Origin of the sequence: Rhizobium sp. PRIMUS64, assembly GCF_023006465.1 — a bacterium.
Lineage (GTDB): Bacteria > Pseudomonadota > Alphaproteobacteria > Rhizobiales > Rhizobiaceae > Rhizobium > Rhizobium leguminosarum.
The window spans coordinates 1-40,711 of the sequence record NZ_JALBGX010000060.1; the positions used below are offsets into that span (position 1 = coordinate 1).

Below are 40,711 nucleotides of genomic sequence, written 5' to 3' on the forward strand. Positions count from 1 at the left end.
CCGCTGAAGGCGCGCCAGAACCTCTTTGCCGCCTTCCGCGGCTCGGCCCGCTCCGGCGGCACCGGCCTCGGCCTCACCATCGCCCGCGAGCTGGTGCTTGCCCATGGCGGCACGATCGCGCTGGTGGAAAAACCGACGGTCGGCACACAGTTCCGCATCGAGATCCCCGATCGCCCGGTTTCGCTGGAGGATTACCGCAGCCGGACGCACATCGAAAAGTGACAGGGTTTCGCAAGGCGCGGCCGCAAACAGGCAAAGACGCGATTTTTTCAGAAATGCTCTTGCATTGTCCCGAAGGACGTTTTAGAGGATCGCCACGCAAGCGGCACCGCCGCATTTTGCACGCACCCGTAGCTCAGCTGGATAGAGCACCAGACTACGAATCTGGGGGTCAGGAGTTCGAATCTCTTCGGGTGCGCCATTCTTTTCCCCATGCATAACCACAGCCTCGGGGCTCCGGGAAGCACGGCGAGTTCACTGAACTCTGTGCGCGAATGTTCGGGTGTCGCAATGCGAATGAGATCTATTCCGCTGCAATATCCGGAAAGCCGAAGACAGGCGTCTGCTTCCCCCGTGCCCTATCATCGGCCAGATATTACGCTGTGAGCGGGCCCTTCGGCGCCTTGGTGACGAAGGCCAGGATGACGAGGCCGCCGACGGCGCAGAAGAACGTCAGCCAGAAGGCGTCGATGAAGGACAATACGTTTGCCTGCTTCTGCACATGCTGCCCCAGCACCGTGAGACCGCGGCTCTGCGCGATCGCCTGCCCAGCGCTCGCCATCTTCTGGGAGAGCGCCGACAGCGCGGATACCGACGCTTCCGAACCGCGTTCGACGTTGAGTCCGGTCAGGTAGGAATGGAGCTGCTCACTCTTGCGCAGATAGGTCGTCATCAGGGCCTGCGCCGTCTGCGTGCCGAGTAGCCTGATGACTTGGATGTAGGCAGCGACCGCGATCGCCTTCTTGGGATCGCCGTTCGCGACCGTGAGGACGATGATCGGAAGGAACGTGAGTATGTGTCCGACGCCTTGAAGCACGCACATTGTCCGGAAATTGTCGCCGCTCCAATCGCCCGTCAGACCGGTTCCGATGAGCGCCGCCGCCGCAAAGCAGCACAGGCCGATGAACAGCAGGAATCGGCCGTCGGTGCGATGCAGCGCCCATACGGCAATCGGCGTCATGACAAGCAGCGGAATGCACGTCCAATAGAGCAGCGTCTTGCCGATCTGTTCCGGACGAAGCCCTGCGACGGTCGCTAGATAGTTCGGGATCAAGCTCGTATTCGACAGACCGCTCATCAGGTAAAGCAGTGCGATCGAGAGGAGCAGCACGACGTTCTTTACCCCGATCGCCCCGATGCTCGCCCACGGATGCGCGACGAGAAGCTCGTTGACGAAGAAGGCGACGACGAGCAGCAATCCGCCTGCAAGGGATGCGATGACGAAGCCGTTGGCGAACCAGTCGAGTCGATTGCCTTGATCCACTGCCACGAATATCAGCGCCATCCCGGAGCCGAGGAACAGCATCCCACCCCAGTCCGCCCGGCGGACGAGGTCACGGTTCACGGGCTCGTAAGGAGCCCCACCGAAGGCAAGCAGTGCCAGGATCGGTGCGAGGACGACGTCCTGCCAGTACATGAACTGCCATCCGATATGCTGCACGTAGAAGTCCACCAGGGCTGTCCCCGAATTCGCCGTGAAGGCACCACGGAACGCGTAGATCGCGATCGCCGATATCCACCATTTCATCGGCAGGTTCTTGAAGATGATCATCAGCGTCGCGGGAACGAAGACGCCGAGCAGCATGCCGTGGACGATATGAAGGAGCGCCAGGGTCTCGAAGCCCCGTGCGAACGGAATCACCAACGAAACTGCCGCGTACACGAGCGCCGGACCGACCATGACGCGGCGGATGCCATAGGCCGCTGCGAGCCAGGCCACGGCGGGTGCGAGCACGATCTGGGGCGCCGTCGCGAGCGTGCTTAGCCATGCGCCTTCGTCGACGCCGAGACCGAACTCTCCGCGCAGATCGACGAGACCGGTTCCGAACAGGCGGCTGTGGAATCCGACCATGAAGGGACCGAGCAGGACGGCGCACACCGCAAGGATCGGAGGGTGCGTCGTTCTCCCCGTTCCGTGAAACGGAAGTCGAAGGATGCCGCCCATGACGTCAGGAGCCCTGTTTGCCGACAGATACGGAAACCACGGCCGACATCCCAGACCGCAAGCGCTCGAGCGCCGGCGAGGCGTCGAAGTCGATGCGGACAGGGACCCGCTGGACGACCTTGGTGAAGTTGCCGGTGGCGTTGTCAGCAGGCAGCAGCGCGAACTGCGATCCGGACGCCGGCGAAAGTCGGGTGAGCTTGCCGGTGAAGGATTCGCCGGGAAGCGCATCGACGGTCACGGTGACGGCCTGCCCTTCCTTCATGCGGGAGAGCTGGGTCTCCTTGAAGTTGGCGATCAGATAGACGGCGGGCAGCGGGACGATGGCGATGGAATTCGTTCCGACTGTTACGTAGTCGCCGACATGGACCTGCCGCTCGCTGACGACGCCGTCGAACGGCGCCATGATCTTGGTGTACGACAAAGCAAGGTCGGCCGTCTTCAAGGCTGCCCTTGCCGCCGCCACGTTGGCGGCGAGCTGGGGCGTCTGCCCCTCGATATACTGGAGCTGGGCCTTTGCCGAGACAACGGCTGCGTCTGTCGCGAGAGCCGTCGCTGCCGTCGACTGCAGCGCGGCCTGCGCCTGTTCGTTCTTCTGCTGCGTTCCCGCTCCCTTTTGCATGAGGGCGACCTGTCGGTCCGCCTCCATCTTCGCCAGAGCTGCGTTCGCGTTTGCGACCGTGGACTGTGCTTCGGCCTGCCGTATCGCCGCCCTTTGCAGATTTTTCTGATTGTCCAAGTTGCCGAGCTGTGCGATCGCCGCGTCGAGCGCCGCCTTCGCCTGATCGCGCTTGGCCTCGTAGTCGGAGGGGTCGATCTGAAGCAGGAGGTCGCCGGCCTTCACGTGGTCGAAGTCGCTCACGTTGATCGAGCTGACGTTGCCGGCGACGCGGGCGCTGAGGCGGCTCAGTTCGGCGCGAACGTAGGCGTTGTCGGTCGACTGGGTGTCCGCTCCAGCCGTCCATCGGTCCCAACGCTGCGAACTCACTCCGACAAGAACGAGGACGGCCGCGACGACCAGGAGCGGGACGAGAACTTTCGTATAAGCCCGCTCGGTGCCGTTTGCTGCTCCGGGGACGACGGCTGCTTCTTCGGACATGATCATTAACTCCACTTCCATATCTGCTTTCGAGTGGATCTGCGCCGAGACACCGCCGTGTCTTGGCGGTCGAAGCTCGCGTTTGGATCACAATGAAGATTGCCCGGTGCCGGTGCGGTATAAAATTCCAGCAATGGGAATGACTGCTCCAATGTCGGAGCAGCCATTTACGGCCTATCCGCTGATGGTGCCTTCACGCGAGAATTTCGCGTTTCGGTCGACGAGAAAGACCACCAGCTCCGAATCCACGCTGGCCGTCACGTTGAAATGCGGGTCGTCCGGCCCCACGATCAGCGCGGTCTGCGCCCCGACCTTCTGCGATGCAGCGGTGACCTCTCCACGGAAGACATAGAACCAGCGGTCGAAACCTTCCAATGAAGGCAGTTCGATGGTGCCGCCCGCAGCCAGATGAGTATCGTGGAGGTAGATGGCCTGACGAACGACGGTCGGCGCTGTCGAACCGACCGGCCCTGTGAGGAGGCGCCACCGACCGTCACGGGCGGACTCGTCAAGATCGACGAACTGAACGTCGGGTGTGAGGTCTGACGCCTCGGGCCTGACGAAAATCTGCAGCATCTCGATTTGATCGGCGCCCACGACTTCCTCTTCGTGAGAGAAGCCCCGGCCCGCATTCATGACCATCAGACGATCCGAAGACAGGATCTCGCTCCGTCCGGCAGAGTCGGTGTGCTTCATGCGACCGGCGCGCATGTAGCTGATGATCTCGTCGTTGCGGTGCTCGTGCATCCCGACGACAAGGCCGGGCTGCAGCTTTGCGTGGTCGATGACGCCAAGTCCGCCGAAGCCTGCATCGCCAGCTTGTCCGAGCGAGATGCCGGGACGGATGCGGCGGAGCTGAAATGGGCCGTATGCCCGCACCAGATGCGTTTCGGGCGATACGATGCCAGTCCCTGGGATGGGTGTTGCATGTATGGTCATGTTCTCTTTCCTTGGCTTCGGCGGCTCGGTTTCGATTACTGGATCGGCGGCAGGACCTCGGTGAACAGCAACTGGATCAGCTTCTGCCCGTCCGGAGTGCTCCAGTTCTGGGCGAGTTCCGCGATCATCGTGTTGGTTGCTGTCAGGATGACGCCTGCGTCCTGCATGCGGCGGCGCGACATATCTTCGGACAGTTCGTATGGCGAACCGGAAGCGTCCATGACTGCCTGCACGTTGTAGCCCTCGCCGACGGCGTCGATCGCCGGGAAGACGAGGCAGACGTCGGTCGTGACGCCGGCCATGATCAGGTTCTTGCGGCCGGTCGCTTCCACCGCTGCCTTGAAGTTGGCGTCGGTCCAGGCATTGACGACGCCTTCGCGCTTCACGCGCCTGTCGAAGGCTTCCGGAAGGATTTCCTGCAGTTCCGGCAGCAGCGGTCCCTGAAGCCGATCTTCCTGGCTCGACGTCAGAACGGTGGGGATGCCGAGAATCTTGGCGGCCTTCGCGAGCGCCAGCGACATGCGCTTGGCCTGCTCGACGTCGATGTTCTTGATCAGTTTCATCGTGCCGACCTGATGATCGATCAGCAGCAACGCGGAATTCTCAGGGGTGAAAAGCTTGGACATGATGTGATCTCCTGAAGAGCGTCATCGCTCGGTTATGAATGTACGAATGAAACGATACTTGCGGGAGACTTGAAAAATGCCGAGGTTATGTTTCATAATTGAAACATGAAAACGTTCGGAGATTTCGATGGCCTCGCGCTGTTCATTCGCATCGTTCAGGCCGGCGGCTTTGGGGCGGCGGAGCGAGCGACGGGCATTTCCAAGGCCACGCTCTCTCGGCGCCTTTCTGCATTGGAGGACGCGTTAAACGTCCGCCTTGTACGCCGAACCAAAAAGGGCGTCGTTCTGACCGACAGCGGTCAGCAGCTCTACGACCGAAGCCGCGACGCCTTCCTGCTGGCCGAGGAGGCGGTCGCGGGGGTCCAGGATGAGAAGGTCGCGCTGTCGGGGACGGTCCGGCTTTCCCTGCCGCCCGACATGGCGACGGAAGTTCTCGCGCCGGCCCTGATCCGTTTCAAGACCCGGTTCCCCGACGTTGTCATCGAGATGACCCTTGCCGACCGCAGGGTGTCCTTGATCGAGGAAGGCTACGACCTCGTTGTCCGAATGGGATCGGTTGCCGACTCCGGACTTGCGTTCAAAAAGATCGCGACCGTGCCGCGAACGCTGGTAGCCAGCCCCGGATATCTGGCAGCGCATTCCGAAATCAAGGAGCCGGACCAGCTGAAGGATGTCCCTGCGCTGGCGATCCGCCGCGATCTGGTGGAATGGGACTTGCGCCGGCGCGACGGCCTCACAGTGACCGTCACTCCCAGGATCGGCTTCGCGGCGAACCGGCAGACAATCCTCGTCGAAGCGGCGATCGCCGGCCTTGGCGTCGTTAACCTGCCCAACTTCATGATCGAGAGCGCACTGAAGTCGGGCGCGCTTGTTCGCGTCCTGCCTGATTGGGAGCCGTCGCCCGTGGAGATGACCGCTCTTTGGCAGAAGGATCGGATCACCGGGCGACTGATCAAGGCGATCGTGGCGGAATTCGTTGAGGCCCTCCGGGACGGACAATCCCTGAAATAGCGCTTGCCGATTGCAGACCTTCCGCTGTCGACCGGACGCTGACGCTATTCATGACGATCACGAGAGCCGAAGGAAACGCTGCAAGGCATCCAGCAGCGCGGCCGGCTGCTCTTCTGCCGGATAGTGTCCGCAATCGGGAATGACCACCGACTCGACGTTCAGCGCCACGGAATTCAGTTCGTGCGCGACCATATCCCCGCAAGCCAAGGCGCCGGCAAACGCAAGGACGGGAACCTCAATCTTGGTTGCCTTACGCCGACGATATTGTGGCATCGATTCATCGATCGCCCGGTAGTAGTCGAAGCTGGCCTTCAGTGCGCCGGGCACGCGACGCAGAGTTTCAATGTAGAACTCCTTGCCATAGGCGGGAAACGCGGCGACGGATCCGGCCTTGGTGTCGAATTGATAGCCGAAGTACAAGTCTTCCCGTCCCTCGACCAGTCGCTCGTTCACTCCCTGCGCCCGATTGAAATTGAAGTGCCATAGAAAGTCGCTGGTCCAGCGGTCGTCGCTGAGCAGCGGTGGCGATGGCGACAAGCCCGGAACGATGGCCTCGCCAAGCGCGATGCGTTCGATGCGATCGGGGCGGTCGGCTGCCATCGCATAGCCAACCCACAGTCCGACGTCGTGTCCGACCATCGAGAACCTGATATGACCAAGCGCGTCCATGAGCGCGAACATGTCGGCGGCCAGCGTGTCTGCGTCATATCCGCCGGCAGGTTTTTCGGACAGACCGACGCCGCGCGGATCGACCGCGATCACGGTGAAATCACGGCTGAGCGGCAACATCAGATACCGCCAGGCGAACCAGTTCTGTGGCCAGCCGCCGAGCAGAAGAAGAGGCGATCCCTCCCCGCCGATCACGGCGTGCAGGCCGATGCCGTTCGCCTTCACCCGGTAGCTCCGAAAGACGTCGCGGAAGCCTTCCGGCAATTTGGGCACTCCCGTCACAGAGCCGAATCCGTCCAGGTTGGTGATCGCGTTTGTCATGGTGTCACACTCTTTCCTGCTGGCACACGTATCCTCACGACCACGCGGTCGTACAAAGGTCTCGATGCTGTTTTGGGGATGGGCCAACGGATCATCCGCTGCCCATGATCGGGGCTACCCCGTTGTCACGTTCCCGACAGAAACTCGGTTCTGTACTTGGGGGCCAGCTTCTGCATGAGTTCTTTTTTCTCAGCCTGCTTCAGGGCGTCGGGCTTCGGCGCTGGCGATTGCCTGTCGGGGATCCGATCCGCCACCGCCAGGAAGAAGTCTTCCTGCCCCGCGGGCGTGCACACGCACAGCATATGCGCCATCCGGCCCGATCGGTTTGCAAACTGATGTGGCGCGTTGGCGGGTATGTTGATCGACGCTGGTGCACGGATCGTCTGCGTCTCGCCGCGAAACGTGAACTCCAACTCGCCTTCCAGGAGGGTGAACATTTCCTCGAACTGATGGCGGTGGGGCGGCGGGCCGCCACCATCGGGAACCAGCATGTCGATCAGGCAATACCGGCCCTCGGTCTGCGCGCCGGAAATCAGCAGGCTATAGACGTTTCCCGCTTGCGAGATGTGTGGCACCGCCGGATCGTCCGGAAGGGCCACCGTCAGGCTGCGGTCGGGATCGTCGGCCGGCAACGGCTGGTCTGGCGGGATTGTCGCAATCGAATAGTCGGTCATGAGTTTGAAGACCCCTTGTTTCAGCTCCAGATTTTAGAGTTGGAACCTTCGATCTCAAGACTCGAAAGGTGCTCACTTCATGTTGCGATAATGGAACGCGGGGCAGCCATCCTGGACGGCGCCGACGCTGCGGTCATCGCTCGCTGGAAGCCGCCGCGTCGCGCTTCCTTCGTGGAGGCATCAAGCCGAACAATAAACCAGGCATGTGGCCTCATTCCTTGATCGGGATTCCGGCTTCGATCGCCGCTTCGATGAACGCCTGCCGCGCCTCTTCCCGGTTTCGTTTGCCCGACATGACATCCGCGCAAACCGCACAAGCCCTATCCAAGGCGGGACCCTCTTCGGTCGGCCAGTCTTCAACCAACGCCCATGTTGCGGCCTGGGTCGTCTGGATCACCACCCACTGATCCGGGCCCTCAAGGGCGAGCGTCACCGGTTTCTTCCAAATGGTTTGCATGATCTCAGGATCTCCGCTGCGTGCTCTCTGTAGGCTGCTCACATAGCGCGGTTGATCCAGCGTGGCGAGGTGAGGGATGAACGAGATGCTTTTCTGGAGCAGCGAACTGTTGGGATGCGCTTTTCGAAAGGGGTTTCGTGCCGCCGTTTTGCGCGCTTATGCGGAGCCTCCTAGAATTCCTGCACGAATTCACACGCCAGCAAGGTTTTGCCTGGCAGGGCGTCGCCTTGGCGGGCAACGATGGAGACCTTTCCGGGGCCGGCCATTCCGGGTTCCGGCTGCAGATCTGCCGGCAGCTCGCGCGAATAGGCCTTGGTGGCTGTGCCGAGCAGATCGGAGGTCTCCGGCTTCAAACCGTATTTCAAGGCCAGATCGTCAGCGCGTTCGCCCTCGATCAAGACGCCAACAGCGTTGCTTGCAAAGAAAATCTCGTTCGATTTGAAACCGTCGCGGACTATCTGGTTTGGGAGTTTGTAGATCGCCGCGCCCAAGGATGACGTGTCCGGCTTGGCCAGAGCTTCCACGACATCATAGATCTTCATTGCCGATGTCATCGTATAGGGTGGCTTGCAAAGGGCTGCGTCAAAGAACTTTTCATTGGCCGAATCGGCCAGAACCTGTCCGGCCTGAAATGCCGCAAAAGCGACGCAGGCGGAGAAGGCGGCGTAACGAATGAATTGAGCGTTGTGCATGGAATATTCCTGAGAATGCTGTAGCGGGTTGGTAGTCGTTCAATGCATCCGGATGCTTAGGGGATTCGAAGCAATTGTGCTACCTTAAGTTTACCTCTCGACATTTTCGAAAGGGCTGCCAAATGTTTAGCGGAAGGTGGCGGTCGATGGCGAATGGGACCAATCCGACGCGTCCGGATCAAAGTCTGAACAGTTTTCGTGGAGACGGAAATCTAAATGACGTCACTCACCCAGGCGCAAATCGCCGAATTTCAGGGCATCGCAAACAATGCTCCATCGATTTCACCAAGCGATCCAAAGTCTCTTCTCAAGGTCACGGCTAACCTGCTGCATGAAGACGATCTGCGGAGCATTGCGCGCGCTGACTACGGCAACGACACCGATGAACATCGCGCCCAGCTCGTTAACATCGTCCGGCTGTGCGAATTGCCCTCGCCATTGAAATGGCATCCCCGCGAGGTTCTGGAACTGACCCGGTGGTCTGAACCTGGGCAACAGGATCCCGGCATGGCGGCGAGACTATCCAGGCAGTGCGCGTTCGCGTGCACGGTTCTCCTCGTCTCCTATGGCGATCCGCGCAATGCGGATGCTTCTTATGGCAGCAACCAGACACTCATAAGCTTGGTCGGCAGCCTGGAAGCGCTCGGGTTGGACGTCGAGGATGAGGTTCTGTCGCTGTTATCCTGGCTTATTCCGCGCCTGCCCAAACATGAAGCGGGAGAAATCCCCTTCTTCGGACTGGCCATGCTGTGGTTCGCGCTCGGCAGCAGGCACCAATGGAACGACGCAGCACTTCTCGGTCTCTGCGAGTGGATCATGGTCACCGAGGAGGCAGCCAGGCGCCGCAAATCCATCGGCTTGGGCGCAAGCGGATCGTGGCTGGTTTCGGGAACTGGCTATGACACCCATATCGACCGGTGGCAGAAATTGGGGCGGAAACTGGTGGTTCGGCTCGACATGCGTCATGGCCCGGACGTCAGAGAGGCAGTTCAACTGATCGGAGCGATGCTGACATGACAGCGTCCAATGAGGAGATGGCCCAACAGTTGTATAAACAGAAGCGTTATAAAGAAGCCCTCCCTCTTCTGGAGGAGGCTGCAAATGCCGGATCTGCCTGGGCTCATGGAGTGCTTGGTTGGATGTATTGGTATGGCCACGCTGTTCGAAAGGATAGAGATCGATCGCTTCGCCACTACCAGCTGGCCTATGACGGCGGAGACGAGTCCGCTGCAAATCCTCTTGGTCTCAGCCATTTCGACGCGGGACGCGCCCAACTCGCGCTGGAATGGTTCCGGAAAGATCGCCATTGCCCGATATCGTCGCTCTATTGGCAATACAGGACGATCGAGGCGCATCCGCATTTGGCGCGATATGCCGACGAAGCCGACGAGATTCTGTTGGAAGCAGCCGATAGCGGCCACCTGTTCGCGAAACGCGATGTGGCTTTTCGAATGATGAAAGGGCACAAGCGCTTCGGGACACGACTCCAGGGTTTGTTTCTATGGTTGGGTGTCTATCCCGATCTGTTCCGTCTGGCCCGTGCCGATTCATATGATGAACGGCTTCGCTAAAGCATGTCGCGCAAAACTGTGCAGCGGTTTAGCGACCGTGACATGCGCAAAACCAAAGACAGAGATTGTCGCGGCGCCTTTTGCAGGGAGGAGAGCCAATGATCGCAGCCTATATCGATGAAATCATCATGTTTTGTGCCGGCCTGTGGATGGCGTCCGTCGGCTTTGGATATCTGCCGTTTCCCGGCAATCCGGCCAACCGGCCGCCGGTGGTTCGCCACTTCAAGTGGATGGGTCCCTTGCTGCTCGCCATCGCCATCGTTCTGGCCGCCGCCTCCTAGAGGCGCGTGCTCACGCTGGGGTGAAGCAATGACCAATATGGTGGCCTGCACCGCGTGCGGATTGGACAAAACAGAATCGATCGTCCACCGCGGTTCCTACATTCTTCGCTGCGCCGCCTGCGGCGAAACAATAGTCGCCACATCATTCATGGCGATGCTCGACTCGGATCACCAGTGTTCGGCCTTTATCGATCCGGGTCCCGGAAAACACCCATCGCCAGAGATGCTCGTCGCGCGTGGACCGCTCCGGCAGATCGCAACGGCAATCAGCGCTGCGGCGAGTGACGGAACGCTGATACGTCTGATCTCCGAAGTGAGAGATTGAAGTCCGCCTTAGCGTTGGCTTAGCCGTTTTACTTTGCGGTTGCGATCGAGCCGGCAGCTGGGAGGGGGCGCCCTTCATGGGCGTAACCGGACGAGAATCTTGGCTTCGGGGAGGGTCAACTGTTCCGCCATGTCTTGCAATAGCTTCGAGTCCGGTTCGCTTATCACAATATGGCCGCCCGTGATCGGCGTCAGGATCCGGGGTTCGATGACGACCTTGTCGTTAATCAGCACCTGCGTTATTTCTCCCACCGCCGCCTGCGTAAAATCCTGAAATTTTGCAGCGCTTTCGGGTGTGAGCATGATATCCAACTCAGATCCAAAAGAAGTGGGGGCCGAAACCACCTTCGCGCTCTTCACTTCGAGCGAGACAGGCGCGATCGCCTTCGGTCCGTCATTGTCTGGAGCCACGGTCTGCGATGCCTTCGGTGGGGCAGGCGGTATCGAAAGCTCATCCATGATGCCTGGTCCGGCTTTGGACGATGGCAGCGGCGCGATATGCAAATCGGGCGTCTGCAAGTCTTTTGCCGTCAGCACAGCGGGAAGCTGCAAGCTGGCCGGCATATCCTCGCGTTGGATGTGGGTGTACTGCGCAAGGTCGTCCCGCCTGCCTCAACGGTTACGATCTCCGACGCTTCGTGCGTCGAACCATCGTCCAGGGACACCACGAGCTCGACGCTGCGGCTCTTGCTGGCGCGTTTGACGGAAGCCAGCTGATCGGCGGTCAGGTTCTTTGCCCGCTCGGCAAAACCGTTCATCAGCTTTGCGATCGCCGGCTGCTGCGACTGGCTGAATGCTGCGGCGTCGGCTGCCTCCGACAGCGAAAGTGTTGCCGTGTGTGCGGTTGCGTCGGTCGATTCCAGGGTCCAGGTCGACGTCACCGGGACATTGACGCCGCCATAATCTTCGTCTCGCGAGGTCGCCGAAGCCCGACCAATCTCCATGGTCTCCGCCTGATAGGATTGCCCTGTGGCAAGCAGTTCCGCCTCCGGCACCAAGGCGACCACAATTTGAAGAGGGTTTGCCTCGATCTTGGCGATGATGTCATAGAGCCCGCTTTCCCGCGCGGCAGGGATACCGCCGAGTCCATTGGCCGCCATCGCCCGCATATGCGCCACGATCTGATCGACACCGGAGAGATCGCGCGGGTTGCCGTTCAGGTCGGTTTCGAGTTCGAGCGCAGTGGTGCCATAGGCCGTGAGGGAATTCCGATAAAGCGGGTTCATCTGATAGCTATCGGCAAGACCCGCAATGCCTTCCGGCAAGTCGGCACTGAGGGACCAGCGGACCCGCATGCCGTCTTCATCCCGAGACAGGACCGTCATGCGCTGGCGAAACGCGCCGCGCATCGTCATGGCCGAGGCGCCTGGCTTGTCGAACCAGAACGACATATCGGTCTCGGTCGCTTTTTGAACGCGGTAGCTGCGCTCGACACCCATCGCCGGCGCGTAGCCCGGGATCTCGATGCCGCCGGCAGACCACGCCGGATGGGAGAGTGTGAGGCACAGGCAAAACCAGGCAAATCTCTTCCAGTGCGGTGATGTCATGCGGGCAGGGCCTCTGAACATTGAGGGTTGTGGGGCGCCGTCCGGCTGCCGGCCCGCGAGCATATTTGCATATGAAGAGGATGGGTAGTGCCGTTGCCGCAATAATCGTTTTGCGCGAAACTGCTTCAGGTTTTCAAGATTGAGATCAGGAGATCAAGGCTCAGCTTCTTCGGCTATAGGGTCTCTCTCAACCCCCTTCGGATTCTCTTTTCCACGACGCGCCGTTGCAAATGATATAGGAGCATTCGTCCTTATTGCCCTCATCCCATCCCGGCCAGCAGATCACGACGCGATGGAATTTGGCGTTGCAAAGCCCGTGGTTTGCCAGCGCACGCGGATCATTCAAGAAATAGGGGCTTATGGCTTTGTCGCGGGTCCATTCAGGCACCGCCTTCCAATCAGCGGCGCCACCCTCATCGCTCAAGGGGGCGACCTGGCAAGACTTCCAGTTGGACAGCACGATGGTCTGATCGCAGGGAAAGGCTTGGACAGCGCTTGCCAGTAAGATCGAAACCAATGCCGACAATCGCCGGATGCAAACGACCACGCTCTTCTCCCCCATACCGCTTATTCGCATCGTGCTTCTACCCCCGAGATTCATTGCAGGGATCCTAGCAGAAGGGACTGGATAATAGAAGATCACAACTAAGAATATTTTCCTAGTTCATGGATCGTTCTTGCGCTAGGTTTGCCGCCATTGCAACCATGGACTGTCAGATGTTGAGCAAATTTTTTCTCAGAGATGAGGTGATGGTGTGGACGAGCTTTGGCCGTCACGCGCTGCATGAACGGAGTTCCCGCAACAGGCTCCGGAGGGCGGGCGGATACCGATCGACAACACGGGCGAGGGGCTGATGGCGGAATTCAACCCTCGCGACAAAAGCCGAACCAGTCAGGGAAAGAGGCGGGCGATGGTGCGCAAGCATACCGCTCCGCCGAGCGGGACGGATGACGGTAGCCTTCGCTGGCAATGGTTCACCATTCAGTTGCTGGAATCTACGGCCTTCACGACATTGAGTGCGAATGCCTGCCGCGCCTTCTTCCGCATCGTCATCGAGCACACGTCGCACGCCGCCTTGGAAAACGGCAAGCTTGTCGTGACCCATCCTCAATTCGTGTCTTACGGCGTGACCGGCGAATATGTGGCAGATGCGATCGATGAGCTCGAATATAAGGGGCTGATAAAAGTTCGCCGTGGCCGAGCGGGCAGCGGTGTCGCGCATCCCAACCGGTTCACGCTGACTTTTGTCGGTGACCATGAAGGCGCGCCACCCACCGACGAGTGGAAGCGATGCACGGCGGAAAGGTGCCGGAAATGGTCCGAGACCGACCGCAAGATTGCCGCCGACAAACGCGGGCGCGTCGGCAGGAAGAAAAAAATCCCACTTCGGAATCCCGAAATTCCCCCGCTTCGGGATTCCGAAATCCGCCGCGCTTCGTGAGGTATCGACAGCGAGAAACGTTGAATGATTTCAATGTCGCAACCAATTTCGGGATTCCGAAGTGCTATATAGATCTTGGTGGGGAGTTACTGACGAAGACACTTTGCCACGATCAGGAACTCCGTCTCCCGCCCCCCGATCTTCCCAGCCGAAGTCGTGCGAAGCAGAAGGCCGAAAGCTTCATAGAGCCAATAAAGCGGGGGAATTCGGTCCTTGAGCGCGTACACCTGCGTCGACACATACTCGCCGACGAAGACGACATCCATGCCGAGTTCCTTCAATGTTCCTGCAATCTCCGAATGGGATGCCTCCGCGGCGTGCTCGACGCGGAAGGGGGCATAGCCCGGTTTTCCGGCGTTTTTCTGCCTGAGCACGTAGCGATAGAACAAGACGTGGGTCCACCAGGGTGTCAGATCGGTGAAGATCCCCTTGGCTGAGTTCAGGATCGGACCCTTGACGAACACCAGACCACCGGGAGACAGGGTGTCATGGGCTCTCAACAAGGCAGAGCGCGGGCTTTCCAAATGCTCGAGAACGTCCCAGAAGACGCAGGCGTCGAAGCGGCGATCTCCATAGTCGATGGTTTGAGCATCGCCGAGGATCCGCTCAGCGGCGTCCTTGTTCTTCTCGAGCTGCTCCTTGGAGATATCGACAACGGTATATCTCGCTCCTTGCAAGGGGATATGCGTGCGAGAGCCACCTCCAACCTCAAGGATATTTGTGTCGGTCTTGCTGGAAAACGCTGATTGTGCGTGCGACAGCGCGTCGTTTACCCACGGCGAAGCCATAATCTTTCCCTCCCGAAAGATTAGCGTTTACGACTATAAGTAAGCATTAATATAATATTTTAGCAATATTTTAAACATATCTAGTTGAGTGGCGCCCGTCTGGTCGGAATTGGCAGGCAACTCGTCAGCCTAGTTTCGCGCAACCTTCCTGATGTATCCGCAGGTCTGATGATCTTTGAGGCGCTTCAGCCGGAGGAATGCATGACGGTGGGAATTATTCGGGCTCTGGCTGCCCTGGCGATGATGACGGGCCTTGCCGGCTGCATCGACCATGCCAATGATCCCGTACTCCTGGCGGTCGGCGTGCCGGTCAATCCGCCTGCTGTTGCGCACGGCCTGTGCATGACTGACGGCAACGCCATGTATGACGAGGCGAGGAAGCAGTATCAGCTGCGCGCCCAGCTGACCGGATATGCCGGGGCCGATGAGCTGGAGGCCGAAACGACGGCGCGCGCCGCCGCCCATCGGCAATATGTCGCCTGCCTCTCCGGCCAGGGCTACCGGACATTATACGCGAATTGAGAACAGAGAATTCAGCTTTCCTCACCAGCGCCGTGTGAGCCCTCTTCCTGATCGCGACTTTTCACGTTTTTCGGCGATTTAGTCACGCCGGATCGCCTGCAATCACGAGTTTTGGAATTGCATGTGAGTCGCGGAACTCCGCACCCGGGAAAGGCATTCTCTCGAGATAAATCCAGTAAGGAGGGTTTATCATGAAGATGCTCAGGCTCACCCCTTCCACCGCCGCACTCGGCGCCCTTCTCGCCCTCGCGTCGATTGTCCCCGCGCGAGCCGCACCCGTCCAGACGGGCTCCCCGCCAACTGTCTCGGGCGTGAAAATGGTGCAATATAAACCACATGCCGGGTCCTGGCATGGCTACCAGGGCTTCCGCACCGAGCGCCCCGGCACCCGGCGCCATTCCGATGGCTACTGGTATCCACTTGCCGCTTTCGGCGTCGAGGCCGGCACCACGGGCTCCATCGTCCGCCCGCCGGTGAACAGGCCGGCAGCTCCGGAAATGTGCAACCCTACGTTTTCTGGATCGATCGGCCCCGGTAGCATGCCCTGTGATAACGGCTATTGAGCCGGCAAATGAAAGAGGCGGCGATGAGCCGCCTTTTTCTCGATCGGGCCGCCGCTCACATGTCCGTGACCCCCGCTTTGGCACCGTAGTATGTGACAGATCGCCTTCCTAACTCCGGGGCGTAAATTCCACGAATCCTCCCAAGGAGACGATTATGACCACGACTTTCAAGCACGGCCTGATGGCCGCTGCCTTCGGCGCAATCCTCGGCCTCTCGGCCTTCTCGGCCACGGCAGCTCCCCTCCAGTCGAGCGCGACGGAGCAGGGTGCAGCCACGCGTCCGGTTGCCCAGCAAGAAACCACGGTGCAGCACGACAGGCGCACGACCGGTTCGATCGGCGAGCGCGCCTCGGAAACCACGGGCTCGACACATTATATGATGAACCCGAAGAAGCCGCTCAACATGGATTGCAAGCTCGGCTTCAACCCGACGAGCAGCTCCAGCTGCAATTACTGACGAGACGCTCGGCCGTTCGCCATCGCGAGCGGCCGTTCTTCCAGAACGTCATAGGCTTGCAGATCGACTTTCATCCTGTCCCTCCAGGTCTCCAGAAATGCCAGGGTCTCGCCTCTCTCAAGATGGGCCGTCAATGATTCCCGATCCTGCCAGCGCTGAGCGACCAGAAAGCGTCCGGTCGGCCCGTCCTCCAGGACAATGCCGTAAAAGAGGCATCCCTCTTCAGTTCTCGTGCCGAGGCTGATCGCCTCAACGTCGGTGACGAAATCATGAAGGTCGGACGGATCAAGGTGGATGTAGCCCATGAGGATAAGCATGCTTGTTACGCCCCCTTCTTCAATGGCATGACCGTGAGCACGATCTTGCCTTGGATGTGGCCTTTGGCGGCGCGTTCGTGCGCCTTGCGAGCCTCGGCGAGCGGGTAGGTGCTGTCTATGACGACGCGGATCGTCCCGTCATCGAGCAAGCGGCCGACGTCCGTCAGCTGGGCCCCGCTCGACCGGACCTGGGTTGCCGAGACCGTGACGCCCAGCTTCTCGGCATCCTCGGCACCGGCAAAGCCCAAGGGGTACACCGGGAACAATGCGCCGCCGCGCTTCAGCGTGCGCAGGAAGCGACCTGATGTCGGCCCGCCAAGCGCGTCGATGACAAGGTCAATGTCATGCGCGACGTTCTCGGGTGGCGTTCTGGTGTAATCGATGAATGTGTTGGCGCCGAGTTCGCGCAAGAGGGGCTCATGTTTGCCCGATGCCACGGCGATGACGTCAGCGCCTTTCAGTTTGGCGATCTGCAGCGCGAAATGCCCGACGCCGCCGGCCGCCCCGTTGACGAGCACGGTCTTGCCCTTGAGCGGCACGGGCTGATGCCTATGCGGCTGAAGCGGATTGGGCTCGTTGTGCCCCAGTTCGATCATGAACTGCCACGCGGTGAGCAGCGACATCGGCGCGCCGGCGGCATGCACGTGATCGATGCCGGCAGGCTTGAGGGCAAGATCCGACGCCGGCACGCTGACATACTCGGCATAGGCCCTGCTTTCCCCGACACTGAAAAATCGAACCATGGAGTAGACCTCGTCGCCGACGGAGAAGCCTCCGACATCGGCGGCGACCGCTTCGACGACACCTGAGACATCCGTGCCCAGAATGATGGGGAACGGCACCTGCGGCCGCCATTCCGGCGGAAGCGCCCTAAAGCCATCGCGCAGGTAGCAGTCGGGAGGATTGATGCCGATGGCGTGCACGCGAACAAGGACCTCTCCCGGCTTCGGCTCAGGCTTCGGCGCGTCCTCGTAGCGCAGCACCTCGGGGCCGCCAAAGGCATGAATCCGGATCGCTTTCATTGTTTCACCCGACATCGCTTTTCTCCATCAGGACAGATGTGCTATTGAATTCGGAGCGCTGCCCCGGTTTATCCGGAGCGCCGCCCCGTTTAAGCGGAGCACTGCCCCGCTTGTCAAGAGGTATGATGAGAGCCGACGCGAAAAAGAACTACGATCACATCCTCGCCGTTGCCCGCGAACTGCTGACGGGAGGAGGTGCCGATGCCTCGCTGCGCGACATTGCCCGCAAAGCGGGGGTGGGGGATGGGACGCTGTACCGCCACTTTCCGACGCGGGAGGCGCTGCTGGAGGCGCTTCTCCGCAACGGCTTCGACGCGCTGAAGGAAAGGGCGCACGCACTCGAAACGTCGAACGAGCCCGATGCCGCTCTGGTGACCTGGCTGCGGGAGGTCGTCGCTATGGCGCATCATTATAGTGGTGCCATTGCCGCGATGGTCGCCGCGATCGCCGACGAAGGCTCCGCGCTTCATGCCTCCTGCGTCACCATGAAAGCAGCCGGAACGCGCCTGCTTGTCCGCGCCCAGGCCGAAGGCGTGGCGCGATCCGACATGGACGGGACGGATCTGTTTGCAATGGTCGGAGCATTGGCATGGATCGGCGACCAGCCTTCGCTCGCCCCACGCGCGGATCATCTGTTCGACATCATCTCGAGCGCGATCCTGACGGGCAAAGTGCGATGACAAGGCTGAAATCCGTTCGATCTCGGCGACCGACAGGCGACGGGATGATCGGTGGCTGCAACGATGACAGTCATTCCTCTCGCATTTGCGGCACAAATGTTGCGTCGAATGCAAAAATGCAATAAGTACAGAATCGTGCAAACTGGTGACAGTGGGTGTTGCGAAAAGCCGCAGCCAAGAGCGATTGACGCGTCTGCCTTGGAATTGCCATGCTCGCCGCGATGGTCGCATTTCATAATCAATCGAATTTCAGACACAGGTGGGGATAGTCATGACTGCAAAGGCCGCATGCTCCGATTTCCTGCATTTTTTCCGCTCCTGGATCAGCAACCCGCTTCGGGTCGCGGCCATCGCGCCGTCGGGGGATTCGCTTGCCAGGATCATGACCAGTGAAATTGCCGCACTCGACGGTCCGATCATCGAACTCGGCCCGGGAACCGGCGTCTTCACCCGTGCGCTGTTGGCGCGCGGCGTCAGTGAGGCGGATCTGACCCTGATCGAGTATGGCCCGGAGTTCATCAATTCGCTGCAGGCGCGGTTCCCGACGGCGCGCGTGTTACAAATGGATGCCGCCCATCTCTCCCATGCCGATATTTTCGAAGGCGAACCGGTCGGCGCAGTTGTCAGCGGCCTGCCGCTTTTGTCCATGTCGCCGCGCAAGATCACCTCGATCATGGCTGGCGCCTTCGCCTATATGCGGCCGGGCGGGGCGGTTTATCAGTTTACCTATGGTCCGCGCTGCCCGGTGTCGCGGCCGATCCTCGACCGTCTCGGCTTGAAGGCGGTGCGCATCGGCGGCACGGTGCGCAACCTGCCGCCGGCCTCCGTCTACCGGATTTCGCGCCGCAAGCCGCTGGAATTGTCGAGCGAGCGCTATCGCCAGAGCGACACCGAAATCGACGACGTCGCCGCCTTTTCCAACGAAACCGGCGGCTGAACGATGATGCCGGGCCGGAATGGCTGAGAACAAGCGGACGGAGACCACGGAAGGCAGGCGGGAACGCAAGCGTCGGCAGACGCGCGAGCGCATCGAAAACGCTGCGATGACCCTCTTTCTCCAGCGCGGCTTCGACGCCACGACCATCGAGGACATCACCGAAGCGGCCGATGTCTCCAAGCGTAGTTTCTTCGATTATTTCCCCTCCAAGGAAGAGGTGGTTTTCGCCTGGCAGGATAGCTTTGCCGATCGGCTGATGGCGGCAATCGCCGCAAGGCCTGCAGATGAATCTTCCGTCGAGGCGGTCGAGGCGGCAATCACCGCAACCGTCATCGCCTCCGTCGACGAGCGCGGCCTCGCGCTTGGCGAACTCATCCATCGCACGCCGGCGCTGAAAGCTCGCGATCAGCTGAAATACGCCAGGCTCGAACAGAAGCTCGCCGAGGCGCTGCTGCTGCGCAAGGGAAATGATCCAGAGCAGCGGTCGCGCATGCGCCTCCTTGCGGCGATCGTCATCGGTGCGCTGCGCGTCGGTGGCGAACTCTGGCAGCACCGTCCGCCGGGCGCCTCGCTTGAGGATTTCGCCCGGGAGATCTTCGCCGACCTCTGGAAGATGCTGGCGGAGTTCGGCGACCAGGCGAAGACCAGGCTTTGACGTACGTCGCCTGAGGATCAGCGTGCACGCCCCGCGCGCCAGTGGCCGGTAATGTTTTCATCGCCGTCACTGTTATCCCCGCGGTGCCATCCTATATCTGCAAGCGTCGCAGCGACCACATTCTCATTTATCATCTCGATGGGCGGGTCATCACCATGCCGGCATCACTTTCGATCAGGGCAGACATTCGCGTCCGAAGACGTCTCCAAAAGCCCAGGCATCTCCGACCATTCCACCGACTTTCAATGATCTATTGACCAAGAGAGGAAAGACCATGTCCAGTTACACCGCAGCCAACTACAACGCAGCGAAGTCAGGCACCTTCAAGATCGGCGGCGAGATCGAGGTCAACCGTCTCGGTTTTGGCGCCATGCGCGTCACCGGCAAGGGCATCTGGGGCGAACCGGCCGATCATGCCGAATCCATCCGCACGCTGAAGCGCCTGCCGGAACTCGGCGTCAACTTCATCGATACGGCCGATTCCTACGGCCCCGATGTCTCCGAATGGCTGATCAAGGAAGCGCTGCATCCCTATGGCGGCAAGTCGATCATCGCCACCAAGGGCGGCCTGACCCGCCACGGTCCCGATATCTGGCTGCCCGTCGGCCGTCCGGAATATCTGATCCAGCAGGCGCATAAGAGCCTGCGCAATCTTGGGCTCGAGCAGATCGATCTCTGGCAGCTGCATAGGATCGATCAGAAGGTGCCGGCCAAGGAACAGTTCGATGCGATCAAATCGCTGCTCGATAGCGGCCTCATCCGCCATGCGGGTCTGAGCGAAGTGTCCGTTGCCGACATTGAAGCCGCCTCGAAGTACTTCAAGGTCGCGACCGTCCAGAACCGCTACAATCTCGTCGATCGCACCAGCGAGGACGTGCTCGATTACTGCGCCAAGCATAATATCGGCTTCATCCCATGGTACCCGCTGGCCGCCGGCGACCTCGCCAAGCCGGGCTCATTGCTCGATACGATCGCCAAAAAGCACAATGCCGCGCCAAGCCAGATCGCGCTCGCCTGGGTGCTGAAGCGCAGCCCGGTCATGCTGCCGATCCCCGGCACCTCCAAGGTCAAGCATCTCGAGGAAAACGTCGCAGCCGTCGACATCACCCTCTCGAACGAGGAATTCTCCGCCCTCGACGCCGAAGGCCGGAAGCTCTTCAAGGCTGCTTGACGGGCGCTGACAGCTGCCCCTCACCCTAACCTTTACCGGGTCGAGACGAGTGGCTCGACCCCGGTTGGTGCCGGCAGGCGGATGCGGGGCAAGCCATCGGCGATCCGCGAGGCCGCAATTTTCGGCATAAATTTGACCATCCGGTCAAACATGCTGCAAAATGAGGCGGCGACCTGTTATTTTGAGGGCAAGCATTGCGTCCAGCGCATTGCTGCATTGCGGTATTTTCGCTATTCCAACTCGAAAGAATTGGGTATCACTATCTTCGTAAGCAGCGCACTCCTCCTCCCAGCGCTCTTACATCGGACTGACAACACTCCTCCTCCCAGTTGTCAGTCAGGATCAAGAGCCCGGCGCACCTCCTCCCGCGTCGGGCTTTTTTCTTTTCCTGAAAGTCTGTTTTCTCCCAAGTCGAATCGATCAATTGCCAATACGGGCAACGCCGCTTTTGCCGTTGTCCCGGGTCCATTTGACCTTGTTGGCGCCGGCGCGTTCGAGTTCGAAGCACATCGGCTTGCCCTTGTTCCAGCTCTGGAATTTCTGGCAGAGGCGGTTGGCGTCGATCCACCATTGGCCAGTATCGCTTGGCTTGACATAGCGGCCGAGACCGATCGCCTGGCCGTTGCCGTCGACCTTGCCGGAAGAACGGAAGATCAGTGGCAGTTCACCGCCAAGCGGTGTGGAGAGGTAGACCGTCTTGCCGATGATGTCGCGGCGGATGTCGGCCTCGCCAAGCGTCTCCGTCGAGCCGAGAGAAGGCATCAGCATCAATGTCGATAAGCCTGTGATCGCGAGCAACTTCATCACCCTGATCCATCGATTGAATGTGATCGGACAAAACGCCGTGGACAGCCGAAAGTTTCAGGCGCAATTCCAGCAAAAGCGCGCAGCGGTTCTCACAGGAATGCTCTTGTCCACCTCCCGCGGTTTGACTCGGCAAGCCTCGTCGGACTATTTGAACGGGCGCCGCCTGTCCGGGGCGTGAACCGATTGGAGTTTGGTCATGATCGGCAAAAGGCGCGCCCCGCGCGCGGCCCTGGCAGGCCTTCTGGTTGCAACGATGGTGCTCGCCGGCTGCGGCGGCAGGCCGGTCGGTGTCATGCAGGCGGCCGGCACCGTCGCCCCGGGCACCTCGAAGGTCGATCTTCTCGTCGCCACGACGCGCGCTGCCGACGACAATCCCGCCGTGCTTTTCTCCGGCGAACGCGGCACTGGGCTCGCCGTCAATGCCGTCGACGTCTCCATTCCGCCGGAAGCCAATCGCAAGGTCGGCCAGGTGCAATGGCCAAGCCGCCTGCCGGCCGATCCGCTGCGCGACTTCGTCACCATTTCCGTCGATCCGCTGGAAGGCGAGCGGGCCGGCGAGACCTGGCTGAAGACCCATATGCCGAAGAGCCGCCGGGTGCTGGTCTTTGTCCACGGCTTCAACAATCGCTATGAGGATGCCGTCTACCGCTTCGCCCAGATCGTCCATGATTCGCATGCCGACGTCGCCCCGGTCGTCTTCACCTGGCCGTCGCGCGGCAGCATCTTCGATTATAATTACGACAAGGAAAGCACCAACTATTCCCGCGACGCGCTGGAGGAGCTGCTCACCCGCACCGCCGCCAATCCTGCTGTCAGCGACGTCACCATCATGGCCCATTCGATGGGCACCTGGCTCACCGTCGAAGCGCTGCGGCAGATGGCGATCCGCAACGGTCATGTCGCCTCGAAGATCAACAATGTCATCCTCGCCTCGCCGGATCTCGATGTCGACGTCTTCGGCCGCCAGTTCGCGAGCCTCGGCAAGGAAAGGCCGCACTTCACCATCTTCGTTTCGCAGGACGACCGGGCTTTGGCGCTGTCGCGGCGCATCTCCGGCAATGTCGACCGGCTCGGCCAGATCGATCCCTCGGTCGAACCCTATCGCAGCAAGCTCGAGGCGGCCGGCATCACCGTGCTTGACCTCACCAAGCTCAAGGGCGGCGACCGGCTGAACCACGGCAAGTTCGCCGAAAGCCCCGAGGTGGTGAAGCTGATCGGCGACCGGCTGATTGCCGGCCAGGCGATCACCGATTCCAATGTCGGGCTCGGCGAGGCCGTCGGCGCGGTGGCGATGGGCGCTGCCCAGACTGCAGGAAGTGCCGTCAGCGTCGCCGTCAGCACGCCGATTGCGATCTTCGATCCGCGCACCCGGCGCAACTACGACGCCCAGCTGAAGCGTCTCGGCCAGTCGATGAACAACACCGTCGGTTCGGTCGGCGACAGCGTCGGTGCCAGCCTGCCGGAAAGCCAATAAATTCCACAGAGCAATTCCAGCAAAAGTGCACAGCGGTTTTGCGTTTCGGAACTGCGAAAGCCAAAGAGATAGGGAATTTCCCGTAATTCGGAGAAAACGGAAATTCTCTAGGCATCCCATCTTGATGTGATATATCAGGCTGACGACGGCAATTCTGTCTGCCGTGCGATGGGTTGATGGCATGGCGGATGAGATGAAGAAGAGGGTAGCGGTCGTCGGCGCGGGCGTGATCGGCGCCTCGATCGCTTTCGAACTGCAGCGGCGCGGCCTTGAGGTGACGCTGATCGACAAGGGTGAGCCGGGTCGCGGCACCTCCTTTGGCAATATGGCAAGCATCGCGCTCGATTTTGCCGCCGGCTCCGGCCCTTCGACCTGGAAGAAGATCCCCGGCTGGCTGCTCGATCCGGAAGGGCCGGTCTGGCTGCGGCCCTCCTATGCTGCCAGAATGCTGCCCTGGTTCCTGCGCTTCCTCGCCGCCGGCCGGCCCTCGCGTCTCCGAGAGATCGAGGATGCCGGCATGAGCCTGTCCAACCGCGCGCTCGGCGATTTCAGGCAGATGCTCCAGGCGATCGGCGCACCCGAATTGATGACCGAGGAAGGTTGCCTGGCGATCTACGAGACCGAGGCGGAATTTGCCGCCGATCGCGGCCATCTCGCCATGATGCAGCGCTACGGGCTCGAATTCGAGGTTTTGAGCAACGGCGCCATCCAATATTACGAACCCACCCTGTCACCGGCGATTGCCAAAGCCGTGCTGCTTCCCGACAACAAGTCGATCCGCGACCCTTATCAACTGGTGGTGAAACTCGCTGACGCCGCCAAGGCTGCGGGCACGACCTTCGTCTCCGGCACTGTGCGGAATATCGAGCGCAGGGGCGATGGCACGGCCGTCGTTCTCCTCGAGGATGGCAGGCGGATCGAGGCCGGTTCGGTGGTGCTTGCCGCCGGCGTCCACACCCGTTTCCTTGCCGAAAAGCTCGGCGAGCCGATCCCGCTCGAAACCGAGCGCGGCTATCACACACAGATCATGAAGCCCGGCATCTCCATGCGTTATTCGGTGATCTGGCCGCATCGCGCCTTCATGGTGACGCCGACGGCGGGCGGCATCCGTGTCGGCGGCAATGTCGAGCTCGCCGGTCTCGATGCCGCGCCGGATTTCCGCCGTCCGCGGGTGCTGGTGCGCCATGCCCAGCGCGCGCTGCCCGGCCTGAAGGTCGAGGAGACGACGGAATGGATGGGTCATCGTCCGGCGCTGCCCGATACGATCCCGATCATTTCGCCGTCGTCGAAAATGCCCGGCGTCTTTTATGCGACCGGCCACGGCCATCTCGGCCTGACCTTTTCGGCAACGACAGCGCTCGTGATCGCCGATATGGTGACCGGGCTCAAACCATCCCTCGATGTGACCCCGTTCCGCATAGACCGCTATTAGGAGGCCCGATGTCCGATACCAGCAAACCCGTAGCGCTGATCACCGGCGGCGGCCGCGGCATGGGCGAGGCGATCGCCCGCGAGCTCTCCGCCCAGGGCTATCAGTTGGCGCTGATGTCGCCGTCGGAAAGCTGTGAGAAGCTGGCTGCCGAACTCGGCGGCGTCGCCTCGCGCGGCGTTGCCGAAAAGGCCGAGGATCTCAAGGCGATCTTCGACCTGACGATGAAGACCTATGGCCGCATCGACGCCGTCGTCAACCTGAGCGGTCACCCGCCGAAGGGCGACCTGCTCGATATTTCAGACGAGAACTGGACGCTCGGTTCCGACATGATGATCCTGTCGCTGGTGCGCATGGCCCGCCTGGTGACGCCGGTCATGCTGAAACAGGGCAAGGGCGCCTTCGTCAACATCACCACCTTCGCGGCCTACGAGCCGTCGCTGGTCTTCCCGGTTTCCTGCACCTATCGTGCCGCTGCCGGCGCCTTCACCAAGCTCTATTCGGATCGTTATGCGGCCGACAATATCCGCATGAACTGCATACTGCCGGGCTATATCGACAGTCTGAACCACAAGCCCGAGACCGCCGAGAAGGTCCCGATGAAGCGCATCGGCCATGTGGAGGAGATCGCCAAGACCGCGGCCTTCCTGCTCTCCGATGGCGCCGGGTATATCACCGGCCAGAATATTCGCGTCGATGGCGGCGTCACCCGTCACGTCTGATCTGGAGTTTTCGATATGAGATGGAAGCGCACGATCCAGTTGCTGGATGTCCACGCCGAAGGTGAGATCGGCCGCGTCGCGATCGGCGGCGTGCCGAAAATCCCGGGCGATACCATTGCCGCCCAGCTGCACTGGCTGAACACCGATCCGAAGGGTGACGACCTCCGCCGCTTCCTTTGCCTGGAGCCGCGCGGCGCGCCGATCGGCTCGGTCAACCTGCTGCTGCCGGCACGGCACCCGGAGGCCGACGCCGCCTTCATCATCCTGCAGCCCGACCAGGCGCATGCGAGTTCCGGCTCGAACTCGATCTGCGTCACCACGGCCTTGCTCGAATCCGGCATCGTCGAGATGAAAGAGCCGGAGACGATCGTCACCCTCGAAACCGCCGCCGGCCTGGTCGAGGCGACGGCGACCTGCCGCGACGGGCGCTGCGAAAAGGTCAGGCTGACGATGGTTCCGTCCTTCGTGCATGAGCTCGATGTCGGTATCGACACGCCGCATTGGGGAAAGATCAAGGCCGACATCAGCTATGGCGGCATCTTCTATGCGCTGGTCGATGTCGGCCAGATCGGTCTGACGATCGAGAAGGCCAATGCCGCCGGCCTCGTCCAGGCCGGCATGATCCTCAAGGAGCTGATCAACCGCGGCATCAAGGTCGTCCATCCCGAGATCCCGGCGATCTCGGGCGTCGCCTATGTCATGTTCCGCGATACCGAAGCCGACGGCACGGTGCGCACCTGCACCACCATGTGGCCGGGCCGCGCCGACCGCTCGCCCTGCGGCACCGGCAACTCCGCCAATCTCGCCACCCTTTATGCCCGCGGCAAGGCCAAGGTCGGCGACGTCTTCACCTCGAAATCGATCATCGGTTCCGAATTCGAGGTCGGCCTCCAGGCAGTGACCGAGGTGGCCGGCCGCCCCGCCGTCATCCCCACCATCACCGGCCGCGGCTTCACCTTCGGCCTGACCCAGGTAGCCCTCGACCCCTTTGACCCGCATCCGAACGGTTTTGCGCTGACGGATGTCTGGGGGCCATCGGCCGGGGAGATTTGAACGCGAGGAGCATGATGCAGCTTTGCTCGCTGCGAGGCTGTCGGATTGTTGCAGAGAGAAGAACATGAGCAAGGATATCGAGACCGTAACACTGTGGCGTCCGGTCGGGCCTGAGGAGCTGGCGCTTATTCGCGATCTCGACATGCGCGGATTTCCGCCGCGCTTGCCCGACCAGCCGATCTTCTATCCCGTGCTGTCGGAAGATTATGCAGTCAAGATCGCGCGCGACTGGAATGTGCCGAGGAGCGGGTCAGGCTTCGTGACGAAGTTTGAGGTGAGAAAGGATTACCTCGCCGACCATGCGGTTCAGGAAGCGGGCGGCCGGGCGCATCTTGAATATTGGATACCTGCGGAGGAGATGGATCAGTTCAACGCGGCGATCATCGGAACGATCGAGGTCACGAAGACGTTTCCGTAACCGTTTCCCGTTCTTCGGGAACGGTGCGCCTCGGCTTGGCTGATGCAAGCGGTGTTGCTCCCGAAACCGACTGACCAAGGTGACGCATGAGCATCCGCGTAACAATATTTGAAACGCGATCAGCCCCGCCTGCGCTCAGCATCCCCGGTTCGAGTGTCCCAACCCAGCATGGCCAGCTCGGCCACGGCCTCCAGTTCGCCACGGGTCGCTCCGTCGCGGGCCAGGATCGACATGCCATTCTGAACGGTCTGCACGAAGCGGGCAAGCGCGTGGACGTCGGTCGAGACTGGAATTTCGCCTGCTGATATCGCCTGGTTCAGGCGCAGCTTCAGGCGCTCGAGCGTGACGGCGCGGGCGGCTCGCACGAGTTCGCCGAGTTCCACATGGCCCTCGCTGCCGACCGAAGAGAGCGCCACCATGCAGCCGCGGGGAATATCCACGACACAGCCGGTCAGGGCAGCGGCCGAATCCATCAGGAGCGACATCACCGCTTCACGGGCCGTGCCCGCGGAGAGGAAGCCTGCCCAGACGAGCGCCTCGTTGTTGTCGCGATAGTGGCGCAACGCCTCGGCATAGAGCGCCTCCTTCGAGCCGAATGCCGCGTAAAGACTCGGCGATCCGATCCCCATCGCCTCGGTGAGATCGGCGATCGAGGTCGCCTCGAAGCCCTTGATCCAGAACAGGCGGGTTGCCCGCGCCAAGGCTGTTTCCCGATCGAACGCCCGCGGCCGCCCGCGACTGCGGGCAGGGGTTTTATCGGCTTCCGAGATCTCATCCGATTTTTGCATCGATCATTATATAAACCCATTGACACCCCATCGCAACGTGCCTAGCTATTTATATGTCGATCACTACAGAAAGAGAAGATCATGACAGAACTGGCTGGAAAGCGTGCCCTGGTAACAGGTGGCTCGCGTGGCATCGGTGCCGCCATCGCATTGGCGCTTGCCGACAAAGGCGCTGATGTCGCCATCACTTATGAGCGTTCGGCCGATCGCGCCGCCGAAGTCGTCCGGGCGATCGAGCGCAAGGGCCGCAAAGCGCTTGCTATCCAGGCCGACAGCGCCGATCCGGCGGCCGTGAAGCGCTCGGTCGACGAGGCAGCCCAGGCACTTGGCGGTCTCGACATTCTCGTCAACAATGCTGCAATCGCGCTTTACGGTGCGATCGCCGACGTCAGCGTCGAGCAGATCGATGCGCTGCTGGACGTCAATGTGCGATCGCCTCTGCTCGCTTCGCAGGCCGCCATTCCCTATCTGCAGGCGGGCGGCCGCGTCATCACGATCGGCTCGGTTGGCGCCGAACGCATCGTCGGTGATACCGGTACGGTCTATTTCATGACGAAATCCGCGCTCCACTCGTTTACCCGCGGCCTCGCGCGGGAACTCGGATCTCGCGATATCACCGTAAACCTCGTCCAGCCGGGTTCGACCGACACCGATATGAATCCCGCAGACGGCGACTTCGCCGACTTCCAGCGCGCCCTCATCCCACTTGGCCGTTATGGCGAGCCGGAAGATGTGGCGGCCGCTGTGGCTTTCCTCGCAAGCCCTGCTGCAAGGCACATCACCGGAACCATTCTCACAGTGGATGGCGGCCTGAACACCTGAATCGGGAGGTGTTGCTTCCGGCCCTCAAAAGACAGGGGGACCGACAGATGGCGGCCCTTCTTTCTCACTTATGCGCTAGCCGGAAGGGGTGACGGCCAGGATCGTGTCGGAGAGCCTGTGGCCGGGCGTGGGGGTCGCGTGCAATGCGCGCTCCGCGTAGCTGTGCAGCAGCGCAGGGTCGTCGATCACATGTGCCGGGACGGCGTAGTAGCGGCGAACCGTCACCTCCCTCCCGGCAGCGCGGTAGCGGAACGGTTCGGAGCCATCTGCCTCGAACTCCGCGCGCATCGCTTCGTCGACGCGGAGATACAGCGTGCCCTTCATGACGAACCCGAACTGCGCGCCGTTTCGAACCAGGGCGGATCCGCCGAAGAAGCGCCTGATATCGATGCAGCCGGCTGGGGCGATCTGGCTGGCAAAGTCGAGCGCCAGCCCGCGTGTCGCCTCGCTACTCATGGTGCTGCTCCGCCAGAAGATCGAAGAAGCCGGTGATCGCGCCGAATCGGCCATCGGAAATCACCCCGAAACTCGTGCCGGTCTGCAAGACCCTCTCGTCTTCGTGGCGCAGTGCCCAGCGCGCCAGAGAACGGTCATTATGGTGGAGAACGCTCAATATCTTGAACCGGCCTCCCGGCATGCTCTCCTTGAAGCCCGCCATATAAGCCGAGAGACCGGCGCGCCCCGCGATCGCTCCATTCGGGTCGCAATAGGTCACCTCGTCAGCGAGGCAAGCCAGCATTTCCGGCTCGCGAGCGTCAGCGTCCAGCGACCAGATGGCTGCATATCGATTCCAGAGTGCCTCAGGTGTCATGACATCGTCTCCAGTTGATTGAATTCATCTTCTATCGCCTGCCGCAGGCCGGCCTTGTCATCGCCACCGCGAATGAGCACGAGGAGTCCCTGATAGAAGGCCAGAAGGCGGGTGGCTGTCCTGTTCGCCTTGGCTCCGTCACCGTCTCGAGCGATGGTCGGCACTTCGGTCAGCCTCGAGCGGAATGTGGTACGAAGGAGGCCGAGCGCCGCTTCGACACGGGGATGCGGATTGACGCCGCCGCCGAATTCCACCGCCATATTGGTGATCAGGCAGCCAAGGGAGCCATCGTCGGGCTCATGCAGGAGCGACAGGAACAATTCGCGCAACCCTTGAAGCCCGCTTCCTGGCGGCGCAAACCGCTCGATCCGTCCCTCCAGCACCGTTCGGTGGTAATGTTCGAACGCTGCGTCGAAGAGGCCGGCCTTGTCGCCGAAGGCGTGATAGATGCTTCCGCCCTTGAGCCCCGTCGCCTCCTCGAGGTCTCGGATTGATGCAGCTTGATAGCCCTGCTTGCGAAAGATGTGCATCGCCCCCGTCAGCACCGCCTGCTCATCGAATTCCCGCGTTCGGCCCATCGTCGCTCCAATTCTTTATCGATTGTTCTAGAATGACCGATAAAGAATTCAAACGCAACTGCCTCAGTGACTTTCGGCGAAATTCTCGCCGGCCGACCTCGGTCATCCCAAGCGCGTGGGCACCCATCGCTTAAGGTTTAGGATGATGTTTCGGTGGAATGGCCGGTCGGCCAGGTGGACGGCGCTTGTTCGAAGACAGCCTCCAGCATCTCCAGGCTGAATCCGACATACCGCGGCCCCCATCAACCGCGTTGCAAAACTCTGGCGCTGACCTGGCCTGTGGCAAGCTTCTCGGCCGGCGCTGGCCTGCCAAGCAGATAACCTTGGCCGATGTCGCAACCCAGGTCCTGAAGCCGCTGAAGTTGGCTCTCCTCTTCGATACCCTCGGCGGTTATCGTCACGCCAAGTCCCACACCGAGAGCGATGATCGCCTTGATCACCTTGTCTTGCTTGTCATCGGTCTCGAATGAAGAGACGAAACTCCTGTCGATCTTGATCTTGTCGAACCGGTAGTTGGATAGTTGTGAGAGGCTGGAATATCCTGTTCCAAAGTCGTCGAGAGCAATCCTGACGCCCGCGTTCACCAGATCGTCGAGGACGATTCGTGCCGTGACAGCGTCCTGGATGATGGCGCTCTCCGTCACCTCCAGCTCGACCCTGTGCGCCGGCAGACCGACATCGCCCAATATCTTGAGAATTCGCAGGCCGAGTAACCGATCGCTCAGTTGGATCGGAGAAAGGTTGAATGACAGGACAAGCTCATTTGGCCAGGAAAGCGCATCGGTGCAGGCGTGGCGAAGCAATTGGTCTGTCAATTCGACGATCAGACCGGCTTCCTCTGCCACAGGAATGAATTCGTTCGGTGGGATGAATTCGCCGGAGGCCGTCTTCCAGCGCGCCAGGGCCTCGAAGCCGATAATCCGATTCGTCTTCAGGTCTACGAGCGGTTGATAGTAGGGAACGATCTCGGCCTTCTTGATGGCTGCTCTCAGATCAGCTTCCACTCGAATCCGCTTTGCCAACTCGTCCTGCATCGAAGCCACGAAGGGCTTCACCAGATTGCGCCCCTGCTTTTTGGCGACATACATCGCACAGTCGGAATGTCGAATGACTTGACTGAGGTCATCGCCGCTCTCCGGATAAAGCGCGAAGCCGACACTGGCGCCGAGGTCGACGGCGACACCATTGAATGTGAACGGCTTGCCGATCAAAGTCACTATGCGGTTCCCCAACGCGACAAGATCGGGATTTCCGGTGCGCCGTGCCAGAACAACGAACTCGTCTCCGCCAAGGCGGAAAACGTGCTCGCGGGGAAAGAGGGAAGAGAGCCGCTGGGCAACAGTCTTTAGCACCGCATCCCCGTGATCGTGCCCGAGGAGATCATTGATCTTCTTGAAGCCGTCGAGATCGATGCTGAACACGGCGTAGGTTTCTTGTGCCCTTTGATCGGTCATCGCCTGTGCGCATACGGAATCCAGAAACCTGCGGTTAGGCAGTTCGGTCAGCGTGTCGTGACAGGCGATCCAGTCTACGTTCTTTTCGGCCTGCAGCCGGCGATTGACCTCCCTCGAAAGATCCCGGATCCTCAGCGCGGAATAAATCAGCCCGAGAAACCCGGAGATATTAAGGGCGAGGAGCGCATGGTCCAGCGGATAGTCATGATGCTTTTCGATGAATCCATCCAGCCCTTCATGCCATTGGAAGAGCCAAGACAGGCAGAAGAGAAGCAGGAAGATCGCGAGCCAGGCAACGATCTCCATCTGCGGTCTGGTTGGTTGGATGCGAGGCATATGAACAGGCTCCTGTTGTGTGAAGAGCCGTCATGGCCAGTTTGCTACGCTCGTATCAGCGAATGCCGACGACGGATGGCGCAACTTCACGGCATCGGCGATCCTACGCCGTGATCGAAGACCGCCTCAATTCATTCGGGCGGAATTAAGAGGGCCGGTATCGCAATGGCTGATGAAGCCGCGCAGCACCGACAAATCCCAAAGATCGTGCGCTTGGTAGGTTAATGGTGGGTTGCCTTTGCGAAGGCACGGGAGTTTCGCTGCGCACAATGGATATCTTTGCCGTAAATCGGATGAGGATTCGGTTCCTGTCCATCGGTCGCGCATCCCGGAGCCGATCAATCTGCCAGCATCGTATCCGCCAGGCTGTAGCAGTGGCTCGCCTGATAGGCGTTCCGGCCCCGGTTCATGTGCGTCACATTGAAAGTCCGAATGGCGCGCAAGATGCGACGCTCCGCGAGGAATTTGCGGATCGAGGCCGAGCCCCGCACATTGATGCCGAAAATGTCCTCGCCGCGCGGAAAAAAGTAACCGACGTCTTCGGGCGTCGTGACGCAGTGCTCGAGAAAAGCCGCGTCCACGTCGCCCTGCGCGGGTGAATGGTCGGTGGTGAAATGCGAAAGATGCACCAGGAATCGTGCACGCAGCCCTTCGCCGTCGGCGTAGAGCGTGAAAAGCTCCATCCAGCTCGCATTAACGCGGACGAGCGGCTTGTCGGAAGTCGAGGGCAGACAGGAAACTGACCAGTAGTGACGCTCGGTCTTGCGCGGGATGGGGATGCAGGTCTGCCCGTATACCCCGAGAATTTCCAGAACGTCTTGCGCCTGCGGGCGACGAAGCAGCTTCTGGAACCGCGCGACGTACTTGAACCGCTGTTCCAGGGACTCCAGACGCTCTTCAGCGTCGATCAAGTCTGCCTCGCCTTCTATCCAATCCCGCTGCTGCTCAGGATCAAGAAACTTGCGCAGGCCGGTGGTGCTGCGACGAGGGGTCGTGCTTATGTCAGGTGCCATGCGAGATCCGTCTTCTCATCGCTTCACCGGCCTGATCCCGCGACGTCGGCTCTTGGTGGTGAGGCGCCGTTCGCAGCCGAGCGGTTTGCCGGCGCGGTGGACCAACGCACCGGCCGCACAATAACATCCATCGAACGAATGGCGAAGACTGCCCTTCAGCCGGCCCGAAAGCCAAAGCCCGCCAACGACCAAACCGCTGCGCACTTTTGCCGGAATTGTTCTAGTAAACGAACGGATCGACCCCGGCCGCAGCATGGGTGCCCGGCTCTTTCGGATAAATCACACCCTTGCGCAGGATGATGTTGGCATAGAGCCTGGGCTCGCCGGTCTGGATCACCGCATGGGCGGTCTTCACCCTTCCGTAGAAATCCTGGCCGATCAGCGGCACCACCTGGCGGTGCGGCTCGTGGCGCGCGCAGCAGTCGATCATCTCCTCATGCACCGGATCGAGCTTGTCGCGCTCGGCCTTGACGGTCGAGCGGAAGATCGCATCAGTCACGAAATCGTCGATCGGCAGCACGCTGAGCACGGCGTTGAGAACCGGGATGAGGTGGTGGCCGTCGAGCCGGATCAGCCGGCGGGCATGTTCGACGCCGGGATAATTACCGTCGACGATGGCGATCTCGTCGCCGTGGCCCATGGCGCGAAGCGTAAAAAGCAGCTCCGGGCTCAACAGCGGATCAAGTCCTTTCAGCATGGTCTACCTCCTTGAAGAGTACGTTCTGGTCGGTGAGGTAACGCGCAAAGATCGGCAGGCTGGCGCCGCCGATGGCGCGCGCCTGCGCGCCGACCGCGCCCTCGATGATTTCGGGCATGACGACGCCCTGCAGGTCGAGCTTGGCGGCTTCGTCGATGGTGGCCTGTACCACCCGGCTGCGCACCCAATCGGGAAAGCCGCCGTCGATGACAGCCGCGCTGAAATCGACGATCGAGGCGGCGGCAACGATCGCCTGCGCCAGCGCCTTGGCGCTATCCTGGATCCAGGCTTCCATCGGCTCGCCGAAATCCACCCAGCCGTCGGCGGAATACCACAGCGGCTCGGGATCGATGCCGCGCTCGCGCAGCATGTTTTCGAGCACGAAGATCGAGGCGATTTCAAGCAGCTGCATCGTCTCGCCGTTCTTGCCGCGCACGGGCAGCGGCCCGATCGCGCCTGCCGTGCCGGTGCGGCCGGAAAAGATTGCCGAATTCAGGACGATGCCGCCGCCTATGAAGGAGCCGATGAAGAAATAGACGAAATCCGGATAGGACGGTCCGACGCCGAAGACGAGCTCGGCGCCGCAGGCGCTGGTCGCATCGTTCTGCATGAAGACCGGATGCGAGACGCGGGCGGCGATGTCGGCCTGCAGGTCGACGTCGCGCCAGACCTCCATGGCGCCTGCCGGCGCACCCACCTCTTCGGCCCAGTTCCAGAGCTCGAAAGGGGCGGCGATGCCGAGGCCGGCGATGCGGCCACGCTGCTTGTCGTCGAGCCGGTCTTCCAGCTCCCGGATGCCCGAGGTGACGAAGGCGAGGATTTCATCCGGCAGCGGATAGGCATAGGTCCGGTGCAGCTGCATGCGGATGCGGCCGACGAAATCCATCAGCACCAGATCGGCGCTGCGCCGGCCCATCTTCAAGCCGAAGGAATAGACGGCATCCGGATTGATATGCATCGGGATCGACGGCTGGCCGACACGGCCGCGCACCGGTTCCCCGCGCGACAGCAGCCCTTCCTTCTCCAGCACCCGCATGATGACGGAGACGGTCTGCGCCGACAGCCCGCTGCGGCGCGCGATATCGGCCTTCGACAGCGCACCGTAGAGACGCACCAGCGACAGCACGAGCCGTTCGTTATAGGCTCGCACCCTGACCTGGTTCGCACCGCCGGCCGGATTCAGAATTGGTGGCGGAACCGGTGTGTGTTCCGGTCCTTCCAAGGACGACATGGCCGCTCCTCCCGATTGTTGGCCTATGCCCTAATTCGATTGAGCATGCCACATCGAATTAATAATTCAATTGGATTTATTTATTGACAAGCCGATTTCTTTTCGCTCTTAATTGCCGTCGTCAAGGGCACGGGACCGCTGGGAGGCGTTAGCGATCCACGGCGAAGTGCTATATCTTAAATTCCGGCCCCGCAGGGGCGGCGCCGGCAAACTCTGGGAGGAGTTCCATGAAGAAATCTGTTCTCGCTTTCGGCGCGCTCGCGCTTGGTGTCACCTTTTCCGCTCCGGTCATGGCGGCTGACGTTGCTGCCTGCCTCATCACCAAGACCGACACCAACCCCTTCTTCGTCAAGATGAAGGAAGGTGCGACCGCCAAGGCCAAGGAACTCGGCGTCTCGCTGAAGTCTTATGCCGGCAAGGTCGACGGTGACAGCGAAAGCCAGGTGGCCGCGATCGAAAGCTGCATTGCCGACGGCGCAAAGGGCATCCTGATTGCTGCTTCCGACACCAAGGGCATCGTGTCTTCGGTCAAGAAGGCCCGTGATGCCGGCCTGCTGGTCATCGCTCTCGACACACCGCTCGAGCCGGCCGATGCCGCCGACGCCACCTTCGCCACCGACAACCTGCTCGCCGGCAAGCTGATCGGCCAGTGGGCCAAGGAAACGATGGGCGACAAGGCCAAGGATGCCAAGGTCGGCTTCCTCGACCTGACCCCGTCGCAGCCGACGGTCGACGTTCTGCGCGACCAGGGCTTCATGATGGGCTTCGGCATCGATCCGAAGGATCCGAACAAGATCGGCGACGAGGACGATGCTCGTATCGTCGGTCATGACGTGACCAACGGCAATGAAGAAGGCGGCCGCAAGGCCATGGAAAACCTTCTGCAGAAGGATCCGAGCATCAACGTCATCCACACGATCAATGAGCCGGCCGCTGTCGGCGCCTATCAGGCGCTGAAGGCCGTCGGCATGGAAAAGAACGTGCTGATCGTCTCGGTCGACGGCGGTTGCCCGGGCGTGAAGTCGGTCAAGGAAGGCGTCATCGGCGCCACCTCGCAGCAATATCCGCTGATGATGGCAGCCCTTGGCGTCGAAGCGATCAAGAAGTTCGCCGACAGCGGTGAAAAGCCGAAGCCGACCGAAGGCAAGTCTTTCTACGACACCGGCGTCTCGCTCGTCACCGACAAGCCGGTCTCCGGCGTCAAGTCGATCGACACCAAGGAAGGCACGGACAAGTGCTGGGGCTGAGCCCTGATTGCTGAAAGCAGACCGGCCGGGGCTTGATCCCCGGCCGTTTTCGACGGACGATGTGCCGTCGCCTCACGAACCGGCTAATCAAAGACCGGATGGATATCGGTGACGGCCCCCGCGCGAGTTCGGCGCGCGGATGCGGAGGAGGAACCATGACCGGAACACAGGAATTCGAACGTGTCCTCGACGGCAGCGACAAGAGCGTTGCCTCCTTCGAGCACGAGAAAGTCTCGCTGATCAAGCGCGCGCAGCATTTTCTGCACTCGACGCCGGCCGCCGTGCCGCTGATCGTGCTGGTGCTGGCGATCGTCATCTTCGGGATCACCATCGGCGGACGGTTCTTCTCGTCCTATACGCTGACGCTGATCCTGCAGCAGATCGCCATCGTCGGTATTCTCGGCGCCGCCCAGACGCTGGTCATCCTGACCGCCGGCATCGATCTTTCGATCGGCGTCATCATGGTGATCTCGGCGGTCATCATGGGCAATGTCGCGATCACCTACGGCATACCGACGCCGATCGCGGTCGCAGCCGGCATGCTTGTCGGCGGCCTTTGCGGATTGCTGAACGGCTTCCTCGTCGCCTACATGAAACTGCCGCCCTTCATCGTCACGCTCGGCACCTGGAACATCGTCATGGCGACGAATTTCATCTATTCCGCCAATGAGACGATCCGCGATACCGACGTCGACGAAAAGGCGCCGCTGCTGCACCTTTTCGCCGTGAGCTTCAAGCTCGGCAGCGCCGTGCTCACCCTCGGCGTCATCGCCATGGTGCTGCTCGTCTTGGTGCTCTGGTATGTCCTCAATCACACCGCCTGGGGCCGGCATGTCTATGCGGTCGGCGACGATCCGGAGGCAGCCAAGCTCTCGGGCATTCAGACCAAGAAGGTGCTGCTGACCGTTTATGCCATATCAGGCGTCATTGCCGGCTTGGCCGCCTGGGTCTCGATCGGACGCAACGGCTCGATCTCTCCGTCTTCGGCCGTCACCGATTTTAACCTCCAGGCGATCACCGCGACTGTGATCGGCGGCATCTCGCTGTTCGGCGGCCGCGGCTCCATTCTCGGCACGCTCTTCGGTGCCATGATCGTCGGCGTCGTCTCGATGGGCCTCAACATGCTCGGCGCCGACCCGCAATGGAAAGTCCTTTTGACAGGCGTGCTGATCATCGCCGCCGTCGCCATCGATCAGTGGATCAGAAAGGTTTCGGTGTAATCATGGCTCGCGAACCCCTTCTCACCGCCCGCGGTCTCGTCAAGCGTTATGGCCGCGTGACCGCGCTCGACAATGCCGATTTCGACCTCTATCCGGGTGAAATTCTCGCCGTCATCGGCGATAACGGCGCCGGCAAGTCCTCGCTGATTAAGGCGATATCGGGAGCTGTCACCCCGGACGAGGGGGTGATTACCCTCGAAGGCCGACAGGTGCAGTTCCGCTCGCCGATGGAAGCGCGCGAGGCCGGCATCGAGACCGTCTATCAGAATCTCGCTTTGTCGCCGGCGCTGTCGATCGCCGACAACATGTTCCTCGGCCGCGAGATCCGCAAACCGGGCGTGCTCGGCTCCATGTTCCGCATGCTCGACCGGCCGGCCATGGAAAAGCTGGCGCGCAACAAGCTGTCCGAACTCGGCCTGATGACCATCCAGAACATCAACCAGGCGGTGGAAACGCTCTCCGGCGGTCAGCGCCAGGGTGTCGCGGTCGCCCGTGCCGCCGCCTTCGGCTCGAAGGTCATCATCATGGACGAACCGACGGCAGCCCTTGGCGTCAAGGAAAGCCGCCGCGTGCTGGAGCTGATCCTCGATGTCAGGGCCCGCGGCCTGCCGATCGTGCTGATCTCCCACAACATGCCGCATGTCTTCGAAGTGGCCGACCGGATCCATATCCACCGCCTCGGCCGGCGGCTGACGGTGATCGATCCGAAGGAATACACCATGTCCGACGCCGTCGCCTTCATGACCGGCGCCAAGGCGGTGCCGACGGAGCCCGTCGCGGCATGACGGCACGCATCGACGAAATCGCCGGCGCAGTTCTTGACCGCGCCGGCCATTCCAAACGTTTCCTGATCGCCATCGCCGGACCGCCGGGTGCCGGCAAATCCACCATGGCCGACAATCTGGCGGAAGCGCTGAAAGCCAGGGGCGAAAGTGCCGAAGTCCTGCCGATGGATGGCTTCCACATGGACAACGCCATCCTGATCGAACGCGGCCTGCTGGCGCGCAAGGGGATCCCCGAGACCTTCGATGTCCGCGGTTTCCTCGATATCATCCGCGCCGTCAGGCTGGCCGATCAGGAGGTTCTGGTGCCGGTCTTCGACCGCTCGCGTGAACTCGCCATTGCCTCGGCCCGGCCTGTTTCGCCCGATCACCGCTTCATCATCGTCGAGGGCAATTACCTGCTCTTTTCGCTCGGCAAATGGGCCGAACTCGAAGGCGTCTTCGACTTTTCGATCATGCTGGCGCCGCCGATCGAGGTGCTCGAGGAGAGACTCTGGGCGCGCTGGCGCGGTTATAAGCTCACCGAAGAGGCCGCCAGCGCCAAGGTCTACGGCAATGACCTGCCGAACGGCCGGCTGATCCTCGAAAACCGCCGCCCGGCCGATGTGACGCTGGAGATCGCGCTGGCGTGATGCCGCGCGACATTCACGAAAAAAAGAGCTAAAGCGCGTCGCATGATTCAATTTCAATGCGACGCGCTTTAGTGTTATCGAGGCCGCAGACGCATCGCTTCGGAGGCCTGCCATGCAATCGATCACCATTCGCCGTCCTGATGACTGGCACCTGCATCTGCGCGATGGCGCCATGCTGGAGGGCGTGATCGCCGATACGAGCCGCACCTTCGCCCGCGCCATCATCATGCCCAATCTCGTGCCGCCTGTCGTCACCACCAGTGACGCCAAGGCCTATCGCGAGCGCATCCTCGAGGCCTTGCCGGACGGCCATCGCTTCCAGCCGCTGATGACGCTTTATCTCACAGAACATACCAGCCCCGATGACGTGGAGGAGGGTAAGAACAGCGGCCTCATCACCGCCGTGAAGCTTTATCCCGCCGGCGCCACGACCAATTCGCATGGCGGCGTGCGCGACATGGAAAAGGCGATGCCGGTGCTGGAGCGCATGGCAAAGATCGGCCTGCCGCTCTGCGTGCATGGCGAGGTGACGACGCCTGATGTCGATATCTTCGATCGCGAGGCCGTCTTCATCGAGACCGTGCTTGATCCGCTGCGGCAGCGCCTGCCGGAGCTCAAGGTGACGATGGAGCACGTGACGACATCGGATGGCGTCGATTACATCAAGGCGGCCAAGGGCAATCTCGCCGGCTCGATCACCACCCACCATCTGATCATCAACCGCAACGCCATCCTCGTCGGCGGCATCCGCCCGCATTATTACTGCCTGCCGGTCGCCAAGCGCGAAAACCACCGGCTGGCTCTGCGTGCGGCCGCCGTCAGCGGTGACGCCCGCTTCTTCCTGGGCACGGATTCCGCCCCGCATGTCGATCCGCTGAAAGAATGCGCCTGCGGCTGCGCCGGCATCTATACCTCGGTCAATACGATGAGCTGCCTCGCCCATGTCTTCGAACAGGAGGGCGCCCTGGAGCGGCTCGAAGCCTTCGTGTCGCTGAACGGGCCGGCCTGGTACGGGCTCCAGCCGAACGAGGAGCGCATCACCCTGTCAAGGCAGGCCGAGCCGGTCGTCTTTCCCGCGAGGATTGAAACCGGAGCCGGTCCGGTGACGGTGTTCGATCCGATGTTTCCCCTGCATTGGCAGGTGGTGCAGCAGGCGTAAGCTTTCTGAATTCAATTTTAAATAGAATATTCATCTTAAACTTCGGCGCGACGTTAAACGCGTAACATTTGCATTGTGCAGTGCATCATTTGTTAACGGATGCATAAGACATTCCTCGTCGCGGAGCCCATAAGCTGCCAACATCTGGCGCGGCAACAGCTGCGGAGACTGAAAAGCATGACGCTTGACTATAACTCTCTCTTGCTGGCGCTCGGCGTCTCCGCGGCATGCCTTGCCGTCACGCTGATGGGCAGTTGGATTGTCCGCCGGGCGGAAACGGTGCTGCTCACCGCCACCATCGGCCTGGTCCTCGTCGTCAGCGGCATTTTCGTCTACAGCGCCTACGTCAATACGCCGGAGACATGGCTGGGCGTTGCCAATTTCGTGCTGTTTCATGCCGGCTTTGCCACCATATGGGGGGCAGGCAGACAGTTCCTCACCGGCCGCCTGTCTATCCCGGCCATCGCGATCCGCGCGCTTGCCGCGATGGTCTTCTCCGTCGTGCCGATGCTATCAGGGTATGACGGCCTGGCCTTCATCGCCGACAATCTCGCTATCGCCCTTTTGCTCTTTGCCACCGCCCGGCAATATTGGCTCGCCCGTGCCGAAGCACCCGCGCCGCTCCTCGGCATTACCGCGCTCTATACGCTGACGGCGATCTCCTTCGTTCTCTGCGCCGCCGTGCTGATCTCCGACGGCAAGCTGGTGCTCGGCAAGGCGCCCAGCAACTGGGCGGAGGATCTCAGCCTCGCCGTCTGCATCGCCGGCATGACCGGGATCGGTGCGCTGTCGTTGGCGCTGCATCAATGGCGGCTCGCTGCCCGCCACCGTCTCGATGCGATCACCGATCCGCTGACCGGCCTGCTCAACCGCCGCGCCCTGTTCGACGAGTACGGCACGCGCCCGATGGGCACGACCACCGCCGTCATCGTCTTCGACATCGACCATTTCAAATCCGTCAACGACCGCTTCGGCCATGCTGCCGGCGATCGCGTGCTCAAGGTCTTCGCCGGCGAACTCGCGGCCAGCTGCCGCACCGGCGACACCGCCGCCCGGCTCGGCGGCGAGGAATTTGCGCTGGTGCTGAAGGAAATCATGCCCGGCCGGGCGGA

General features: G+C 61.2%; 47 protein-coding genes, 1 tRNA gene and 1 pseudogene. 27 read left to right on the forward strand and 22 right to left on the reverse strand.

Annotation, left to right across the window (positions count from 1 at the left end; translation table 11 throughout):
- Together MOV76_RS22070 and MOV76_RS22075 are read left to right on the forward strand one after the other, a co-directional pair.
- Nucleotides 1-222, forward strand: a 222-nt coding sequence (locus MOV76_RS22070; protein WP_247265282.1) for an ATP-binding protein, incomplete at its 5' end; no start/stop codon positions are given.
- A 122-nt stretch (nt 223-344) separates the two neighbouring features.
- Nucleotides 345-421, forward strand: a tRNA-Arg gene (locus tag MOV76_RS22075).
- A 174-nt stretch (nt 422-595) separates the two neighbouring features.
- Here MOV76_RS22075 and MOV76_RS22080 read toward each other — a convergent pair.
- From MOV76_RS22080 to MOV76_RS22095, 4 genes are all read right to left on the reverse strand, one after another.
- Nucleotides 596-2,164, reverse strand: a complete 1,569-nt coding sequence (locus MOV76_RS22080) for an MFS transporter (RefSeq protein WP_247265283.1) — start codon at nt 2,162-2,164, stop codon at nt 596-598.
- A 4-nt stretch (nt 2,165-2,168) separates the two neighbouring features.
- Nucleotides 2,169-3,260, reverse strand: a complete 1,092-nt coding sequence (locus tag MOV76_RS22085; protein ID WP_247265284.1) for an HlyD family secretion protein — start codon at nt 3,258-3,260, stop codon at nt 2,169-2,171.
- 174 nt (nt 3,261-3,434) lie between these two features.
- Complete coding sequence (locus MOV76_RS22090; protein ID WP_247265285.1) at nt 3,435-4,199, reverse strand: pirin family protein; 765 nt, start codon at nt 4,197-4,199, stop codon at nt 3,435-3,437.
- Nucleotides 4,200-4,234: 35 nt separating this feature from the next.
- Nucleotides 4,235-4,825: an isochorismatase family protein gene (locus tag MOV76_RS22095; protein ID WP_018447738.1), complete on the reverse strand. Its 591-nt coding sequence runs from the start codon at nt 4,823-4,825 to the stop codon at nt 4,235-4,237.
- Nucleotides 4,826-4,930: 105 nt separating this feature from the next.
- Here MOV76_RS22095 and MOV76_RS22100 point away from each other — a divergent pair, with 105 nt between their 5' ends.
- A complete protein-coding gene (locus MOV76_RS22100) occupies nt 4,931-5,836 on the forward strand; it encodes a LysR family transcriptional regulator (protein ID WP_247265286.1) in 906 nt (301 codons plus the stop codon).
- 57 nt (nt 5,837-5,893) lie between these two features.
- On the opposite strand, the gene MOV76_RS22105 is transcribed toward MOV76_RS22100, so the two are convergent.
- The 4 genes from MOV76_RS22105 to MOV76_RS22120 all read right to left on the reverse strand — a co-directional run bounded on the left by MOV76_RS22105 (nt 5,894) and on the right by MOV76_RS22120 (nt 8,649).
- Nucleotides 5,894-6,826, reverse strand: coding sequence for an alpha/beta fold hydrolase (locus MOV76_RS22105; RefSeq protein WP_166480678.1), 933 nt, complete (start codon nt 6,824-6,826; stop codon nt 5,894-5,896).
- Nucleotides 6,827-6,951: 125 nt separating this feature from the next.
- A complete protein-coding gene (locus tag MOV76_RS22110) occupies nt 6,952-7,500 on the reverse strand; it encodes a cupin domain-containing protein (RefSeq protein ID WP_018447735.1) in 549 nt (182 codons plus the stop codon).
- A 211-nt stretch (nt 7,501-7,711) separates the two neighbouring features.
- On the reverse strand, nt 7,712-7,957 hold the full coding sequence (locus tag MOV76_RS22115; RefSeq protein WP_003588894.1) for a DUF982 domain-containing protein: 246 nt from the start codon (nt 7,955-7,957) through the stop codon (nt 7,712-7,714).
- 170 nt (nt 7,958-8,127) lie between these two features.
- Nucleotides 8,128-8,649 carry a hypothetical protein gene (locus MOV76_RS22120; protein WP_247265287.1) on the reverse strand — a complete coding sequence of 174 codons (522 nt, stop codon included), beginning with the start codon at nt 8,647-8,649 and terminating at the stop codon, nt 8,128-8,130.
- A 216-nt stretch (nt 8,650-8,865) separates the two neighbouring features.
- Here MOV76_RS22120 and MOV76_RS22125 point away from each other — a divergent pair, with 216 nt between their 5' ends.
- The 4 genes from MOV76_RS22125 (at nt 8,866) to MOV76_RS22140 (ending at nt 10,826) form a co-directional block, all read left to right on the forward strand.
- A complete protein-coding gene (locus tag MOV76_RS22125) occupies nt 8,866-9,666 on the forward strand; it encodes a hypothetical protein (protein ID WP_247265288.1) in 801 nt (266 codons plus the stop codon).
- Complete coding sequence (locus MOV76_RS22130; RefSeq protein WP_168318831.1) at nt 9,663-10,220, forward strand: sel1 repeat family protein; 558 nt, start codon at nt 9,663-9,665, stop codon at nt 10,218-10,220. Before MOV76_RS22125 ends, MOV76_RS22130 begins: the two co-directional genes overlap by 4 nt.
- Before the next feature lie 98 nt (nt 10,221-10,318).
- Complete coding sequence (locus MOV76_RS22135) at nt 10,319-10,501, forward strand: hypothetical protein (protein WP_018447731.1); 183 nt, start codon at nt 10,319-10,321, stop codon at nt 10,499-10,501.
- 28 nt (nt 10,502-10,529) lie between these two features.
- Complete coding sequence (locus MOV76_RS22140) at nt 10,530-10,826, forward strand: hypothetical protein (RefSeq protein WP_247265289.1); 297 nt, start codon at nt 10,530-10,532, stop codon at nt 10,824-10,826.
- Nucleotides 10,827-10,900: 74 nt separating this feature from the next.
- Here MOV76_RS22140 and MOV76_RS22150 read toward each other — a convergent pair.
- Together MOV76_RS22150 and MOV76_RS22155 are read right to left on the reverse strand one after the other, a co-directional pair.
- A pseudogene (locus MOV76_RS22150) lies at nt 10,901-12,372 on the reverse strand (hypothetical protein).
- A gap of 187 nt (nt 12,373-12,559) precedes the next feature.
- Nucleotides 12,560-13,015, reverse strand: coding sequence for a hypothetical protein (locus tag MOV76_RS22155; RefSeq protein WP_018244562.1), 456 nt, complete (start codon nt 13,013-13,015; stop codon nt 12,560-12,562).
- A gap of 211 nt (nt 13,016-13,226) precedes the next feature.
- Here MOV76_RS22155 and MOV76_RS22160 point away from each other — a divergent pair, with 211 nt between their 5' ends.
- The gene (locus tag MOV76_RS22160) at nt 13,227-13,814 is read left to right on the forward strand and encodes a hypothetical protein (RefSeq protein ID WP_047617197.1); all 588 of its coding nucleotides are present in this window, start codon (nt 13,227-13,229) and stop codon (nt 13,812-13,814) included.
- Nucleotides 13,815-13,900: 86 nt separating this feature from the next.
- Here MOV76_RS22160 and MOV76_RS22165 read toward each other — a convergent pair whose 3' ends face one another.
- Nucleotides 13,901-14,602, reverse strand: a complete 702-nt coding sequence (locus MOV76_RS22165; RefSeq protein WP_018244563.1) for a bifunctional 2-polyprenyl-6-hydroxyphenol methylase/3-demethylubiquinol 3-O-methyltransferase UbiG — start codon at nt 14,600-14,602, stop codon at nt 13,901-13,903.
- A 201-nt stretch (nt 14,603-14,803) separates the two neighbouring features.
- Between MOV76_RS22165 and MOV76_RS22170 the strand changes: the two genes are divergently transcribed.
- The 3 genes from MOV76_RS22170 to MOV76_RS22180 all read left to right on the forward strand — a co-directional run bounded on the left by MOV76_RS22170 (nt 14,804) and on the right by MOV76_RS22180 (nt 16,144).
- Nucleotides 14,804-15,124 (forward strand): hypothetical protein, encoded by a 321-nt coding sequence (locus MOV76_RS22170; protein WP_026188598.1) that lies wholly within the window; start codon nt 14,804-14,806, stop codon nt 15,122-15,124.
- Between the two features lie 191 nt (nt 15,125-15,315).
- Nucleotides 15,316-15,687 carry a cell surface protein gene (locus MOV76_RS22175; RefSeq protein ID WP_247265292.1) on the forward strand — a complete coding sequence of 124 codons (372 nt, stop codon included), beginning with the start codon at nt 15,316-15,318 and terminating at the stop codon, nt 15,685-15,687.
- A 154-nt stretch (nt 15,688-15,841) separates the two neighbouring features.
- A complete protein-coding gene (locus MOV76_RS22180; protein ID WP_047617188.1) occupies nt 15,842-16,144 on the forward strand; it encodes a hypothetical protein in 303 nt (100 codons plus the stop codon).
- On the opposite strand, the gene MOV76_RS22185 is transcribed toward MOV76_RS22180, so the two are convergent.
- Together MOV76_RS22185 and MOV76_RS22190 are read right to left on the reverse strand one after the other, a co-directional pair.
- Complete coding sequence (locus tag MOV76_RS22185; protein ID WP_018447724.1) at nt 16,138-16,461, reverse strand: putative quinol monooxygenase; 324 nt, start codon at nt 16,459-16,461, stop codon at nt 16,138-16,140. The genes MOV76_RS22180 and MOV76_RS22185 overlap by 7 nt on opposite strands.
- A gap of 5 nt (nt 16,462-16,466) precedes the next feature.
- The gene (locus tag MOV76_RS22190) at nt 16,467-17,498 is read right to left on the reverse strand and encodes an NADP-dependent oxidoreductase (protein ID WP_247265293.1); all 1,032 of its coding nucleotides are present in this window, start codon (nt 17,496-17,498) and stop codon (nt 16,467-16,469) included.
- Nucleotides 17,499-17,605: 107 nt separating this feature from the next.
- Here MOV76_RS22190 and MOV76_RS22195 point away from each other — a divergent pair, with 107 nt between their 5' ends.
- From MOV76_RS22195 to MOV76_RS22210, 4 genes are all read left to right on the forward strand, one after another.
- Nucleotides 17,606-18,163, forward strand: coding sequence for a TetR/AcrR family transcriptional regulator (locus tag MOV76_RS22195; RefSeq protein ID WP_247265294.1), 558 nt, complete (start codon nt 17,606-17,608; stop codon nt 18,161-18,163).
- Between the two features lie 271 nt (nt 18,164-18,434).
- Nucleotides 18,435-19,100, forward strand: coding sequence for a class I SAM-dependent methyltransferase (locus tag MOV76_RS22200; RefSeq protein ID WP_018244570.1), 666 nt, complete (start codon nt 18,435-18,437; stop codon nt 19,098-19,100).
- 19 nt (nt 19,101-19,119) lie between these two features.
- Entirely contained in the window at nt 19,120-19,755 is a 636-nt protein-coding gene (locus MOV76_RS22205; RefSeq protein ID WP_247265295.1) for a TetR family transcriptional regulator, read from the forward strand.
- Between the two features lie 274 nt (nt 19,756-20,029).
- Nucleotides 20,030-20,926 (forward strand): aldo/keto reductase, encoded by an 897-nt coding sequence (locus MOV76_RS22210; protein WP_028731619.1) that lies wholly within the window; start codon nt 20,030-20,032, stop codon nt 20,924-20,926.
- 420 nt (nt 20,927-21,346) lie between these two features.
- Here the strand turns inward: MOV76_RS22210 and MOV76_RS22215 are convergent, their stop codons facing one another.
- Nucleotides 21,347-21,730, reverse strand: a complete 384-nt coding sequence (locus MOV76_RS22215; RefSeq protein ID WP_026188599.1) for a hypothetical protein — start codon at nt 21,728-21,730, stop codon at nt 21,347-21,349.
- Nucleotides 21,731-21,929: 199 nt separating this feature from the next.
- Between MOV76_RS22215 and MOV76_RS22220 the strand changes: the two genes are divergently transcribed.
- From MOV76_RS22220 to MOV76_RS22240, 5 genes are all read left to right on the forward strand, one after another.
- On the forward strand, nt 21,930-23,207 hold the full coding sequence (locus tag MOV76_RS22220; RefSeq protein WP_247265296.1) for an alpha/beta hydrolase: 1,278 nt from the start codon (nt 21,930-21,932) through the stop codon (nt 23,205-23,207).
- 181 nt (nt 23,208-23,388) lie between these two features.
- Entirely contained in the window at nt 23,389-24,639 is a 1,251-nt protein-coding gene (locus MOV76_RS22225) for an FAD-binding oxidoreductase (RefSeq protein ID WP_247265297.1), read from the forward strand.
- An 8-nt stretch (nt 24,640-24,647) separates the two neighbouring features.
- Nucleotides 24,648-25,358, forward strand: a complete 711-nt coding sequence (locus MOV76_RS22230; RefSeq protein ID WP_027681937.1) for an SDR family oxidoreductase — start codon at nt 24,648-24,650, stop codon at nt 25,356-25,358.
- Between the two features lie 15 nt (nt 25,359-25,373).
- The gene (locus MOV76_RS22235) at nt 25,374-26,411 is read left to right on the forward strand and encodes a 4-hydroxyproline epimerase (protein WP_247265298.1); all 1,038 of its coding nucleotides are present in this window, start codon (nt 25,374-25,376) and stop codon (nt 26,409-26,411) included.
- Nucleotides 26,412-26,475: 64 nt separating this feature from the next.
- Complete coding sequence (locus MOV76_RS22240; RefSeq protein ID WP_247265299.1) at nt 26,476-26,829, forward strand: ADP-ribosylation/crystallin J1; 354 nt, start codon at nt 26,476-26,478, stop codon at nt 26,827-26,829.
- Between the two features lie 119 nt (nt 26,830-26,948).
- Here MOV76_RS22240 and MOV76_RS22245 read toward each other — a convergent pair whose 3' ends face one another.
- On the reverse strand, nt 26,949-27,617 hold the full coding sequence (locus MOV76_RS22245; protein WP_247265300.1) for a TetR/AcrR family transcriptional regulator: 669 nt from the start codon (nt 27,615-27,617) through the stop codon (nt 26,949-26,951).
- A gap of 81 nt (nt 27,618-27,698) precedes the next feature.
- Here MOV76_RS22245 and MOV76_RS22250 point away from each other — a divergent pair, with 81 nt between their 5' ends.
- Entirely contained in the window at nt 27,699-28,439 is a 741-nt protein-coding gene (locus tag MOV76_RS22250; RefSeq protein WP_018447709.1) for an SDR family NAD(P)-dependent oxidoreductase, read from the forward strand.
- Nucleotides 28,440-28,514: 75 nt separating this feature from the next.
- Here the strand turns inward: MOV76_RS22250 and MOV76_RS22255 are convergent, their stop codons facing one another.
- From MOV76_RS22255 to MOV76_RS22285, 7 genes are all read right to left on the reverse strand, one after another.
- Nucleotides 28,515-28,895 carry a TfoX/Sxy family protein gene (locus tag MOV76_RS22255; RefSeq protein WP_247265301.1) on the reverse strand — a complete coding sequence of 127 codons (381 nt, stop codon included), beginning with the start codon at nt 28,893-28,895 and terminating at the stop codon, nt 28,515-28,517.
- Nucleotides 28,888-29,250: a nuclear transport factor 2 family protein gene (locus tag MOV76_RS22260; protein ID WP_247265302.1), complete on the reverse strand. Its 363-nt coding sequence runs from the start codon at nt 29,248-29,250 to the stop codon at nt 28,888-28,890. Before MOV76_RS22260 ends, MOV76_RS22255 begins: the two co-directional genes overlap by 8 nt.
- Entirely contained in the window at nt 29,247-29,828 is a 582-nt protein-coding gene (locus MOV76_RS22265; protein WP_047617150.1) for a TetR/AcrR family transcriptional regulator, read from the reverse strand. Before MOV76_RS22265 ends, MOV76_RS22260 begins: the two co-directional genes overlap by 4 nt.
- Before the next feature lie 242 nt (nt 29,829-30,070).
- A complete protein-coding gene (locus tag MOV76_RS22270; protein ID WP_247265303.1) occupies nt 30,071-31,618 on the reverse strand; it encodes a bifunctional diguanylate cyclase/phosphodiesterase in 1,548 nt (515 codons plus the stop codon).
- Nucleotides 31,619-31,956: 338 nt separating this feature from the next.
- Nucleotides 31,957-32,631 (reverse strand): hypothetical protein, encoded by a 675-nt coding sequence (locus MOV76_RS22275; RefSeq protein ID WP_247265304.1) that lies wholly within the window; start codon nt 32,629-32,631, stop codon nt 31,957-31,959.
- Between the two features lie 220 nt (nt 32,632-32,851).
- A complete protein-coding gene (locus MOV76_RS22280) occupies nt 32,852-33,328 on the reverse strand; it encodes an RbsD/FucU family protein (protein WP_027681929.1) in 477 nt (158 codons plus the stop codon).
- A complete protein-coding gene (locus MOV76_RS22285) occupies nt 33,312-34,559 on the reverse strand; it encodes an ROK family transcriptional regulator (RefSeq protein ID WP_047617146.1) in 1,248 nt (415 codons plus the stop codon). The genes MOV76_RS22280 and MOV76_RS22285 overlap by 17 nt, the downstream gene beginning before the upstream one ends.
- A gap of 227 nt (nt 34,560-34,786) precedes the next feature.
- Between MOV76_RS22285 and MOV76_RS22290 the strand changes: the two genes are divergently transcribed.
- The 6 genes from MOV76_RS22290 to MOV76_RS22315 all read left to right on the forward strand — a co-directional run.
- Nucleotides 34,787-35,806 carry a sugar ABC transporter substrate-binding protein gene (locus tag MOV76_RS22290; RefSeq protein ID WP_003556143.1) on the forward strand — a complete coding sequence of 340 codons (1,020 nt, stop codon included), beginning with the start codon at nt 34,787-34,789 and terminating at the stop codon, nt 35,804-35,806.
- A 155-nt stretch (nt 35,807-35,961) separates the two neighbouring features.
- On the forward strand, nt 35,962-37,026 hold the full coding sequence (locus MOV76_RS22295; protein ID WP_012755861.1) for an ABC transporter permease: 1,065 nt from the start codon (nt 35,962-35,964) through the stop codon (nt 37,024-37,026).
- 2 nt (nt 37,027-37,028) lie between these two features.
- Nucleotides 37,029-37,811: an ATP-binding cassette domain-containing protein gene (locus MOV76_RS22300; protein WP_018244589.1), complete on the forward strand. Its 783-nt coding sequence runs from the start codon at nt 37,029-37,031 to the stop codon at nt 37,809-37,811.
- Nucleotides 37,808-38,440 carry a nucleoside triphosphate hydrolase gene (locus MOV76_RS22305; RefSeq protein ID WP_113542686.1) on the forward strand — a complete coding sequence of 211 codons (633 nt, stop codon included), beginning with the start codon at nt 37,808-37,810 and terminating at the stop codon, nt 38,438-38,440. The genes MOV76_RS22300 and MOV76_RS22305 overlap by 4 nt, the downstream gene beginning before the upstream one ends.
- A 112-nt stretch (nt 38,441-38,552) precedes the next feature.
- Complete coding sequence (pyrC, locus tag MOV76_RS22310) at nt 38,553-39,599, forward strand: dihydroorotase (protein ID WP_130728763.1); 1,047 nt, start codon at nt 38,553-38,555, stop codon at nt 39,597-39,599.
- Nucleotides 39,600-39,776: 177 nt separating this feature from the next.
- On the forward strand, nt 39,777-40,711 hold a 935-nt coding region (locus MOV76_RS22315), incomplete at its 3' end, for a diguanylate cyclase (RefSeq protein ID WP_247265305.1).

What these genes read in the sequence shown, in the direction of transcription:
- MOV76_RS22220 (WP_247265296.1), top strand. Translation starts at nt 21,930, where the DNA reads ATGATCGGCAAAAGGCGCGCCCCGCGCGCGGCCCTGGCAGGCCTTCTG.
- MOV76_RS22115 (WP_003588894.1), bottom strand. Translation starts at nt 7,957, where the DNA reads ATGCAAACCATTTGGAAGAAACCGGTGACGCTCGCCCTTGAGGGCCCG.
- MOV76_RS22125 (WP_247265288.1), top strand. Translation starts at nt 8,866, where the DNA reads ATGACGTCACTCACCCAGGCGCAAATCGCCGAATTTCAGGGCATCGCA.
- MOV76_RS22160 (WP_047617197.1), top strand. Translation starts at nt 13,227, where the DNA reads ATGGCGGAATTCAACCCTCGCGACAAAAGCCGAACCAGTCAGGGAAAG.
- MOV76_RS22120 (WP_247265287.1), bottom strand. Translation starts at nt 8,649, where the DNA reads ATGCACAACGCTCAATTCATTCGTTACGCCGCCTTCTCCGCCTGCGTC.
- MOV76_RS22260 (WP_247265302.1), bottom strand. Translation starts at nt 29,250, where the DNA reads ATGACACCTGAGGCACTCTGGAATCGATATGCAGCCATCTGGTCGCTG.
- MOV76_RS22205 (WP_247265295.1), top strand. Translation starts at nt 19,120, where the DNA reads ATGGCTGAGAACAAGCGGACGGAGACCACGGAAGGCAGGCGGGAACGC.
- MOV76_RS22200 (WP_018244570.1), top strand. Translation starts at nt 18,435, where the DNA reads ATGACTGCAAAGGCCGCATGCTCCGATTTCCTGCATTTTTTCCGCTCC.
- MOV76_RS22265 (WP_047617150.1), bottom strand. Translation starts at nt 29,828, where the DNA reads ATGGGCCGAACGCGGGAATTCGATGAGCAGGCGGTGCTGACGGGGGCG.
- MOV76_RS22105 (WP_166480678.1), bottom strand. Translation starts at nt 6,826, where the DNA reads ATGACAAACGCGATCACCAACCTGGACGGATTCGGCTCTGTGACGGGA.
- MOV76_RS22170 (WP_026188598.1), top strand. Translation starts at nt 14,804, where the DNA reads ATGACGGTGGGAATTATTCGGGCTCTGGCTGCCCTGGCGATGATGACG.
- MOV76_RS22245 (WP_247265300.1), bottom strand. Translation starts at nt 27,617, where the DNA reads ATGCAAAAATCGGATGAGATCTCGGAAGCCGATAAAACCCCTGCCCGC.
- MOV76_RS22305 (WP_113542686.1), top strand. Translation starts at nt 37,808, where the DNA reads ATGACGGCACGCATCGACGAAATCGCCGGCGCAGTTCTTGACCGCGCC.
- MOV76_RS22275 (WP_247265304.1), bottom strand. Translation starts at nt 32,631, where the DNA reads ATGGCACCTGACATAAGCACGACCCCTCGTCGCAGCACCACCGGCCTG.
- MOV76_RS22235 (WP_247265298.1), top strand. Translation starts at nt 25,374, where the DNA reads ATGAGATGGAAGCGCACGATCCAGTTGCTGGATGTCCACGCCGAAGGT.
- MOV76_RS22255 (WP_247265301.1), bottom strand. Translation starts at nt 28,895, where the DNA reads ATGAGTAGCGAGGCGACACGCGGGCTGGCGCTCGACTTTGCCAGCCAG.
- MOV76_RS22180 (WP_047617188.1), top strand. Translation starts at nt 15,842, where the DNA reads ATGACCACGACTTTCAAGCACGGCCTGATGGCCGCTGCCTTCGGCGCA.
- MOV76_RS22225 (WP_247265297.1), top strand. Translation starts at nt 23,389, where the DNA reads ATGGCGGATGAGATGAAGAAGAGGGTAGCGGTCGTCGGCGCGGGCGTG.
- MOV76_RS22130 (WP_168318831.1), top strand. Translation starts at nt 9,663, where the DNA reads ATGACAGCGTCCAATGAGGAGATGGCCCAACAGTTGTATAAACAGAAG.
- MOV76_RS22080 (WP_247265283.1), bottom strand. Translation starts at nt 2,164, where the DNA reads ATGGGCGGCATCCTTCGACTTCCGTTTCACGGAACGGGGAGAACGACG.
- MOV76_RS22110 (WP_018447735.1), bottom strand. Translation starts at nt 7,500, where the DNA reads ATGACCGACTATTCGATTGCGACAATCCCGCCAGACCAGCCGTTGCCG.
- MOV76_RS22175 (WP_247265292.1), top strand. Translation starts at nt 15,316, where the DNA reads ATGAAGATGCTCAGGCTCACCCCTTCCACCGCCGCACTCGGCGCCCTT.
- MOV76_RS22195 (WP_247265294.1), top strand. Translation starts at nt 17,606, where the DNA reads ATGATGAGAGCCGACGCGAAAAAGAACTACGATCACATCCTCGCCGTT.
- MOV76_RS22250 (WP_018447709.1), top strand. Translation starts at nt 27,699, where the DNA reads ATGACAGAACTGGCTGGAAAGCGTGCCCTGGTAACAGGTGGCTCGCGT.
- MOV76_RS22210 (WP_028731619.1), top strand. Translation starts at nt 20,030, where the DNA reads ATGTCCAGTTACACCGCAGCCAACTACAACGCAGCGAAGTCAGGCACC.
- MOV76_RS22190 (WP_247265293.1), bottom strand. Translation starts at nt 17,498, where the DNA reads ATGTCGGGTGAAACAATGAAAGCGATCCGGATTCATGCCTTTGGCGGC.
- MOV76_RS22085 (WP_247265284.1), bottom strand. Translation starts at nt 3,260, where the DNA reads ATGTCCGAAGAAGCAGCCGTCGTCCCCGGAGCAGCAAACGGCACCGAG.
- MOV76_RS22165 (WP_018244563.1), bottom strand. Translation starts at nt 14,602, where the DNA reads ATGGCTTCGCCGTGGGTAAACGACGCGCTGTCGCACGCACAATCAGCG.
- MOV76_RS22215 (WP_026188599.1), bottom strand. Translation starts at nt 21,730, where the DNA reads ATGAAGTTGCTCGCGATCACAGGCTTATCGACATTGATGCTGATGCCT.
- MOV76_RS22290 (WP_003556143.1), top strand. Translation starts at nt 34,787, where the DNA reads ATGAAGAAATCTGTTCTCGCTTTCGGCGCGCTCGCGCTTGGTGTCACC.
- MOV76_RS22240 (WP_247265299.1), top strand. Translation starts at nt 26,476, where the DNA reads ATGAGCAAGGATATCGAGACCGTAACACTGTGGCGTCCGGTCGGGCCT.
- MOV76_RS22295 (WP_012755861.1), top strand. Translation starts at nt 35,962, where the DNA reads ATGACCGGAACACAGGAATTCGAACGTGTCCTCGACGGCAGCGACAAG.
- MOV76_RS22280 (WP_027681929.1), bottom strand. Translation starts at nt 33,328, where the DNA reads ATGCTGAAAGGACTTGATCCGCTGTTGAGCCCGGAGCTGCTTTTTACG.
- MOV76_RS22230 (WP_027681937.1), top strand. Translation starts at nt 24,648, where the DNA reads ATGTCCGATACCAGCAAACCCGTAGCGCTGATCACCGGCGGCGGCCGC.
- MOV76_RS22300 (WP_018244589.1), top strand. Translation starts at nt 37,029, where the DNA reads ATGGCTCGCGAACCCCTTCTCACCGCCCGCGGTCTCGTCAAGCGTTAT.
- MOV76_RS22095 (WP_018447738.1), bottom strand. Translation starts at nt 4,825, where the DNA reads ATGTCCAAGCTTTTCACCCCTGAGAATTCCGCGTTGCTGCTGATCGAT.
- MOV76_RS22100 (WP_247265286.1), top strand. Translation starts at nt 4,931, where the DNA reads ATGAAAACGTTCGGAGATTTCGATGGCCTCGCGCTGTTCATTCGCATC.
- pyrC (WP_130728763.1), top strand. Translation starts at nt 38,553, where the DNA reads ATGCAATCGATCACCATTCGCCGTCCTGATGACTGGCACCTGCATCTG.
- MOV76_RS22185 (WP_018447724.1), bottom strand. Translation starts at nt 16,461, where the DNA reads ATGCTTATCCTCATGGGCTACATCCACCTTGATCCGTCCGACCTTCAT.
- MOV76_RS22135 (WP_018447731.1), top strand. Translation starts at nt 10,319, where the DNA reads ATGATCGCAGCCTATATCGATGAAATCATCATGTTTTGTGCCGGCCTG.
- MOV76_RS22090 (WP_247265285.1), bottom strand. Translation starts at nt 4,199, where the DNA reads ATGACCATACATGCAACACCCATCCCAGGGACTGGCATCGTATCGCCC.
- MOV76_RS22140 (WP_247265289.1), top strand. Translation starts at nt 10,530, where the DNA reads ATGACCAATATGGTGGCCTGCACCGCGTGCGGATTGGACAAAACAGAA.
- MOV76_RS22270 (WP_247265303.1), bottom strand. Translation starts at nt 31,618, where the DNA reads ATGCCTCGCATCCAACCAACCAGACCGCAGATGGAGATCGTTGCCTGG.
- MOV76_RS22285 (WP_047617146.1), bottom strand. Translation starts at nt 34,559, where the DNA reads ATGTCGTCCTTGGAAGGACCGGAACACACACCGGTTCCGCCACCAATT.